This window comes from Butyrivibrio sp. WCD3002 (assembly GCF_000424265.1).
GTDB lineage: Bacteria > Bacillota > Clostridia > Lachnospirales > Lachnospiraceae > Butyrivibrio.
The window spans coordinates 1-57,671 of record NZ_KE384155.1 but is presented as its reverse complement, the minus strand read 5'-3'; the positions used below and the strand labels follow the sequence as shown (position 1 = coordinate 57,671).

Here is a 57,671-nt window from a genome sequence, read left to right as displayed (position 1 = left end):
TTACCCTTTCTGCAGCCCATGCCCACAATGAGGCATTTTGGTATGAGATTAGGCCCATGATCCGATTCGTTCGGTGATGAATTCTCCTGATCAGAATCCACATCCCATGCTTTACCTGTCACCTTGAAATCCGAAGCTTTGCTTCCTGTCCTTGGCGATACCGTAAACACTGCATCCTCGCCTGACAAGAGCTTAGCAGTAAACTCCTTGGCCAGCTTCATATCATCGATCTCAAGATCGTGCCTTCTTGCAAAAACATCTATGGCAAACTCTCCGCGAATATCTGTTGCTGTGGTCACAACCGGCACTGCACCTGTAATCTCCGCAATTTCATAGGTTGCATCTATGGCGCCGCCAATGTGCCCTGCCAAAATCGGAATAACAAACTGACCTCTTTCATCTATTACTATCACGCCTGGATCCGTGGTCTTATCCTTCATATATGGCGCGATTGCTCTGACGGCAATTCCTATCGCACCTATGAAAACAAGGATATTTCCCTGCTTAAACACTTCAGAAACCCACTCATTAAGGCTGCTGACAGGTAATACCTCGCCCCAATCTTCCATTAACTTTCCCGCTAAGCTCACCATCAGCTCCCTGCCTGCGTCAGTGAAGCATATGAACTTGTATTTTTCCGCTTCAGTTCTTTCCATACATCTTTTCCTTAAGCTTTTTTATTACCGCCGGATAATTGTCTCTGTCGTGGGGAAAAGTGCAATCCTTGCAGTTCTTTGCGCCTTTTTCCGTGTAGGTATAGGTTCCGCCGCAATCCTCCATATCATACAGAGGGCAATAGCAGAACATGCAGCTGAATTTTTTCTCAGCCAGATCATGGCAGGGATAGTACTCACATTCCTTATTTAAAAAGTAGGAGGAATGGCGAGGATTATCGGCATTTCTGCCCGTTGAAACAGTTTCCTTACCGGTTTTCTCTGCCCCTTTACCTTCACTCTTGCTATCAGCGCCATCAAACCCTGTTCCCAGCTGCTTTTTCACCCTCTCATACATCTCATCAGACATGTCATAAAGATCCCTTATCAGTCCCTTTTTCAGAACTTCGCAGGGGTCGCTGCAGCTGACGCTGCCATCATCTCTGATAAGTAGGAGCCTGTTTGAAATATGAAGTGCCAGCTCCAGCTCGTGGAGAGACATGATCACCGTCACACCTCTTTCAGAAAGCTCTTTTATCACATCCAGAAGCTCAAATCTGTGCTTTATATCAAGATAGGATGTAGGTTCATCCATTATGAGGAATTCGGGATCCTGACAAATTGCTCTCGCGATCAGCGTCCTCTGCTTTTGTCCATCACTTAGATCGCTGAAGGATTTATCTTCAAACTTCGTGATTTTCATAAGCTCACCGGCACTTTTTGCTGCTGCTCTGTCACTTTCAGAGAGCACACCAAAACCGTCGCTGTAGGGCAGACGTCCCGCCAAAACCACATCGAAGGCGGTCATATGCTCAGGCTTTACCCTGTCTGTGTTTACGATGGACATTCTTTTTGAAAGCTCTTTTAGCGAAATACTCCTGATATCCTCTTTCCCCAGATAAACAGTGCCGGAAATGGCCTTAAGTTCTCCTGAAATGCTCTTTAGAAGTGTCGATTTTCCGCCGCCGTTTGGTCCGATAAGGGATATGATCTCGCCCTTCCTGACATCCAGTTCAACGTTCTTAACTATGATCTTTTTATGATAGCCTGCGCATAAATTCTCAATTCTCATGCCCATTTAACTTATGCCTCCTGATTATCATAAAAATGACGATAGGCGCGCCAAAAAGCGACGTCACCGCCGATATGTTAAGTTCTGTGGGTGCAAAGATCATTCTGGCTATCAGATCGCTGATAAGGCAGAAAATTGCCCCTGATATGAATGATGCGGGAATCATCACTACAGGCTTGGATGACTTCAGAGACTCTCTCATAAGAAAAGGTACCGCTATTCCTATAAAAGAGACCGGTCCTGCAAAAGCCGTAACACAGGCTGACAGTATGCTAGACAGAATTATAATGCAGGCCCTTGCAAGCCTTATATTTACACCTACACTTCTGGCATAGGCTTCGCCAAGCCTTAGAGCATCTAAGCTTTTTCCGAGGCTCATTACGAAGATCATTGAAACCGATACCGTGACTATGCAGTAAATAGCTCCTTCCATAGTGGCTCCGGAAAAACTTCCCTGGGACCAGCTGTGAAGGTTCACAATATCAGAATCCTCTGCAAAGGCTATGAGAAAATCCGTAATGGCGCTGCAGATGTAGCCGATCATTATGCCCGCAGCCAGAAGCGCAGCCATATTTTTCACGCTTTTGGATATAAGGATTATAAAGCCTGTTGCCAGAAGTGCACCTGCAAAGGCAGCGATAATCAGCATATAGCCCTTAGTACTGCCTCTTCCTCCGGCGATGATAATTAGAAGCAGAGCCACCATCATTTTTGCTCCGGAGGATACGCCAAGGATATAGGGTCCTGCAATTGGATTTGAAAAATAGGTCTGAAGCAGGAATCCGGCCACAGCAAGGGCTCCGCCAAGAACAAAGGTCATTATGGTTCTTGGCAGACGGATGTTCATTATGATATTTCTTTTTTTCTCATCTCCCGCTCCGGAAAAGAGAATGTCAAACACTGTTTTCATATCTATGCGTACATTTCCGACACACAGATTGATCACCAGTGAGCCTATAAGCAGCACCGCTAAAGCCACAAAAACCACTGCTATACGGCTGTTTTTCTGTTTATGCATCCGCGTCTGTTCCTTTTCGATACTCTGTGGTGAACTCAGGTGCATAGAGCCTTGATTTCTCATAGCCTGACTGAGCAACTGATTCACCCACTATAATAAGCGCAGTTTTACTTATATTATAAGCCTTCGCTGTCTCTGAAAGATTCTCCAGTGTGCAAATGTATTTCTTTTCATCCTTCCAGGTAGCCTTGTAAACGATGGCACAAGGCGTATCCCCGGGCATTCCCGCGTTCATCAGTCTCTCCGAGAGCCTCTTTGTATCGCCTGATGACAGGAAAAACACCATGGTAGCGCCATGTTTTGATAAAGCCTCCACGGACTCAGCCTCCGGCACGGGAGTTCTGCCCTCCATGCGGGTTATAATGACGCTCTGGGTGATTCCCGGAAGGGTATATTCCATGTTCAGCGCAGCTGCAGCGCCGCAAAATGAGCTGACGCCGGGCACCGACTCGTAGGCTATGCCGCTTTCATCCAGGATATCCATCTGCTCCCTAACAGCCCCGTAAATACTGGGATCTCCGGTATGCAGACGCACAATATCCTTACCTTCACTGTCTGCCCTTTTCATTATTTCTATAACTTCATCGAGATTTAGTTCCTTGCTGTCGTGGATTTCGCAGCCTTCCTTTGCATAGGATAACAACTCAGGATTCACCAGCGATCCCGCATAAATTATAACGTCTGCCTGCTCCAGCAGATTTTTTCCTCTAAGGGTTATAAGATCCGGCGCGCCGGGTCCTGCTCCCACAAAATGTACCATAATACTGTTCCTTTATATTTTACTTAACCATTCATGAGCGTTTTTAGTGGCCACAAGCTCTGTATTTTCATTGGAAAAAACTATGACTTCCGCCCGTATCCTGCCCTCTGACCACTCTTCCATATTCCTCTTAATCCGGCTGACCATTTCGTCGAATACTAAATCGCCTATTCCTTCCTCATTTATTATTTTCACCGCTTCGTCCGTCATTACGCAGGACAAAATCCTGTCTTCAATGCCATGTCCTGCTACATCTATCACAATTTCAGACAAAATCTCCATCCTGTGATCCCCGTACATAGAGTGGGTGTTTTTGATACCGCCCGCTATTTTTACGAGTTTTCCTATATGTCCCACAAAGAGAAGCTTGGAAAAGCCGCTGTCAACTGCATTTTTCACCGTGTCATACACAAAATTGGAGCTCATTACGGCTATGCTTTCATCAATACCATATACCTCATGCAGAAAGGTAAGACCGTAATTGCCGGGAGCCGCAAGAAGAATCTCTCTCCCTTCAGCCTTCCGGACACTGATCTCGGTTTTTATGGTCTCAACTATCGCCGTATCACTCATGGGCTCTACGATTCCCGTGGTTCCAAGAATCGAAATGCCTCCCACTATTCCAAGCTTTGGATTAAAGGTCTTTCTCGCGATAAACTCGCCGTCAGGCACGCTGATAACGGCCCTGACGCCTTTTCCTGTAATGCCCCGGAGGCTAAGAACCTCCTCCAGATTTTCCCTGATCATTTTTCTTGGAACCGAATTAATTGCCGCTTCGCCGATTGGCTGATCAAGGCCGGGTTTTGTGACTCTTCCGACACCCTCTCCCCCGTCAATCTCGACGCCTTCTTCATCAGTAAGACACACGCTTGCAAATATCTTGGCTCCGCTGGTGACATCAGGATCGTCGCCGCCGTCCTTGATTACAGCGCAGGATACGTATTCAAGGGCATCGTTCCTGTGAATATCCACAATCTCCGCATTATAGGTAATTCCCTTGGGAGTGGTGATACTTACATGGTGCAGGTTTTCACCTGTAAGAAGCATCAAAAGAGCCGCCTTGGACGCAGCCGTGGCGCAGCTTCCCGTGGTGAATCCGCATCTTAACTTTTTCCCGCCTTTCTCAATAAAAATATCACTCATAAATACTTTAATCCTATGCCGGTTTGGTGGTATGGGTTACTTGTTTCGAGAAAATCTATCCTTTTCTTTGTCAGTTAAAGGTTGTACAGAATAGAATTGCAGATAGCCGCTGCTACTGTGCTTCCGCCCTTTCTTCCTTCATTAACTATATATGGTACATCGCTGTTGAGAATCAGCTCCTTGGCTTCAACCACATTTACAAAGCCAACGGGAACGCCGATTATTAAAAGCGGCTTAATTTTCCCTTCGTTCATTAGCTCGTAGAGCCTTATAAGTGCCGTAGGCGCGTTGCCGATTGCAAAAATCAGAGGTGCATCTAACTCGGCTGCCTTATCCATGCTGACGGTTGCCCTTGTGACACCCTTTTCCTTAGCCTTAGCTGCAACGTCCGCATCTGCCATGAAGCAGTGGACCTCTCCGCCGTATTTTTCCAGGGTTTTCTTACTGATTCCGCTAAGCGCCATGTTTGTGTCGGTTACGATGTGGGCGCCGCTCCTGATGGCAGTCTTTGCCTTTTCTATGACGTCCTCTGAAAACCGCATGGTGTCGGCGTATTCGAAATCCGCCGTGGTATGTATTACCCTCAAAACAGTAGGGAGAAGGTCCTCCGGCACTGTCTTACCCATGGCATCCAGTTCACTTTTTATTATTCTGAAGCTCTCCTTCTCTATGTCAGAAGGAAGAATGTGTTTGATATTCAATGTTTTTCCTCACGTAATGGCGTTTATATAGGCTTAAAAATCTGCTTTTCTTCGCGGCCTCTATCTGCATCAGATTCCTATAGCGTCGTAAATCAGCTTCCAGTCAAGGCTCTCTCTAAGCACATCTGCCAGCTTATCAAGCTCCCTGTCCTGATGAACTGCAGCGCTCTCTATTTCAGGAGCCTCCGCTGTAATTCCACGCTTTTCATAGATGATTTTTATGAGCGCCCTTGTAAAATCCGCGGTATCGAAAATGCCATGCATATAGGTTCCAAGAACGTTTCCTTCAGTTATTACAGGGAAAATCCCCCTCTCCGCATAAGTTTCTCCCATGTGTATCTCGTAGCCACTGACGGTTATACCCGATAGTGACCTGTAGACTCCTTCAAGAGCTCCTATTTCGCCGGAGACCTGAGACAAAGTTTTTTCATTCTTAAAATCAGTGTCTATGGGAAGAAGCGAAAGCCCCTGCTCTTCTCCGCCGCCTTCTGCGCCGGACTTGTCTCTCACCACTCTGCCAAGCATCTGAAAACCGCCGCAGATTCCGACAATAAGCGTTCCTGTTCCGGCAAGATTTTTGATCTTGTCGTAAAGGCCTTCTTTTTTCAGCCATTTCAGGTCACTTAAGGTGTTCTTGGTGCCGGGCAAAATTATAAGATCGGCTCCTTCTAGGTCCTCGGGTTTATTTACATACGAAAGTCTGCATCCGGGAATTCCCTCAAGAATCGTAAAGTCTGTGTAATTACTGATAAATGGCAGTCTTATCACCTTTATTTCAATGATATCGCCTGTTATATTTTCGCCAACGCCGGCATTTTTCCTGATTTTAAGCCTCTCAGAGACGCTGTCCTCCTCATCAAGATCAAGCTCCACATAGGGCACAATTCCTGCAAAAGGGATGTCCAGATAGGGTCTGAACATTTCAAGTCCCGGCTCTAAAAGTGATACATCTCCCCTGAATTTATTGATGATAAGGCCCTTTACTCTGGCTTTTTCACTCTCTGACATAAGCTGCACTGTTCCAAGGAGCTGTGCAAAAACCCCGCCGGGATCAATATTGCCTGCAAGAAGCACCGGTGCATCCAGCATTTCCGCAAGACCCATGTTTACTATGTCATTTTCTCTAAGGTTTATCTCAACGGGGCTTCCGGCACCTTCTATCACGATGATGTCGGTTTCTGATGCGAGCCTGTCATAGGCTGCCTTGATATCCGGAATCAGGTCCTTTTTCATTTTAAAATACTCTGCAGCCCGCATGTTTCCTATGGGAAGCCCATTAACGATTATCTGTGAGGTGGTATCACCCATGGGCTTTAGAAGAATGGGGTTCATATCCGCAGAAGGCTCCATTCCCGCCGCCTGGGCCTGAAGAGCCTGTGCCCTTCCTATTTCCCGTCCGTCAGGCGTAACAAAGGAATTTAGGGCCATATTTTGCGATTTAAAGGGTGCTACCCTGTAGCCGTCCCGGCGAAGAACTCTAAGTATTCCTGCCGTCAATATGCTTTTCCCTGCTCCGGACATCGTGCCCTGGATCATCAGATTTTTTGCCAAAAGTGCTCTCCTCTATATCTTTGTTTATCCGTTAAATTCCAAACTGCCGCCATCAGACCATCACGGGTTTACTTCTGTGTGGGTCCTATTTCAGCTTATGGAAAAACTCTGTATCTTCCTTATCTTCAGAAATTATTCTATATAGATTATCGATTATTGTGCCTGTTTTGTCTGCAAACTGATACAGTGATTTATCTGTATACCAGACTGCTCCTGACTTATAAGCCTTATAGTCTGTAAAAAGCTCGCTAAGGTCCGCAAGTCCATTAAGGGACTCAGGCGCATCCGTTATGGTGGCATTGTAGATCAGAATGTCCGCTTCTCTGGCATAATCATAGAAAGCTTCCATACTTATTGTGGTCTGGGCATTTGCCTTCTCATCCTCTTCTTCCTGCGGGAAAAGATAAGTGCCGCCTGCCATGCTGACCATTCTGGCAAAATAATCGTTCTTTTTCCTTGTAACTATTTGATGATTAGAATTAACCGAGAAAATCGCCACGGTTTTCCCTGATAATTCCTTGTCTTTTATGGAGGTTATAAGCTCCTCCTGCTCTTGAAACTTCTCGTCTGACTCGGTTTCTTTGTCTGTTAAGAGACCATATACTTTTATCCACTCGCATCGCCCAAGGGGTTTTGCCTCATAGCTTGATCTGTCAATAAATACCGGGATTTCCAGCTTTTCAAGCTTCTCCTGTACCTTCGGAACGTGGAGTATCATTGTGCTTTCTATGGCAAGGTCAATGTCGTCCATTACCATTTTTTCATAATCCGGTGCGCTGTATTTGCCGCCATATTGAAGGGTTCCCTGCTCCATGGCTGCCTTTGCGGATTCGATATACCAGTCATCCTTCTCTGTTCCGGAAAGAGCGATGGCTTCAACTGCGCCAACAGCGTCAAAATGGCACATTGCACTGGAAGCTGCAAGATAAATCTTATTTAAAGGTTTTTGTATTATAGTTATATTATTATCACTTTTTAGTTCTGTTGTCCTGCCTTCCGGTACAATCAGATAATCTCTGCCGTCATCAACACTGATAACAGCATAGCCGTCTTCATATCGGTGTATCGCAAAGCATTCTGCAAATGCGTTTTCATCGGTAGAAATGTAGGACAGACCCGGGATTTCGGGTGCTGTTTTTAAAGCTTCCCCGTTAACTGAATCCGGAACCGGCTCAGCATCCTCATTCTTTTCCTTCGCATCGTCAAAAATGGATATTCTGAGGGTATAGTCGATGAGATGTGGCTTACTCATAGCTGTAGTATCAGCCTGAATCTCCATATCTTTATCCAGCTCTACAGGTATCACGAACTCGGAATTGCCCTCTGTGTTTATAGGATGATAGGTCTCACCGCCCACGATCATATAGTCGTAATTAGGGCTACTCCATATTATGTCTGCCTCTGCTTTCCCATTTGTAACAGTAACCCTGCAGGGAGACTCGATGCCGGCTTTGCCGCTGCCTCCCGTCAGGGTAACAGATGCGGCGTACTCCCCATCGGAAATACTGCCGCATCCTGTAATACATAGTGAAATCAGCAGGATCAGCAGAATTTTTACACTAAAGAATTCTTTTTCCCGCTTTTTATTCATGTTTAATTACTTGATAACTTCACCTGTGTGTTTTACATAAAGCTCCTGAACAGCCTCGATTCTTCCAAGACCTGAGATCTGACAATCTACACTGTCAAAGGATCCGTCTGCAAGGAATCCGCTCTTCCAGGTATCATCGTCATCGCCTGCCATATCGTTATTTGCATGATCACCTGCAACAACCATAAGGGGACGAAGGATAACCTTTTTGTAGCCTGCACTCTTAACACTGTCGATAACAGCAGAAAGCTCTGTCTCAGCAGGAAGACCCTCTACTGTTCCGATGAATACGTTCTCATAGGAGAGTTCGTTCATCTGTGTCTGCATCTGGCTGTAGGAAACGTTAGCTGTATGAGATGTACCGTGGCCCATGAAAACAAAAGCTACACCATCTTCTTTTGCTGCATCAAGGCTGTCATAACCTGCCTCTTTTACTGCCTCTGCTGTGATTGCCTCAGCTACTGCCTTCTTATCTTCATTGATGATAGTTGCATCAGAACCAACCTCGCCAAGAAGAGGCTCAGCTACTGCAACTGACTCAAACTTGTCCTTGTATCCATCAAGAACATCGTTAAGCTCATCGTACTCAGCACCGTGCATAAGGTGTGTGGGCTGTACTACAAGGTTCTTAACACCGTTCTCTACTGCTCTTTCAAGCGCCTGCTCTACGTTGTCAATCTTTTCATCATCTCTTGCCTGAACGTGGTTAATGATGATCTGAGCTGTGAAGGCTCTTCTTACTGACCAGTCGGGATATGCCTTCTGGAGAGCTTTTTCGATACCACCGATATCCTCAGCCCTGCTGTCATTAAAGGATGTACCAAAACTTACAACGAGAAGCTCGTTCTCGCCGATGTCGTCGCTGTTAAGCGGATCATCCTTTGAAGCATCGCCGGTATCTCTTCCGAAATAGTCAGGATCTGCTTCTTCCCCCTCTACAAGCTCCTTCTGCTCATCTGTAAGGGCATCCCAGGCTTCCTTAGCCTTAGCGCAAAGCTCATCTGTGTTTTCATCGCGGGTCTGAACGTATATAGAATCGATAAGATCTGCTACTTCCTTTGCTGCCGCCATATCTTCACTGCTTCCTTCCGCATCACCTTCGCCTTCGGTTACTTCTGAAACTGTAACCTCGTGGTCATACCACTTGCCCTTTGTACCGATAAGTGCAAGCTGGAAGGGCTCGCCTATTGCAGGAACCGGAACATCGAAGCCATTTACTTCCTCTGTTGTTCCATCATCATAGGTAACTGTGTCTGTTGTGGGCTGAAGAAGCTCTGCACCGTCCTTCTGGGCATCCTCAGCTGTTCCCGGGAAAAGATTAACGATGTTCTGTGAAGGAAGAGTGATGTGAATTGTCATCTCTCCGTTCTCCACTGTAAGTGTTCCCTTATTGTCATAAGCTTCATTGATGTGGAACATGCTGCTGTCTGTTGTAAATGTAGCAGTGTATGTGCCATCCTCAAGACCTGCGCTCTCGCTTGCATCTGCTGTCTCTTCTGCTTCTTCTGCTACTTCCTCGGTTTCTTCGGGCTCCTCTGCGGTTTCCTCAGCTACCTCTTCTGTTTCTTCGGCAGCTTCTGTAACCTCCTCAGTTGCCACTGCCTCTGTTTCTGCGGTGTTAGCCGCATCCTTGTTGCCACATCCTGCTGCGGACATGACCAGTGCTGCAGTCATTATCACTGCAAGTACCTTTTTTTTCATAATATATGCCTCCTATTTGTTCTCATGGGGATGTGGGATCTTAGATGAATTATTCCTGAGAAAATTGCTGAAGGCTATTTTCTCAGCTATGGATAATCTTCGCCGAAGGCGAAGATTTTTTGACACAAAACGACAAGGCAAATGCCGGATAGCATTTACCAAAATAGTTTCGTACAGCCAATTCCTCGTGACCCGGTTTCCCATGTACGACGACAGGCAGGTCTCCCGGCTGATCGATATCGCGCAGATTCACGCGGCATTCACTCTCCCTTCCCAGACCAATTCTGATCCAGTGGTAATGAAAGTAAATTCTCGAAACACGGTGACGAGATCGTGCGGGATTCACACCCGCTTCCCTTTTCACTTGTGCAAAGGCAACGCCTTCCACAAACACCTTCCGTCTAATTAAGTTGTGGATTTTCTAAAACTGATATTCATTATCGCTTCGGAAAATCTCGTGTCCATAATAACACAAGTCATCAGTTTTTCATATAGTTAGTGGGCATGCCATTGGGGACCATGCCACCGGGGACGGTTCTCTTTGGCACGCCATGCGTGAGTGATCCCCCGTGCCAAAAAGAACCGTCCCCAGTGGCACGAACATACACAGTTGGCATATAAATGTAGAGACGTTTTGTTGTTCGTTTCTTTTAGGGGGAAATAATGAAAAAACTCAAAATTGTCATTTTTATCATAATCATTCTGATTGCGTTGATTTTCACAGGGAGATTTGTTTATATGCGCTTTTTTAAGACCTATGAAGTTGGAACAGATCCAAAGCTCTACGAGATTACCAGGGCCACCTATCTGACCGGGACCCAGCGCTTTGATTATGGCTACATTTATGACCAATACACTATCAGAAAAAAAGATAAGAAATACTACGCGGAAACTGATATTTTTGATAAAGAGCTAAAACAGCAGGTAGTTACTGAGGTTGAGATAATCGGTGCAGAATACAACGAAACTCTAAAGCTGTTAGAGGGCTGTCAATTCGTAAGGCACAAGGCCGCCGGTTCGAATGTAATGGATGGTTTTATGGACAACAGCAGCTACTCTGCGGAGTTGATGTGGGATAAAAAGCCGGACGGTGCCTGGGATCTGCGTATGGATGCCAATACCAGAACGGCCTTCTCAGAAGCTGTGAAAAAATTCACTCAGAAAATAAACATATCAATTGTAGATGATGTCAGAGAATCGAGTGTTTGGATCATCCGGGATACCACGGAAAACCGCAAGACAAGCGTATGGGGCACGGCTATGGTGAAGCCTGAAGAATTAGGTAAAGAATATTCCTTCGACATTCCTCTGGCCGATGATGATAAATATCTGTTTCACATGATAGATGAGGATGGCCTCTACTACTCTGCTGATATTCCAAAGCTCCTCGAGGGCTGGAAAGTCAGAATTTATACCAGCAATAAGGAAGTTCACGATGTCATCCTTGAAATCTACGACGATTCCGGAGCGCTTATCTCTGAAATCGATGTTTTCAGTGCTGCACTATGATGTGAGCATGCCACTAGGCACGGTTCCATGCCAAAAAGAACCGTCCCCGGTGGCACCGCGTGCCAAAAAGAACCGTCCCCGGTGGCACACTCTACTCAGCGAACACCTTCTCCTTCAGCTTAATTCCCGTAGGTGTGGTGGCAAGACCGCCTCCTGCGGTTTCTTTGAGTGTTGTGGCCATGGCATCGCCAACTTCTTTCATGGCATCAATACATTCATCGCAGGGAATCTTCGCTCTGATTCCGGCAAGAGTCATATCTGCGCAGGAAAAGGCGATAACAAGTCCCGACACATTTCGCTTTATGCAGGGAATCTCCACAAGCCCGGCTACCGGGTCGCAAACAAGTCCCATCTGATTAGACAGCGCCATAGCGCAGGCGTCGGCACATGCTGACGGTGATCCGCCCATGACCTCTACAAGCGCAGCGGCCGCCATTGCTGCGGCACTTCCGCACTCAGCCTGACATCCGCCCTCTGCTCCTGCAATGCTGGCGCGGTTCGCAATTACCATCCCCACAGCGCCGGCTGTAAACATGGACATTATCAGGGTCTTTTCATCAAAATTCCTGTCTTCATAAAGTGATACAAGGCAGCCCGGCAAAATTCCGCAGCTTCCTGCAGTTGGAGCAGCGACAATTCTTCCCATGGAGGCATTGCATCCGGCAACGGCAAGGGCTCTTGCAATAGCCTTGGATAAAAAGTCCCCGCAAAGGCCTCCGCCGCTGCTTTGTGCATAGGAATTCATAAGGAAACCTTCTCCGCCTGTAAGGCCTGACATGGACTTTTGATCCTTCTTCATGCCATCGATTACAGACTGCTTCATTACTTCAAAATTGATTTCCATTTTTTCATAGAGCTCCTGCGTGGATATCTCCATGCTTTTAGCCTGATCCTCAATTGCAAGCTCACTTATTTTGATGCCTCTTTTTTCAGCTTCGAGAGCAAGCTCGTTTACAGAATTATATTTAAGCATTATCTAAGCTCCTAAATCATAGATATTCTCTCGGAATCCACAGCCAATGCGGATTCTTAAAATCATATTTGTACTCACACTCGCCTTATCAGAATCGCATTTTTTACATGCTCGATTCCTCTTATCTCATCAACAATTGTCTCAGGCGGAAGGCCGTCTATCTCGATAGTCATGATGGCTTCGCCGCCCTTTTCCTGCCTTGAAAGATGAAAATTGGAGATGTTGAGGTCCTCGTACTCCCAGTGCATCATGTTGGTCACACTGGCGATTACACCGGGCTTATCTTCGTGCATAACAAGAATAGTGGTGTTCTCCCCGTTAAAATCAACATTCATTCCATTTATCTGCTGAACAAGAATATTGCCACCGCCGATACTGGCACCCTGCATAACACCCGCAGTGCCGTCCTCAAGAAAATACTGAATCCGCGCTGTGTTTGGATGGGCTCCCTTTATATTTTCCTTTAAAAAGGTGTAGTCGATTCCACGTTTCCTGGCAATCTCGTGGGCGTCCCTGATTTCCGGGGAATAGCTCTTATATCCCATTATTCCCGCAAGCAAAGCTCTGTCGGTTCCATGGCCCTTATAGGTTTTTGCAAAAGAACCCGACAAGGTAATCTCCAGCTTTTTTAGCGGTCTGTCATCGATTAGCTTATTCACAACTCTTCCAAGCCGCACCGCTCCTGCAGTATGTGAACTTGAAGGCCCGATCATTACAGGGCCGATAATGTCAAAAACATTCACGTTTACAGTCTCTCCTTTATTATTAAAAGCGAAATTTATGCTTTCGCTTTTACGTCAAATTCCTCTCTAATTATAAAACAAAAAGCTGCTTATTGACATGATTTTCACATCATTGCACCTATGAAAATATCCCCATTTTTGGAACAATATTTACTATATTTTTCCAAAAATAAATGCGCTAAAATTATACTCGTATGACACTAAACTTTCTTAAGAGAGGAATTTAAATATGTTTGAAGCCAGCTTTGAATCACTTAAAAAACACGAATGTCCCGACTGGTTCCGCGATGCGAAATTCGGTATCTGGAGTCACTGGGGTCCCCAGTCCGTTCCCATGTGCGGCGACTGGTATGCCAGAAATATGTACATCCAGGGCACTGACCAGTATGAATATCATCTTCGTACCTACGGTCATCCCTCAAAATTCGGATATAAGGACATCTGCGCTCTGTGGAAGGCAGAGAACTTCGATCCCGATGCTCTTATGGAGAAATACTACAAGGCAGGTGCCAGATTTTTCGTGGCACAGGCTTCTCACCATGATCATTTCTTCAACTATGCTTCTAAATTAAATCGCTTCAACAGCGTGGAGGTGGGACCTCACAAGGATATCTGCGGTCTTTGGAAGGAAGCTGCGAAAAAATACAATCTGCCCTTTGGCTTAACTGAGCATCTTGGCGCATCCTTTGCATGGTGGCGCTCCAACAAAGGTTCCGATTCCTACGGCCCCTACAAGGGAATTCCCTATGATGGAAATGATCCCGCATACCGCGATTTTTATCATGACAATTATGAGCACGTGGCTAAGGAAGGCGAGGAGGACAAGTGGGTATGGCTTACACAGAACTCCGCTTTTCATGAGTACTGGTTGAAAGTAATGCACGAAATTATTGACCTTTACCAGCCCGATATGCTCTACTCCGACAGCTCTCTTCCTTTTGAGGACAACGATATTCCCGATGACAACAGCCTTTACCGCTATGGTCTTGATGCTGTTGCGCACCTTTATAACACCTCTGAGAAGCTCCATGGCAAAAACCAGGCCATCTACACTCAGAAAAACCGCAATGAGAACATCTATACCGTTGGAACCCTTGATATCGAGCGAAGCCAGCTTCCCGACATCTCCCCTGTACCGTGGCAGTCTGAGACCTGCATCGGCGGATGGTTCTACGATAAAAAGGCTATTTATAAAAAGCCTCGTCACATCATCGATATCCTCATTGATTCCATCGCTAAAAACGGCACTATGCTGTTGAACATTCTGCAGCGCCCGGACGGAACCATCGACGAAGAGGCAGAATACATCCTGTCTGAACTTACCGACTGGTTTGCAGTAAACGGCGAAGCTGTCTATGGCACAAGACCTTTCCGCGTATCAGGTGAAGGCCATGCCAGCGTAATCATCGACGGCTTCCGCGAGGATCAGGTTGACTGGAATGACGACGATTTCCGTTTTGTACAAAAAGACGGTACTCTCTACGCCTTTGTAATGAAAAACGAAGGCAGAAACACAGCGGTTATCACCTCATTAAAGCCAGAGGAAGAGGTTAAAAACGTAGAGTATCTTGGCTGCGGCAACGTGACCTTCTCACAGCATTCAGGAGTTTTGGTTGTTGATCTTCCCGAAAGACGCGACACTCATATGCCGGGAGCACTTAAGATCAGTTTCTGATTTTCATAAACTGCCCGCTCCGGCTCTTAATCTGAAAGGCTTTATCGTCAATTATTCATAATAAAAGCTATAAAATAAGGCATTCTCTCTTTATTTTTTAGGAGAGAATGCTTTTTTGTTAAAACTTATGTTTACAATTAGATTTTAGTGTGGTAAAGTGTTACAAGACTAAATTTTTGAGGAGGAATTGTATTATGAAAAAGAAGATACTCGCTATGGCAATGGCGGTTGTAATGGTAATGAGCATGACAGGATGCGGCAAAAGCGCATCATCTGCTGACAGTGACCTTAGCTACATCAAGGACAAGGGCACACTTATCGTTGGAATCACAGATTTCGCACCCATGGATTACAAGGATGATAATGGCAACTGGATCGGCTTTGACGCTGATATGGCTTCAAAGGTAGCTGAATCTCTTGGCGTTAAGGTTGAATTCGTTGAGATCGACTGGGACAACAAGATTCTTGAGCTTGAGAATAAGTCAATCGACGTTGTTTGGAACGGAATGACCCTCACAAGTGAGGTTACAAGTGCAATGGAGTGCACAAAGCCTTACCTTAACAATGCTCAGGTAGTAGTTGTACCCGCTGCTGACGCAGCTTCCTACAGCGACAAGGATTCTGTAGCAGGTCTCAGCTTTGCAGTTGAGTCCGGTTCAGCAGGTGAGCAGGCTGCTATCGACAACGGTTTTGAGTACACCTCTCTCACATCACAGGCTGATGCCGTTATGGAAGTAGACGCAGGCACATCAGGCGCATGCATCATCGACCTTCTTATGGCAGGCGCTATGGTAGGTGAGGGAACAAGCTACGCAGATCTTACACACACTGTAGAGCTTACTACCGAGGAATACGGTATCGGATGCCGCAAGGGTTCTGATCTTGCTGCTTACATCAACGATCAGCTTGCAGCATTTTATAAAGACGGATCAATGATTGATATCGCCAAGACTTATGGCGTTCAGGATGCACTGATCGCACAGTAATTGATAGAGGAGTAATTTTTTAGATGTTTTGGACTGTTACCTTATCCCTCTTGGAAGGGTTTCTGGGAACAATTAAGCTTTTTGTTTTGACGCTGCTTTTTTCTCTGCCGCTGGGACTGCTCATCAGCTTCGGCTCCATGAGTAAAACAGCCGTGATCAAATATCCCATACGATTTATAATATGGATCATACGAGGAACACCGCTGATGCTTCAGCTCCTCATCATTTACTATGGCCCCGGTATTTTTCTGGGGCTAAATGTATGGGGTTCTAACACTTCAGGCAGATTTCTGGCAGCTCTGGTGGCTTTCGTAATAAATTACGCCTGCTATTTTTCAGAGATTTACCGTGGCGGAATCCAGTCAATACCTGTCGGTCAGTACGAAGCCGGACAGGTTCTTGGTATGTCCAAGAGCCAGATTTTCCGCAAGATTATCCTGCTTCAGGTTATTAAAAGAATCGTTCCGCCCATCTCAAACGAGGTCATCACCCTTGTAAAGGATACCTCTCTTGCAAGAGTTATCGCCGTTTACGAGATCATCTGGAACGGTCAGGCCTTCATTAAGAGCAGCGGAATCATTTGGCCTTTGTTCTACACAGGCGCATTCTACCTCATATTCAGCGGCCTTCTCACATTACTGTTTGGCTATATCGAGAAGAAGCTGAGCTATTTCAGGTAAACAAAGCAAGGCTTACCTGTTAAGCCGGCTCCAAGCCCGGTAGATAAAGATTTATAAGCAAATATATTTAGTTAGACTGGTGAAAAATATGCCGATTTTAGAAGTAAAAAACATAAAAAAGAGTTTCGATAATACAGAAATCCTGAAGGGAATAAGCTTTGATCTCGAGGAAGGACAGACCATATCCATCATCGGATCATCGGGAAGCGGAAAAACCACTCTTCTGCGCTGCCTCAACTTCCTTGAGACACCGGATGAAGGTACTATTACCGTTCGCGGTGAGAAGCTTTTTGACGCTTCAACTCCCATAACAGATCCGGAAGCTTTAAGGAAAAACAGGCTCCACTTTGGTCTCGTTTTCCAGCAGTTCAATCTGTTTCCGCAGTACACAGCCCTTGAGAACGTAACTCTTGCGCCTCTCATGACTGCAGAAGCGAAAAACAAAGAATGGATCATGGAAAACGGACGCTCTCTCCTTAATCAGATGGGGCTTTCCGACAGAATGGACAATTATCCTCATCAGCTCTCAGGTGGTCAGCAGCAGCGTGTAGCCATCGCCCGTGCCCTTGCGCTCAAGCCGGATATCCTGTGCTTTGATGAGCCCACCTCTGCCCTTGATCCCGAGCTTACAGGAGAAGTTTTAAGAGTTATCAAGCGCCTTGCCGAGCGCCACACCACAATGATCATCGTTACCCACGAAATGACCTTCGCAAGAGACGTAGCAGACGAAGCTATTTTCATGGATGATGGAATAATCCTGGAAAAAGGCCCTGCAAAGGAGCTTATCAATAATCCTAAGGAGGAACGCACAAAGCAGTTCCTCTCACGACTTAATTCGTAAAAAGCTATATTACAACAAACGAAAAACAGACAGAGTCCGTTCTATTCGGATTTCTGTCTGTTTTATTTTATTCAGCCGGTATTTTCACCCGGCTCTTCATTCCTTTTCAAAAACATATACATTCCAGGAAAGAGGCTTTACATAGAGCTTGAATTCTCCATTCTCAAAGGTGTAATCTTTCTCTTCCTCAGGCATCAATAATTCGTCATTCTCGTAGGTATTTTTGAGCTCAAGGTCATTTGTGTGAAGTTTATAGGCACCGGTCGGTTTGTAGCCCTCAAAGCCCTTTAAATCAACTGTAAGGGGATAATCTGACTCCTCATTTCTGTTGATTACAAAAACTGCCAGTCTGTTATTTTCTTCATCCCATGCACTTGCAGCGTCGATGTAATTTACGCCCTCTTTTCCGGTGTACTGTGAGGTATCCTCGATGGCATATCCGGGCATGTCGTAGGTCTCGGATTCTACCTTGGCATCGAGAGCTACGCCCTTTGCATACTTCATAAGCTGCATGAAAACATAGTGAGAAGCTGCTCTCCAAACATGATCGTGGTTTGATGCTGCAAGAGCCGGAAGTCCGCCTGTCATACAGCCGATCTTTACTCTGTCAGCGTGTCTTAAAAGCGCAAGCTGGATAGATGCCATTGAAAGTGCATTTATCATATCTCCGCCGGGGAACTGACGCTCCGGCATGTTGTCGGGATCATGCAGTATATATCTTCTCTCGGGATCAAAACGATAGTGGTTTCTTGCCATGTTGTATCTGCCATAGCCGGGATGCAGCTCCTGCAATGGTCTCTGCATAGCGCCGTATTCATCAAAGGAAAGCATCACCTGCTTGGGTGATCTGTGCTTTGAAGCCACATAATCTATCATTGCGATTTCAGTATTGATGAAGTCTTCATAGTATAAAGAACCGCCAAGGAGCGCCTTGGTATCTCCCGGTGCCGCTGTGTGATAGTGATGAACAGACACATAGTCAACAACGTCGTAGCACTTATCAAGTACAGCTTCGTCCCATGCAGGGAAGCCTTCCATGAAGGGAGCTGAAGATCCGCACACGCCCGTCTCTATGGTCTCATCTATCCACTTAATTGCCTTTGAGGTCTCAAGTACCTTATGGCCGTAGCCTTCAGGATTTTTATCCCATGAACCAAGCTGCCAGGGTCCATCCATTTCGTTGCCCAGATACCACATTTTTACATCATAGGGGTCCTCATGGCCGTTCTTCTTACGAAGGTCTGACCAATAGGTACCGCCTGCCTGATTAGTATACTCAACAAGGTCCATCGCGTCCTGAATTGTGCCGGTTCCCATGTTTACCGTATAAAGCGGCTCTGTGCCTACTTTTTCTGCCCACTGAAGATATTCATCGTGTCCCACATCATTCAAAATATACTGATGCCATGCCGGATCGAGATGAACCTTTCTCTGATCCCTTGGACCAATTGAATCCTTCCATTGCCAGGCCGAAACGAAATTTCCACCGGGCAATCTTACTGCGGGAACCTTTGTCTTTTTAAGGGCATCTATAAAATCTCTTCTAAAGCCCTGTTCGTCTGCTGTAGGATGCTTCGGATTAAACATGGTTCCGTTAACCATTGTTCCGATTGGCTCTAAAAAAGCCGAAAAAAGTCTCTCTGAAATCTCACCCACTTTATAGGCAGGGTGCACCGTAACCTTAGCATTTTGTGCCATTTGCTATTCCCTCCAAATACCCTTTTCAATTAGTAAAACCCCTCATGTGCTATATATAAAATTTAACACATAAGAGGTTTTGTTCTCTAAAGCAATCTTGTGGTTAATCTACCAATTCTTGCGGTTTTTACGCCATATTAAGCTCACTCTCGGCTTTTCCTAATCCTTCTGCTTCAACTGTCAGGCTGCAGCTTCCTGCATCATATCCGGAACGCAAAATAGCCATAGCCCTGCCTCTGTAGGTCACAGCCAGGGAATCCGTATAATCTTCCTCCGTGACAGGATTGGCAGATCCAAATCCTGCAAGAATGCATGGACCACTGACCTCTGCCTTAAGAGACACCTCTGCATCAGGAACAACGCATCCATCCTTATCCACAATCTCTACAGCAACAAAAATGAGGTCATGACCATCTGCACGAGCTTCAGAACACTCAGGAATCAGCCTGATTTCTGCGGGCTCTCCGGTAGTTTCCAGCGTATCTCTGCTAATCTCTTTTCCATCTCTATAGCTTATGGCAACTACGCATCCCGGCTGATAAACAGTCTCAAAGCGGACACTGTTCGGTAAAGGTCTCTCTGTCAGAACCTTTTTTCTGCCGAGACTTGTGCCATTCACCAAAACTTCTACTTCCTCAGCCCCTGAAAACACCACCAGCTCTACAGGTTTTCCCTCATAGCCCTTATAATTCCAGCATGAAACCACTCCGGGGAATCCCCACATACTGACAAGTTCATTTTTCCCGAAAGTATCAGGATGCATTGAATACAGATGAGTCTTGCTGCTTCCCCATACTATGCTTCTGTATGCACCCTGCGGCATCATTAAGCCAGTGATATCAAAATCTGCGTCATTGGCTGTTCTCCAGGGATAGGGAGAAGTGCCCTGGGGCATAATATCCCATGGATGCTTTGGAGCATTTGGATCGTCCTTATCAAAATATACAGCCTTTCCGATACCTGCTTCACCCAGATAATCCCATGCGGTCCATGTAAAATCACCAATTACGTAAGGGAGCTTTTCAACAAGAGGCCATCTGAAGCCAATTTCCTTAGGGAAGTTTTCTGAACCCAGAATAACCCTTTCAGGAAACATCTCATGATCCCGCTCGTAAAGGTCTTCCATATAGTTATAGCCAACAATGTCCATGCCGTTTGTAAAGGGCTCTGTGGCCTTTTCCCATAGGTTCGTATTAAGACCATCGCTGGCATTCTGTGCCTGGTTTTGTCCCTTTGCCAATTCGTCATCAAGGCCGCTCCAAAATGAGCAGATTCCGTTGCTCACAGGCCTTGTACCATCAAGAGACCTGATTGTTTCTGCTATTCTTGTAGCTCTGGTATAGCCGCCGCCAAGACCTCCGCGCTCAGGAATCTCGTTACCTGTGGACCACATAATGACTGAAGGGTGAGTTCTGTCTCTTTTTACAAAAGCTGTGAGATCTCTTTCCCAGTCAGCCTCAAAAAACTGGTTATAGTCTCCGCCGCGTTTTCCCATGGACCATGCATCAAAAGCCTCATCAAAGACATACATACCTATTCTGTCGCAGGCCTCAATAAGGGCTGCTGAAGGCGGATTATGAGAGGTGCGAATGGCATTAAAGCCAACCTCCTTAAGCTTTCGTATCTTTCTCTCCTCAATCTTTGAAAGCGTCACCGTGCCAAGCAATCCGTTATCATGATGGAGACATCCACCCTTAAGCTTTACACTTTTGCCGTTGATAAGAAGCCCCCGGACAGAATCTGCAGTAACCGTGCGTATTCCGAAAAGTACCTCCGCCTCATCTGTTGTCCCATTATCCTCTCCTACAAAATGCGTCCTGTAGGCACCAATATCCTTAACCGTAGCCTTTATGCGATACAGATTTGGGTGTTCTGCATCCCAAAGTATGGGATTTTCTACATTAAACGCCATTCTTGCAGTCTCAGAAACGCCGGAGCATACCTGTATAACACGCTTTGTTTCTGTTACAGTCTCGCCTGTTGCGTCGTCAATAAGCGTTACCGTTATCTCTGCAAGCCTGTTTCCAAGTCCGGCATTTTTTACCTCCACAAGGGCTTCAAGGAATGCATAGCCGTCAGAAACTTCTTTTGTATAAGCATAAATTCCATCAGGAACAATATGAACTCGTGGACCATGAAGGAGCTTTACGCCTCTGTAAAGTCCTGATCCTGTGTACCATCTGGAGTTTGGCTGCATGCTCGTATTTACGTGCACAGTGATCCTGTTTTCTTCGCCAAAGGTCACATAATCCGTCAGATCGCAGTAAAAAGGCGCATAACCGTTGTGCCAAAGAGCTGCTTTACTGCCGTTAATCTCAACGGTAGCATTCATCATAGCTCCGTCAAATAACAGACCCACGCATTCGCTCTCCCACTCCTTTGGAAAATAAACATATTTCGTGTAACACGAAATTCCGCCTGTAAAATATCCCATGTCCACACCTGCAGGAGCATCAGCAGACACGGGAGTTCCGATCATTCCATCGTGAGGCAGATTAACAAGCGTTCCCGGCGTATTTTCAAGCATAGTAATGCTGTCCAAATATCCTCTTCGAAACATCCATTCTTTATCCAACTCTAGTTTTTTCATATTCCCTCCTGTCTATTTAGCTCTGTAATATGCAAACATATATTGCTGATAAATGCCGTTATAAGGCGCGTATTTCTCCTTTGGATAGCCATTCGGGTACTCATTGGCGAGAACCTTCTTTATCCATACGTCAACAGGAAAAGCATCCAGCTGATGAAGTCCAAAAAGTGCCACACAGGATGCAACCTTAAGTCCTATACCCTTCTGTTCCATAAGTCCTTCTATAGCATCCTCTGCCTTCATTTCAGATAATTCCGCAAGGTTAAGCACTCCGCTCTTAATATTCTCAGCAGCAAGCCTCACGTACTCATCTCTGTATCCCAGCTTACACTCCGCAAGCTCCTCACTGCTCATTTCCATAATCGCATCAGCTTCAGGAAAAGCATAGTACTCACGGCCCTCGGAATCCTTTTTCATATCGCCTGTTATGCTGCAAAGTATCTCTATTGAGCGCTTTATGGCCGGTATGTTTCTGTTCTGGGATATAATAAAGCTGATAAGTGTCTCCCATGGATCCTGCTTTAATATTCTGATACCCATACAGCTCTTTGCCGCTTCATAGAGGAAAGGATCGTCCTTCTTGCGGATTCTCTTTCTGACCTTCTCGTAGTTCGTAGAGAGATCAAAATAATCCCACCATATTTCCCTGAATTCTTCCTCCGTGCAGTCGATCTCATAACTTTTACCGCCCGCCTCACTGATGATAAGGCATCTGTTACGATAAGGAATACGGTATTTTTTCCTCCCTGCCTGATCTGTTTCCAGCAGCTGCCATCTAAAGCATTGACCGCTTTCAGCTATTTTTTCCAGATCAAAATCATCTTCTATTTCAATGATATTTTTCATTATTTTCTCTTCCTTAACTTGATAACTAAAACGTGTTCTTTTTCTTTCCGGTATGAGTAGTTTTAGTTGATAATAATAAATTTTACCAATATTTAAAAGGGGCTTCCATAGTAAAATTCTTAGGGGTAAAATAATGGTGGAACGTATATTTTTCATCGCTATTTGGGGATGCGATGATTAATCATTTTAAGGAGGTTGTGGTATGAAGAAGTATGTTGCAGAATGTATTGGAACTTGTGTGCTCGTTGTTCTTGGCTGTGGTACAGCTATGTTGGTGGGCTGCGATGCGGCAAATGGCAGTGGCTATCTGCTGACTGCTCTGGCTTTCGGTCTCACTATTGTTGGAATGGCTTACTGCGTTGGTAATATCTCAGGCTGTCACATCAATCCCGCAGTATCTCTTGGCGTTTTCATGACAGGCGGCATTGATTCCGGTGATTTCCTTGGTTACGTTATTTCTCAGTGTGTAGGCGCTCTTCTGGGCTCCGGAATACTGGCTATAATCTTTGGTGCAGGTGGAGTAACTGATCAGACAGGCGGCTATGGTTCAAACGGTCTTGCCGGTGTAAACGGCAGTCCTATTGCAGGTCTTCTGGTTGAAATCGTTCTGACCTTCATCTTTGTTCTTACAATCCTTGGTGTTACCTCCAAAAAGGCTAACCATGGCTCCTTTGGCGGTCTGGTTATCGGTTTCACCCTTACTCTTGTGCATATCCTTGGCATCGGCCTTACAGGCACATCTGTAAACCCTGCAAGAAGCTTTGGCCCTGCTGTTGCAGCTGCTCTTGCCGGCAACACAGCACCTATTGCTGCTCTCTGGGTATTTATCGTTGGCCCTCTTGTAGGAGCAGCTCTCGCAGCTATCGTTTACAAATATCTTGAGGATTAATAAACAAAACATGCCACCGGGGACGGTTCTCTTTGGCACGATAGCTTATCGTGCCAAAGAGAACCGTCCCCGGTGGCATGCGTCTTAACTTCCTGTTGATCTGTAATGTCTCATGGCAAGATGGAACAGAGCCGTCATAATTATGAACACCACAGCACCGGAAAGAGGCGTAACAAACGCTGTCCACATGGGCCATCCGTATAACGGCTTATCCAAAATCCATGATGCGGGCACGTGAAGAGTAAGTGCAAAGGGCGCTATTACCGTAAAAAGAGCCCTCAGCGGAAGCGGGAAAATATCTATCGGATACTGGCAGGCGCTTCGGCCGCCGTAAGTAATTGCATTTACAAGCTCCACGGATTTTACACTGAAAATACTGAAGATTGCCTCAATCATAAATAATCCCAATATAAGAAGCATGCTCATGGCTATGGATTCAACAAGCACAAACACCTTCAGCAGACTCCAGGATATTCCCGAAAGGCGGCTTCCCATGATAAGCGCCGCTACTCCGACCGCAATGCATGTTATTCGCCTTGGATCCGTTCCTCCGCACAGAACCTGCGTAAGCACTCCCCTTGGCCTTACAAGAAAGGTATCAAGGCGCCCTGTCCTTACCATCATGGGGAAATCTCCCGTAATTCCTCTTCCAAAAAGCTCCGTTAAATAAAACGATACCGACATCATCCCAAAAAAGAAATACAGATTGCCACCGCTCCATCCTTTAAGGCTCTCAAACCTGTCCACAATAAGGATGACCACCATCATCTCTCCGCCCTCCATTACAAGCTGGGCCAGAGTCTGCATAATGAAGGAGCTGGTATATTGCAGATGACTTTTTAAAAGCATTCCTATTGATTTTGTATATAGTTTAAATATGTCCATTAGAATTTCCTTTAACCACCCTGTACTATCATACGTTTTCTGTTCGCATTCCACATAGCTACGCCAAGAGCTATAAGGACAACTGCCCAAAATGCCTGCAATCCGTATACTCTAAACGCGCTTGCAGGTGAATACTCGCCTGTATACAGTCTGATCGGCGCATCAAGTAGCTGTGCGTAGGGAAAAAGAGTTATGACTCTTTGCCAGCTTTCAGGAAAAAGATTAAGCGGCAAAAGATTACCTGATAACGTCATCATCAAAAGGTTCAGAAGTCCCTGCATTCCTTTGGAATCCAGGGTTCTCATGGTAAATGCCACTGTTATGTTTTCAAGGGCACACATGCAAAAAAGTCCCAGAATAAGAGCCGGAATAGCTGTTAAAAGCCCCCAAAACGAGGCCGGTGGTGTAGCGCCCCATCCCTTTGGCAGAAGAAATGCCATTATCAACATCGGAACCGCACGCATAACGCTGCCCATAAGCTTCTGGGCCATGACCCTTACATAGTAAAATCCATACATATTTACAGGGCGGCAAAGATCATAGGAAATGTCTCCCGATCTGATCTTATCCACCAGCTCTGTATCAGTTGCCATCATCATACGGAAAAAGGCCTGCTGAAGCCACACATAGGTAGCGACGCTTTCAATGGGAACAGACTGCGGTTTTCCTGCATAAAGGGCCCTGTAAAGCGCAACCAGAATAAGTCCGAAAAACATCTGACACAGGATTCCGCCTATCATTGCGCCGCGATACTGAAGCTCCATGCGAAGGCGCATTTTAAAAACAGATAAATAAGCTCTCATAGGTCAAGCTCCTTATACATCGCAGCAATCAGATGATCGGTGTTTTCAGGCTGTAAGGTAAGCTCGCTGATATTTCCCGCATCCTGCAAAATTGAAAGAAGCTTCGCAGTAGGGAGCTTTGAAGGCATATAGCTAAGCTCAATTCCATCCTCTGTTTTACTGCACACTACGCCCTCAGGAAGCGCTAACTCGGGAATAGCAACATCATATTTCACGCGGACATTACGGACAGTGTCGAAGCGCTCGAGAAGGTCATTCAGTTTTCCATCGAAAAGCTTCTGTCCATGGCCGATTACCATTACTCTTGAGCACAGTGCCGCGATATCCTCCATATCATGGGTTGTGAGCATGATTGTGGTGCCATATTCTCTATTTTCCCACTTTAAAAACTCGCGAAGCGAAAGCTTACTTACCGCATCGAGACCTATAGTAGGCTCATCAAGAAAAAGGAGCTCGGGCCTGTGAAGAAGAGATCCACACAGCTCAGCTCTCATTCTCTGTCCAAGACTCAGAAGTCTTAAGGGAGTTTTCATAAATTCCTCAAGCTGAAGGGCCTCCGAGAGCTCCTTCAGTCTTGCTTCATAATCTCCCTGAGGAATTCTGTAAATATCCTTTAGAAGTGAATAGCTGTCTATGATCGGAACATCCCACCACAGCTGGCTTCGCTGTCCAAACACTACACCTATGTTTTTTACATGGGCCTTTCGCTCCTGCCAGGGCACAAGTCCGCCGACCGTTGCGTTTCCTCCATCCGGAGTAAGAATTCCCGACAGAATTTTAACTGTAGTTGATTTTCCCGCTCCGTTAGGACCTATGTAGCCTACAAGTTCTCCCTTATCAACAGAAAAAGAAATGCCCTTAAGGGCATTAACTGTATCCTTCTCCCTTAAAAGCCTTCCTTTTTCACGTTTCTTTTTAACAACAAAGTCCTTCTTTAGGTTGTTAACTTCTATATAACTCATTTTTGGTTTCCCCTTATTTCAACAAAACTTCCCCAATTCCCCAATAACTATATGATAATCTCCTGCTATTTTACGGTGAGCCGCTCATAGATACTGCTTCAGATAAAACTCCACCATTCCGAAAAACTCGCGGACCGTATAATGTATTCCCACCGGCATCAGAGTGACCGCAGGAACTGATGATACATTCTCGTACCCGATATTTTTTGCTATAGAAAGAGCGCGAAGCTCGTGAAAACCGTTTGTTACAATTCCCACTCGTTTTGATAGATCTCCTATTATTTCAAGACTGTACTTAAGGTTTTCCTCAGTGTCCGTGGACTTTTCCTCCATAATTATCCTGTAATCGGCAATCCCATAGCTTTCTGTCAGTTTCCTTCTGGCGCATTCAGCTTCGCTTATGGACTCGTGCTTTCCCTGACCACCTGAGGCGACAGCCAAAGTTACTTCGTTATCCTTCAGATACTCGGCGGCCTTTTGTATTCTCACTCTGTATGGATTGGACGGCTCCGTTCCGCGAAGACCGGCACCAAGGACAATTATGTAATCAAGGTTCTTTTCAGGCGTTGCTGTCATGGCTCCGATGATCCTTGCTTCCATAATTATGAAAACGCCTAACACTGCCACAAAAACACCCCTGTATATCCAAATAAGTGGCTCCGGAAAGCGGATGCGCTCTGTTCCGTCTATTTTTCTTTTCAGCATAAAAACTCTGATAAAGGAAAATACGGCAATAAGGATCCACAGCCACACCCATGAAAGCTTTAGCCCTCCGCCATAGGCAAGGCATGTGAAAAAGTACATAACGGACCATACTCCCAACACAAAATAAATGTACATAAGTATTTTAGCGGGTGTAGGCTTGCCGTAGCCTGCATATCTTGAGGTCTGAGCCTTGTATTCCCTGTACTCTTCGCCAAATTCACCTTCAAGATATTCCTCTTCCTGCAGAATCTGAAGATGGAGCATAACCATGGCCCATGCGGTTATTACAAGCAGTACCGGGTTAAAGAACATGAGCATGACTCCGATGTATACCATATCAAAGCCAAGAAACGCGGGATTTCTCGAATATTTATATATGCCGCTTTTTATAAGACCGCGCTTTTCTTCTCTGGCAACTCCTGCTCGCCAGCTGTCCTTCATTGTCACAACTGCCATCAGGAACACCAAATCCCCAAGAAAAGCCAGATGAATACCTATAACCCTCCAGATGATAGTCAGCCCCGATGTGCCAAGTACAATGGATATAATCTCAGCAACCGGCACCGCTATCGTCGCATATTTCATCACCATCTCGATGTAATAGCTTTTATCGTGAACCTTGCTCTTAGCAATCTGATTGGTGACTATTCCCTTCCTTTTCTGTATAAGCATTTTTGCAAAATAAATTCCGTAAAATACTGCAAGCCAAAAAAGTGCAATTAATCTATACGTCAATTCCCCAATTCTCCATTCCAACAAAATACTTATCTCCTACTATAACATGAACCGGGGGAACGGGGTCACTTAGCAATAATCAAAGATAGACATCTGCCCATTAATCCAGGACTTCTGTGATACATCATTGATTTTGTCATCGGGTCGGTAATTTCCAATCAAAAAAGGTGATTCGGGGTCATGATTCTTCATGTTGGTTTTTACAAGTGAAGCATCATTGTTGGCATAACAATATCTGCACAGATGTCCGCAGGTATCATAGGCCCCAATATCACAGGATAAATAACACGCGCACTCACTCCTGGCGCCTTTTATCTTAGGCGCATTCAGTTTATTCCCGATGGCGCGCTCATAATCAGCGATTGTCATACATCCTCTGCAATCCGCACCATATTTTTCAAGAAAATCACCTTCGGCGCAGGGTTTCACAAGCATGCCATGATCTCCGGCAATTCTTATGATTTCCTTTCCGAGGAATAGCTTGTCTTTCTCAGATACAGTTCTTACTTCCGGAAAATTTCTTTTTACTTTCTCATACAAATCAATAAAGCTTATAACTACAACTTCTGTATAGCCTTCAAGGGATGAAGCCATCTTTTCAAAGGCCCTTAAATGAAAATCTATCGTGTACTTGTCGCTTACAAATATCGGGTCGTACCGCCAGCCTATAGCCTTAGTCCCAACCTTTCCTGACAAAAACTTAAAAGCTTCAATCACACGCTCCTTATCAGGAACCATAGGTTCTATATCCTTCCCGTAAGGAGTCATCGTAACATACCAAAACTGCCCATAGTCTTTTACAAGATCAAGGTACGGAAAAAATGGCTCCGGATTCTTGGTACAAAAGCCAATTGCATCCACAACTTCAGGATTAATCACGTATCTGCTGACCTGAATCGGGTTGTATGGATTTCGCACGCATACAAAGCCCTCTTTTATTCTATTTGCAAGCCACTTAGGATAAAAAGCAGGTATATCTGTTCTTTGTCCTGTATTAAGTATCATTTATACCTGCCTTTCATCAATGGTTAGTGGTCCATTATTCAGCGTAATAAACGTAATTAGCCTTTCTCGGAGCGGCATCCTTGGCAGGTTCTGCCGCATATCCAAGGGCGCAGTGTCCGATTCCTTCTCATAATCCGACATGGATTAGTGCATATTTTGATGTTTTCTTAGAAATTCATGTTTTTCCTCTGATACGCCTCGAGATCAGCTGTCATCTTCTCCGCAGTTCTTTTGTCCAATCCCCAACTTATCAGGTTGACCAGAACAAACACAATGATAACACTGACCGTGACGGATATCGCCGGTATTATATTGTCTTTGTTCGCGATATTTCCGCCAAACATTATTACCAGAAGGGCTACAATTATCAGCATCAGCTGAATGATTTCACGGATAACTGCCTGAGCTACAGACATTTCTTTTGATGTACCCATAAACAGCCCCGGAATACTGGTGATAAAACCATAAATAATGGGATATGCAAAAGCCTCATAGCCAAACTGCTGGTCCGGTCTTAGTATTGCACCAAGCACCAGCATAGCCGCGTTAATAAGCGTAACTACTATGAAAAAATTCCTCATGGTGTCAGTTATTCGTTCTTTCATACTTTTTCACCTTTAAGCATTTCTTTTATATCTGATACGTATTTTCTGGAAATTATAACCTTCTCTCCATTTTTGAGAATGCACATGAAACGTCCGTTTAAAGCAGGCTTTATTGATGATATTTTCATAAGATTGACAAGAACCGATTTTGAAATACGCCCAAACTCCCTGCCTGAGAGAAGCTCCTCAAACTCATACAGACGTTTTCTGGTCTCAAAACAGTCGCCTTTAAGGTAAATGAAAGTCTTGTCATCAACCGCTTCAATATAATAAATATCAGTAATAGGCAGTTGATAGTGTTGCTCTTCCCTAACAGCTTCTATGCTCCCCTGCCTGTTCTTTATAAAGCGTACAATGTCCTGTACCCTGGTATCTGTCTTGTGGCAGCCTATCTCTATGTATTCGTTTTTAGTCTCGTCTATCTTTAGAATTCGGATTTCCATATCAGTAGCTTCCCTGCAAAGAAAATGTGCCCTCCCCCTTCAGATAGCAGTTAAAAAACTCAAGTACCAGCTTATTGGTGGTATCTATGCAATATTCGGAATCCACAGAGCCTTTTCCAAGCATTCCGGCAAGGAACGGAGAAAAAAGAGGTAAGTCCGTGAAATCCATATGTTCCGAGCCTGCAACATAAGTCTCAAAGCCTTCAACTGCATTATTAAGTATAACATTGTTGGCATAAGAGTAGGACACTTTTCCGGCCTCAGCAGCCTCCATATGATGGGGCTCATTGGTGAGGCATAAAAGAGGTGTGGTATATGGCTCGTCATTTATAACCGGCGCTCCGTTTTCTATGCCGGTCTCTTCTCCAAGCATTGTTCCGTCCAAATCCACAACTGCTCCGATATCATCTCTTCTTCCGACAGTAACAGCCGTTGCTCCTCCAAGAGAGTGACCCATGAGGCCGATTTTCGTGGTGTCGATATATGATATCATTTCCCTGATCTCTTCTTCCGAAGCCTTTCCAAAATACCAGCTGTCACCATAGTTGCCCATGGCAGCGTCTTTCATAGTGTCCACAACGAAGTTCATATCATCCATACGAAGCTGCATCCACTCAGAAGTTATTTCATAGATTTCCTCTTCTGAATACTGGGCATCAGGGTTATTTCCAACATCCATTGCAGTCTGGATAAATGTAGGATCGACTGTAATGAGCTTTCCCTCGGAATCCTTTGTGTAAAAAGAGTGGTACGGATGATCAAGACTAACTACAAAGTAACCATTACTTGCAAGTTCTCTGTAAGTTGAAGTATTGCTCTGATAGTAACCAAATGCTCCATGAGAAAAGATTACCAGCGGAAGCTTTTTCATATCATTCTTACCTGCATCTGCAGCATAATTTTCAGGATAATAAAAGTGCACAGGAACCTCACGGAAAGAACCGTCTGTCTCAAATTCTTCTTTTCTGGAAGAGTCGATTAAGATTGCCTCCTGCTCTTCGACTTCATAATTTCCTGTCAAAGGTCTTCCCTGATAATCTGAAAAAACAAAGGCCGGAACCATGCTTGCCATGATAATTATTCCGCTAAGCACCGCACTGAAAACAATCGGAACTTTCTTCTTTATCTTATCGTTTTTTCTGTTTATAAGTGCCAGAACTCCGGCAACTAAGCTTCTGATAACAAGAATAAAAAACAGTCCCTTGAATCTGAATGAAAAATCAATTCCAGGTAAAATGATCATCACGAGATATATAAAAAGCTGCGCCAGATTTGCAACAGTCCTGTTTACGGACCATTCCCTCTTTACCCTGTCCTGACAGAGCTCAAAAACCACAAAACCAATCTCTGTAATCATCAGAATTATAAATAAAACAATAGCCATGATAATATCCCCTTTCGTTTGTGACTAAAGGAAATATATAACATGGCTTATAATCGAACAATGCTATTTGCGGTAAGATGCATTTTTCTCCGGTAAAATGCATAAGGCTAGTTTATTCGTAAAAAAAAGAGCAAATGAACCACTACCCACGTTTAGACTCAAAAATACATCCTATCCATGTATTCCTCCTGAAAGACACTGCTATCTGCGAGACTGACCTCTTCGGAGGATGAGGCAACCTTTATGAATCTGTCTCGTATTCCTCCTTGATCAAAGGCAAACTGAACGGCACCCTTGAGAGATGTATTTCCAACAGCATAGGTTCGTTCCAAGAGTTCCTCCGGAAGGAGGCCGATTCCGCAGGCTTTTTCCAAATTAATCTTTAGGCCAAAGCCCCCTGCCAAATAGACGGTTCCAATCTGGTCGTAATCTATACCGTATGCCTGTAAAATGGTCTCAAAACCGGCTCTGATCGCTGCCTTGGCGAGCTGAACCTCTCTTATATCCTTCTGCGTGAAAAGGACCTGCTCCGCGATTCTAAAACCGTTTTCATCTATATCTTCATCAAGGAAACCCGTATCATCAATAAGCCCCTCCTTAAGAAGCTCATAGACAATCTCTATGACCCCGGTGCCGCAAAGGCCTACCGGCGCCTGGTCTCCGATTGTTTCGTATTTTACGGTGCCTTCGTCGATGGTAATACTGCTGACAGCTCCGGGAATTCCGGCTGTTCCACAGGAAATATTTCCGCCCTCAAAGGCAGGGCCTGCGGCAGTGCTTGCTACCATAATCCTGTCTTTGTTTCCTATCGCCATCTCACCGTTGGTGCCTAAATCGATCAAAACACAGGGCTTTTCCGACTGATCCATTCCCACAGCCACAATACCGCTGACGATATCCGCTCCCACGTAGGTGCTGATGCCGGGAAGCAGGGTGCAGCCGTCTACTGTGCGACAGCTTATATCCACCGGGGTATATGGAGCTACGCCCAGAGTTTCACAGGAAAGTCCCTGCCATAAGTGCTGCATTGTGGTGTTTGCGGAGATGATCTCCGGTATGCTTTCATCCACACCAAATGAGGAAACCAGCTCTTTGATATCACTGCGAATCAGTTCCTTAAGCTCGTCTCCTTTTCCCTGATTGGCTGCCTGAATTCGGGATATTACATCTGCTCCGAAGCTGCGCTGATGGTTGACCCCTGTTACCGCTTTGATGATCTTCTTCCGGTCGGGATCAAGGAGCGCTGCCGCTAAGGTGGTGGTACCGATATCCATGGCAACCACAGGATTCTGCGGCATTTCTGAAATGTCACTTTCTTCTATTGATGCTATTTCAATTGATGCTATCTCCATGGCATCATCGGTATCATCTATCTCAACTGTAAAATCTCCGCATACTCTTGTCTGACATGCAAGGCGAACACCCTCTCTCAAGGCTTTTGCCGATAAGCGTTCCTTTTCTATATCCAGCGGCTCAGGAGCATCAGAAATAAATCGTACCCTGCATTTCCCGCAGGTGCCACGGCCTCCGCAGTCCGCATGGATACGCCATCCTTTCTCTCTCATTATCTCCAACAGATTTTTACTTCCATCGGAGCTACCGCTAAACTGTTTCATACTCATAGTAATGCTGATTAAAACCTCCTGTTTGGCGCTCTCTTTCCGTATATTTCATATTTTCCCATAATAGCGCTTTGACTTCAACATGCAGACGGACTGAGCATGCATGCCAAAAAGAACCGTCCCCGGTGGCACACTTTTTCATGCAGCCTGAGGGACTGTCAGATTTTTAAGCCATCGCTCCTTACGTAGCCAGAAGTGGAATATAACTACCTTCACCAGATCCAGAAGTTTTACTGCAAGGTACATCGTCACAGGTCCAACATTCGTGTATCTTGCAAGAATGAACAGCATCGGCAGCATAACGAGAATCGTTATAAATGCATCCGTATACATTCCCATCTCCGTATCACCTCCGGCTCTTGCTATAGCCTGCTGGGCATTCATAAGAACCCATGCGGGCATGAAGAAGGCCAGAAGAATTACCATGCTCCTGCAGATGCCTACTGCGCTGTCACTCAGCCTGCCAAATACAACAGGCACGATAAGTGTAGTTCCAAAGCCCACAAAAGTCATGATAAAACCAAGAACGGCAGCTCCCGATAGGAGCCATTTTTTCTGGACGCGTGCTTCTTCGAGATTTCCTGTGCCGAGAGTTTTTCCGATAATAACTCCTGTTGCCGAATAAATGCCGCTGAAAGCAACAAAGAAGAGATTTGCTATTGCGAAGCCGGACGCCATGCCGGATACAACATCTGCGCCGCCTCTTCCGTTGTAGATAGCTGTTGTCACTGTCTCAGAAAGCACCCACACCATCTCGCAGAAAAGAACCAGTGCGCCTTTCTTTGCCATGCTTCCAAAGAGCCTTACGTCTATCCTGATGAAATCTGTAAATCTCACCATGAAGTCCGGTTTAAGCTTCGCATATACCGCAATGAAAGCTATAAACTCAAAGCTTCTGGCAATTACTGTGGCATAAGCGGCTCCGTTTACTCCAAGAGCCGGAAGTCCAAAGTGGCCATAGATGAGCACCCAGTTAAGGCATGTATTGATAAGGGTTGCTATAACCGTGATCACAAGCGGAATATTTACCTTTCCAAGATCACGAAGAGAGCTTGCTATGACAACGGATATAGTCATCTGAATACCTATAAAAAAGCAAATTCCTATGTAGCTAACAGCTGCATCAAGAATTGCATCCGCCTGAGTGTTACCGATTACCATAAGCGACAAGATCTGTCTCGGGTATACCCTGCAGACCAGATAGTAAGGAATCGCGGCAGCAAGCCCCATGATCAGCTTAAATCTGAAGGCCTGCCCCATACCCCTCTTATCCTTTGCGCCATAGTACTGAGTCATGAAAATTCCGCCTGCTGTGCAGATCGTATTGACATAAACCATGAAAATGAACATGACCTGTCCGGCCACATTTACGCCAGACATAGCGATGTCTCCAAGTCCTGACACCATGAAGTTGTCAACCAGCGAAACCATGCTCTGTATGAGCTGCTGAAGCATTATCGGTACTGCTATCGACAGTGCATTTATATAAAATTTTCCGGGACCAAATAATTTTTTCCCTCTACTTAATACTGCATTCATTTCTATCATTTTCTCCTACAATACCCATTCTTTTCTTTACTCATCATCATATCTTTTAACCTTTTCATTTTCACACCTCCTTTGTTTTCAAACTTATCACATGAAAAAAAAGAGGTCGTCATCTACACCGATAACGACCTAAATTTCACTGATTTTTCCTCAGGTTCTGCTCTTTCTCAAAGAAAGCCTTTTTGATGGTCCAAGGGGACGGGGTTCATTTACATGGTGTCACACTTAAGTGCCTCAATAATACTGTCGTTCTTGATCCTTGATGCACTAAGCAACATACTGAATCCAATGATGATAAATACTGCAACAACCATCATCAGATACATAGGGTAATTCAGCTCGAAGGCGAATACCTTGCTCTCAATCGTGTTAAACATCAGGAAACTAAGAAGGATTGATACCGGTATTCCAATAACCAGAGCTCTCAGTCCGTAGAGAATAGTCTCAAGAATAAGCATCTTCTTTATGCCTTTTTCTTCCATTCCTACTGATCTGAACATGGCAAATTCCTGCCTTCTCAGATGTACCGCTGTAGATATGGTGTTTACAATATTTGCTATTGCGATAAGTGTCAAAAGAATAGTGAAACCATACATTGCAGTGTTAAGCATAAGCGATACTGTATCCATGGCATTTATTGCCTGTGACAGATCCTGAACCACGCAGTTTGTGTAGCCGCCATAAGTTGTGATGTCACTGATCTTTGATACAAGTCCCTCTTCACTACCTGTGGGGAACACACCGTATGTATAGCTAAGAGCTGTTCTGTCCAAGTGCTCCTGCGCTTTTTCATAATACATGGACACGGGAACGTAAACATCCACTGTGTTCTTGGGAACCAAATTGCAAACATAGCTATCCTCTTTGTACTTAACGATTCCGCTCACTTCTACAACCGGAGGATTATTCTCGGGATCATCAAAAAAGATCTTTTGGCCTATTATACTTTCGTTAAACACAGGCTTACCATTCTCAGTATGAAGGTAGCTGTCCAGAATTACTCCCTTAAGCTCTTTTCCATGATAATCTGTAGGATTTATCCCGTTTTCATTAAGGAGTTTATCGAAATCTCCATCATCCACAAGAATCACCATAACTCCGTCAAGGCTGTCAAACAGCGGCTTATAATCGTTTGTTAGATAATCCTTATTCAAAAAGCTATTGTTTGCCGGAACAAAATCAGACTTATTGTCATGATCCCTAAAAAGATAGGTGACATAGTCTGCAGATACAACTCTTTCAACCTCCGGAAGAGCCTCCAGTTCCTCTTTTAACCTGTCTTTTTCATCCAACCCGCAGGAAACATATATGTTGAACGGAAGATCAATCTCATACTGGTTCAGCTTCAAAAATGTATTATTAAAAAAGTCTATTGTCAGGAACATTATGATCGATATCGCCATGGAAAAGACAATTACTGTTCCCTTAAATCCGTTTCTCTTTATGTTTTTATAAGCAAGTTCACCTTCATAACCAAAGATTTTTCTTATAAAAGGATTAACCTTAAGCTTTCTTGCCTTCATCTTAACCACATTTGTCTGGCGAAGCGCATCGAGAGGCATTATCTTAGATGCCTTGATCGCCGGAACAAGAGCGGATATAAACACTGTCACAGCAGAAACAATCACAATCGCCAGAATAACATAAGGGTTAACTATGATAGGAATAGCTCCTCGCATACCCTCAGCTCCGGCGATCATATCTGACTCAAGAATTTTCCTCCCAAGGAAATCCAGGGTTACTGCAGCACCTGCGCATCCTGCCAGAATACCCAGAGGGATTCCGATAAGGCCCAGCACCAGACCTTCAAAATATATTGATGATCTTTTTTGTGCCCTTGTAGCACCAACGCTGGCCAGCATGCCAAGGTATCTCACTTTCTCAGTAAGTGACATTCCAAAAGCGTTGTAGATCAGGACCACCGAAGTAGTGATCACTATCAAAAGAGCAATTCCCATCAATGTAAAAAACTGAATGTAGGTTCCGCCCATTCCCTTGGTAGCAAAAACACTTATCAAAAATTCAGTGTTCATATCCCCGATATGAAGACCGTAATCCTCGGCAATCTTCTGTATCTGAACTGCTGAAGTACTGTCAGCCTTTTTTAAAGCTATGCGACAGTCAAGGTATAAATCTCCATTATCATCAAGCCCTACGGCCGTGCCAAAATCCATACCCCTGAGGATATCAAAGTCCTTTGTGGGTCTGTTGCCATGAAGGATTGCCGTAATAGTAGCGCTCTCTGTAGAAAGAACTTCGAACTGCTCTTCAGACCTGTATGATCCACCATAATAAATCTTTGTTCCATCAGGTTCTATTTCATATCTGTTTCCAAGCTCAAAAGTAATGGTGTCCCCAACATGAAGATCAAGGTCATTATCCTTAAGAAATGCCTCTTCGACGGCAACTTCATCAGATGTTTCGGGGAGCTTGCCCTCATACTCAGAAACCACAAGCTGCTTGTATATATCCCCGCCGCCATTATAAATATTGCCAACCCTGAAACGCATCTCTTTATCTGTGAGCATCCTGACACCTGCGATGGTAGGATCTGTACAGACAACTCCGGCATATTTTATTCTGGAATCATTTTCAAGAGCCTTTACATCTTCCCATGTCAGCTTATCGTAGACAGCGTGAACATCACCATCCGTAAGCCTGTTGATGGTTCCGAAAAAACTGAAGAATGAGAAAACACCAACCAGTATGGCTGTGATAAGTGCTGTAGATGCGACAATTCCAAGGATTGTAACAATAGTTCTCTTCTTATTTTCCAGAAGGTGTCTTATGGTGAGTTTTGATATGATATTCATTACGCATTCGCCTCCTCCCTCTTGGAGTCATGGGTTATCTGACCATCTTCAATTGTTATTACTCTGTCCGCTGAAAGCGCAATTCTCTCATCATGAGTGATGATGATAACCGTCTGTCTGTTTTCCTTATTGAATTTCCTAAGAAGAGCTATGATTTCTCTGCTATTCTCGGAATCAAGGTTACCTGTGGGCTCATCAGCCAAAAGAAGTGCAGGATGATTCATCAGCGCTCTTCCGATTGAAACTCTCTGCTGCTGTCCGCCGGACAACTGATTTGGAAGATGTCCCACTCTCTCTGATAATCCAAGCTTTTGAACAAGATCATTTAAAAGCTTCTTATCCGGCTTCTTTCCATCCAGAAGGATCGGCAGAGTCATGTTTTCCTCCACGTTGAGGATCGGAATCAGATTGTAAAACTGATATATAAGTCCGATCTGTCTTCTTCTGAAAATAGCAAGCTTTGTTTCATCCAGCTTACTGATATCCGTACCTGAGATATTTACTTCTCCTGAGGTCGGTGTATCAACGCCGCCCAGAATATGCATCAGAGTAGATTTTCCCGAACCTGATGGTCCGACTATAGCAACAAATTCTCCCTGCTCCACATCAAAGGAAACGTTCTTAAGAGCATCTACTTTTGTCTCTCCGCTTCCATAGACCTTACACAGGTTTTTTATTTCCAATATCTTCATACGTATTCTCCCTTCTCATCATTTACATTGTTCGTTAAAATTTGTTTCTGATGATAGGTTATAATATTGAGATTACAATCAAGTGACTGTTTTATTACACTTTTGTCACATTTCCGAGTCTTGTCTCTTATACAATCGTCTTATCGCCTACACGATGGTCTTATAAAGCTTAATGACAAAGGTAGATCCGACGCCCTCTTTGCTGGTTACTGAAATCTCGCCGTGCTGATCTTCTATGATAGCCTTAGTCAGTGCCAGGCCGATTCCAACACTGTCTTTTCCTGCATTTTTCCCCTTATAAAACCGTTCAAATATATGAGGAATATCCTCAGCCGCAATTCCGCATCCGGTATCCTTTATCGTTATCTGCCTAAAGAGAGTTGTATCAAGGGTAGTGATTTCAAGCTCTCCCCCGGCATCCATGTGCTCAATGCAGTTCTTTACGATGTTCTGCAGTGCTTCCACCGTCCAGTTTTTATCACAGGGAAAAGACATGTCGGTGACAGCCTGTTTATATGAGATTCCGCGAAGCTCAAACTGAATTTCAAAGGGCTTTATGACTTCTGCCAGCAATTCCTTTACCGAAAGCTGTTCCCGCTTAAGCTCTATGGTTCCTGCATCAAGCTTTGACAGCTTCAAAAGAGTCTGTATCAGCCAGTTCATTCTTGAAAGCTGCGCGGACTGGGTTTGCAGGAATTCCCGGCGCTTTTCCGGATCATCTTCCACAGCCAGAAGGTCATTCATGACCATCATTGAGGTAAGCGGCGTCTTCAGTTGATGGCTTATATCAGCTATTGCGGACGCAAGCTGCTTTTTATCGTCGCTAAGTATCTCATTTTGAGCCTTCAGCGTAGATGAGGCTTTATATATATTGTTTACAAGGATGGAAAGCTCGCCCTCCTCCTGATTCAGGATGTCAGGTGTATCCGTTCCTGATAAAACCTTTACCAGATAGTCGTTTAGTTCTTCAATCCTGCTATACCTCTTTTTCGTGTAGTAAAAAAAGACAGCAAGGAGCATGGCCCCGGTAATAAGGGGCAATATCCCTGCTGTTATTCCTGCAAAAATGAATCCGCCAAAAGCCATAAAAATGGTTACAGCGGATCCAATAATCATGATTCTTCTAAAGTCTTGGTTTCTCATACAATTCCTCACATGGAAGTTCTTCACAAGGTAGTTCTCTCAGCTAATATACCCCATTCCTCTGACAGTTCTGATAATCTGCGGATCTGCCGGATCCTTTTCAATCTTATCGCGAAGTCTTTTTATATAAACCGTAAGTGTATTGTCATTTACAAAATCACCGGCTACGTCCCACAAGTCCTGGAGCAGCTGATTTCTTGAAAGAACCACGCCTTTGTTATTGCAAAAAGTAAGAAGAAGTCTATATTCAAGAGCTGTGAGTTCAACAGTTGTCTCCTCCCCGGTGTCTTCATCTTTCTTTGTAACCCTTGCTTCACCTGTGTAAATAGTGATATTTCCAAGTTTTTCTACGGATGCATCACCTGAACCTGCGCCGCCTGTTCTTTTCCCGGAACGCCTGAGCACTGTCTTTATTCTGGCCATAAGCTCATTGATTCTGAAGGGCTTACAGATATAATCGTCTGCTCCCATCTCAAGTCCCATGACCACATTCACCTCCGCGTCACTGGCTGTGAGGAAAATCACAGGAACATCCTCTTTTTCCTTAAAGAACTTACACACGTCATAACCGTTGCCATCCGGAAGGTTGATGTCCAGGATACAGATGTCATAAGTGCCGGTTTTCCAGGCATTTCTGGCACTGGCAGCATTTTCCGTAAGTGTGACTTCGTACCCTTCTTTTTCAAGAGAATACTTAAGCCCCATGCTTATGGCATTATCGTCTTCAAGCAAAAATACTTTCATCGTCGCACTCCTCCTGCATCTTTCTGCTTGTTTTTCATTTTACTTCGTAATCCCCCACAGCCCATAAGGATCCCGCTTCAGTTCTTTTTCATATAACGAAACCACTGACAATATATCAAAGAACATCACCTTGCAATCCCCAATATAGGCTTCTTTTATCAGATTTTTATTATATGCCATGTCCTGTATCTTGTACCAGGCTTTTACGGGCGGATGTCCGGCCTCCATGAACCATTCTTCCGGTGGATACTTTTTATTAATCTCCTCTGTTGGCTCAAACATTTTGTTTATGTCCTCCGGAGTTGCGCCTTCCATGTAATGCATGGCCGTGAGCTTGTAAATATCAACACCAAACATCAGGGCTTTACCGCCGTTGTGAATCGCATAATCAAGGCCGCCCTTTACTGCCTCCTCTGCATGCTTTCCCCATCCGGCAGTGCTTATAACATCTTCCCCACAGACAGTATCGGGAAGCATACGGAAGGTATCCGCTATAGCTCCCATGGCGGTTTTCTTTTCATCCCTGTCCAGAACCTTTATCTTGACGGTGATGCCCATTTTCTTATCTTCTTCTGTAAGCTCAAGTTCCTTACTGAGCCTGAGAGCCGGCATGAAAATACTTCCCTCTTCTGTCACAAGGTCCTTTAGGGCATCGATGAGAGTCATTGCCCCGCCTTCAAGATTGCCGAAGCTGCTAAGAGAGCTGTGTACCTCCAGGATCATTCCGGCCTCTACGCCCAGAGCTGTTAGTTCTTTTATCAATTCACTTTTTGTAACTGACATATAAATTGATTGCTCCTTTCAGTTTTGGTAAACCCTTATAAAAACGCTGATTTTATGTGAAAAAAGGCATACTTCGCCCAAAATAGAATTCATTAAATCAGTGCAATTATCACAATGTATACAGCCGACAAAATGACATAGAACCATATATCCACCTGTAAGAAACAGTACAGGAAATTAAAGCAGAAATGGATCACTATGCCATAGATGAGGTTGTCATTCTTTTTCATGAAATAGTTCATGATAAAGCAAAGTCCTGTCATTACGATGACATTGGACAAAACATAGGGAATCATCTGAATTCCCATGTAATCAGAATCCACAAACCAAAGTACTGTATGCCAGAATGCCCATATAACACCCTGGATCACAGATGCTTTGAAAAAACTGTACTTTTCATTAAGGTGCGGTCGAAGATACCCTCTCCATCCGGATTCCTCTCCTGTAGGGCCTGTTGTTATTGAAAAAAGAAATGATGCCCAGAATGGATATGCTCCAAGACTCCAGTATTCACCGAATGCTTTACCCTGTAACTGAGACAATATGAGCACCGTTATCAAAGTCGCACAATCCCAGCACCATAAACCAGAATACAAGATAGCTTAAGATAACATATCTTTTTACTTGCTTTTCCACGCGTTACCTCCTTACCGACATATTGTCGGTCTTATTGCCAAATAATCGGGACTTACCTTTTGCCTGTAAGTCCCGCGTGCTACCTGACTCTATATTACATATTTGTTTTTTCTTTCCTCAGCTGTTTTTACGATTCTCATGACCTTACCAAATCTACACCCCTGATTTCAGATGCCAAATGCACTTAAATTCTCTCTATTATCTGTAGCGCCACCAGCAACTTGTCAAGATTATGGTTTGCATCTGAAAGCTCATCTATTGTGTAGTCGCCTTCAACCAGAACATCTCCTGCAGCCAGGAAATCATATAACTCAAATCCGAAGATTAGTCTGCTTGGCATCTAAACTTCCGCATGAACCAAACATCACAAACTTGGTTGCACCGGTAATATGATTAACCTCAGCCACCATACTTCCGGCCAATGCCGATCCAATCATCGTCAGATAAAAGGCAATCTTCTCTCTTAAGCCAGCGCTATTTCTGCCGCCTTTTTATTTTGGCCCTGGGGATCATTTTACCTGTATAGGCTGCGCGTTTGATACATATATCATAGCATCGTAAAGTTCAGACGGTGATCGCCATATCCTATATGTCATGGGAATAACAGCCATAAGCGGTGAATATGCTTCTCCAAGTGATCCCATCCATGTATACTCGTTGACATTATTCTTAAGTGGCAAGTCATCCGGTATCTTGGAAAAATCGAGATAGCTCTCATCGAAACCACACTTATACGAAGCTTTTGCCAGCGGGTCGTATGAGAAAAAAGTCTTATTCACTCTCTTTGGACCTTCCCCTTTGCGAAGATTGCATTTCGTCTTGTAAAAATCAGTACCGATTACAAAGTATTGATCTCCAAGAGCATCAGCCAAAAGATTACCTGTTACCTTTTCATCAGGTCCGTAAGTTCCATGGCGCTCCACATGACCAATATGTGCAGACACAAATATCATGTTGTTTCCAAGCTTCTCTTCCTGCTTAAGGATCCAATTGATATTATCTGCCATGTATCCATCTCGAATTTTGGCAGAGCTCGAAGCTCCTGTTTCATAAGCTGTAAACAGCTCAATATTCTGAAGCAGTATATCTGCAAAATGTGCAATATACTCTGCCTTTGTTGAATTTACTTTAGCGAGTTCTTTCTTCAGATCCTCATAGATCGCAGCTCTTTTTTCACGATCATACTCAGAATCAATGTCCTCTGCCTCATCGTCCCAGGTCTTCTCCAGTTCAGTTACATCAACCCCAAGCTCTTTTGCGCCTTCCGCAAGATACTTATGATTGTAAGCAGTTCTCTGCATGTCAAAGCCATAGAATCTAAGCTTATCACGCTCAGAAGCAGAATCATTGTACTCACGCATCCATGTAATGAGCTCCGCCATCTGCTCTGTTCTGTAGATAGCGAATCCAATTGCGGCTGCAGCTTCTTCCGCCGTTCCTTCTCCGCCATTTATATATCTGTTGACTGCCTCACATCCGCCACAATCGCCCTCAAGCGTAAAGGCTCGCACTCCGTAGTTTTCAACCAGTACCTTAAATACGTCAAGTTTGAGCTCCTGAAACTCTACGTTACCATGAGTTGCTTCACCCAGAGCTACAATCTTGGTATTCTCCGGGATTGTAATATCCGCGACAGATCCGGCATATTTTGCATACTCTTCTATATCTGCGCTTTCACCTGTTCCAAAGCCTCCAAAATATGAGAATGTAGCTCCGGCAACTATTACCGCCACTATAAAGGCCATCAATATGATAAATGGCCATGAAATCTTTTTCCTTTTATTCATTCCTTCCCTCCGATATTTACAAACTAATCAGCGCAAGTACTCCATAGGCAGCAAGTCCCAGGCTTGCTGCGCAGCAGCTTGGCGCATCTATGAATATCTTTAATTTCGTTGCCCTTAGAATAAAGCCGATAATCTGGAAAACCACCGGATTCAGCAGCACGCACCACAAAGGCAGCGGCAATACGCCTTTTATTATGAAAGCCATAACTGCAATAGACGGTATGATGACCAACATGGCATATAGCGTAAAAAACGGAACATATATCTGTCTGAATATGCTATTTATCACTTCCTCAGCCAGCTCCTGATCATTCTTTTTCATGATGATCTGATATATGGTCGGCTGCAGACACAGGAAAATGTGTATCATAAAGCCGCCCATGGCCCCGCATAAAAATATAATTCTAAGAATCATGGCGCTTATTGCATAATTTCCATCCAGCTGCATCAGGGATATAAATCCGCATGAATACATGGGGACGGCAAACATCACCAATATCCCGGAAAGCACAAACCTAAAGTGCGCCATTCTCTCCCATGCGCTGTCGATCACTCCCATTTTTCCAAGCTTCCTGTTATCCGGTCCCTTTAAATCCAAAAACAGATCAGCTGTCGCACACAGGACACCGCCGACTATTCCTATAATTGCCAAAACTAATCTTGCTGTATCAGTCAATCCTCTGCCCTCCTACTTTTTTCTTAATTCTATATTATCTTAAAATCAAAAACAGACCTACCTTTGCACGGATATAGGTCTGTTTTACACTACTAATCATTATAGCATTTTGCAAAACTCGTTTAGTTTATGTTCATTTTCTTCTGAAGGCTTATCCTTCGGATCTATGAAAATTGCTGTGGCAGCAAAACTGTCAATTCCGATACAATCCTTTAGCTTAGAAAAAGCTTTCTCAGCCCCGGCACCGCTCTGACAGGCAAATGCGGCTATAGTTTTACCTTTTAATCCCTCTTTGTTCTCCAAAATAAATGTCCTTAGCGGTGGTGTGAAGGTACTTGCCCATACAGGAAATCCAAAAATAATCTCATCATAAGCAGACAAGTCCACATCGTAAGGCTCAAGCTCAGGCTTCTCTGCCATAACCGCACTCTTTCCGCCCCAGAAAAATTTTGAAAAGCCGCCTGTAGCGTATGCTTTCTTGGGAATTAGCCTTAATTTATCTGCTGAAAGCCCCTTTGCCATTTCATCTGCTATGTACTCTGTGTTACCTTCCAATGAAAAATAAACAATAATTCTTTGCATACGATCCTCCTTCAAAATGTCATCTATTTACCTTTATGCTTTTCTTTCCTTTTCTGCTGTTTTAGTTTAAATAGTCTTAACTCTTCTTCCTCTTTCTGCTCCCGGCTTTTGACCTTGCGTTCAAGCTTGTTCTGCTCTTGCTGCAGCTTTAATGCCTGCTGAGATTTTGTTCCGATACCTTTTCCCAGAACCGTTTTCTTGGCATCACGTTGTAATCTCTTCGGATTTCTTTTGCTTTCCTTTACCACTGTATCTACAGCAGGGCTAAATTTCAACCGACAATAGTTTCTGATAACAAACTCCTGAACTTCGTAATCCTTGGGTTCTGCACCAAAAATCACTTTTGCCACAGATAATTTCCCATTGTCAACGTGTTCAAAAACTCCTACCCAGAAAGGATCATCAAAATATACTGTTAATTTATCACTCACAAACCCAGTATCCATCGTAAACCTTCAAATAATTGTAGCAGTCCTCATTTCTCTGATATCACAATAGCTCAATAACAAAAACAGGCCTTCTCATACACTGAAAAGACCCTGTTTTTCACTTCATTCTATCCCGATATAACTTACTTAGTGGAGCATACGGGACTTGTTCCCTCAAGTTTCCTGTTGCGTACCACTTTTCAAAACCGCTGATCTTTTCATACAAATAATTGATCAATAGTTAATACATGAATAAAATCCCCATAATAGTTACTCTTTTTAAGCCCGTACGTGGTGATAAGTGTATTGTGAATAGTCGCCTTCTTTGATATCTTTTCACGAAGCAATTTTTTTGCCGCTCTTGCTACCATTTACAAAAGTAAGATAAAAGATACAGAATGGATCTACAAGCTTATAATTCTCATTTCTTTTGCTGTCGCCAAATGAATTGTATTTTATTATAAAATCGCCTGCCATTAGGGCATTTAGGCGCCTGGATAACTCACCACTATCAGTTATCCCTGTGTAATATCATACCTGGACATACTGATTCCTCTAGACTCTAAATACTTCTCATTTTCTACCAATGAAAAGGTGCTCAGTTTCATCTCATAAGTAACTCTCCCATAGAGTCCACCATGATTATTTATAATGTTTTCCAATATCCAGGAACTTGAACTACCACACACAATCACCATTAGGTTCTTTTTATGGCAAGCCCATCCGTTCCAAAAGGCTTCAAATCCTGTCATAAATCTAGCTCTAGGAGTATCAAGCCACTGTATTTCATCTATAAACACAACAACTCTTTCATTCGATATTTCGTTATAGTCTCATCATTATCATCAATCGGTGATAATCCACCATGGCTTTGTCCATCAAAAAATCATTATATCTTTCGATGAAAGGCCTCTTTGCCTCTCTCGCCGAAAAATATAATGATTCTAACGGAAATAATTAACAAATCTCAATTAAGCAGAAATGCTCTCATTTCCAGCATCTAACATTGGCACGCATGATATAAAAAACTCCCTCTCCAATCAATGCAGATTCAGTACGAACTTCACAAACTCAGGACTATCATGGTTTACGATCTCGCTGTGTCCCAGATCCTTGGCAGCCACCTTAGCCATCTCTTCATCAGTGAGTTCAAAATCCCAGATATCGATGTTCTGTTCCATTCTCTCCACATGCACTGACTTGGGGATGATGGAAACACCTCGCTGGGCATTCCACTTCAAAGCAACCTGTGCTGCACTCTTATCATACTTCTTTCCAATCTCTGTAAGAACAGGATCTGTGAAAATCCCATGTTTTCCTTCTGCAAGAGGTCCCCAGGCCTGAGGAACAACGCCATAAGCCTTCATATTCTCAAGTGCTGCTTCCTGTGCAAAGAAGGGATGAAGCTCTACCTGATTTACAGCCGGAATTATTTCTACTGTCTCGCAGAGGTTTGTAAGAATAGCAGGATAGAAATTTGCTACACCTATAGCCTTGGTCAATCCTTCCTTGTATGCCTTTGTGATTCCGCGATAAGCAGCGAAGTAATCACCCATTGGCTGATGAAGGAGAATGAGATCTGCATAATCGAGTTCCATCTTACCAAGCGATGTCTTTACTGCCTCATAAGCAGCGTCCTCACTCTTCATATCATTGACCCACACTTTGGTGGTTATGAAAAGCTCTTCCCTTGTGGTAAGACCATCAGAAATAGCACGGGCAACTGCTTTTCCAACAGCTTCTTCATTTGCATAAGCGGCTGCGGTATCGATAAGACGGTATCCTGTCTTGATAGCGTTATAAACTACCTCTTCGCATTCTTTTAAGTCCGGAATCTGAAATACTCCAAATCCCTCAAGTGGCATCTTTGCTCCTGTGTTAAGTGTAATGTACTCCATAATAGAAATCCTCCTTCTTATCTGAAATTATTTTGTGTGAGCCATTCATCCAGCCCTTCTATTTCCTTGTTAAATAGTCCAGCAACAACATCCGCATTTCTTGCTGACGCTTTTGCATCCTTAAGTGATGTGGTCATGTAGTTATGATCATCTGTATAAGAGTTCGCAAAAAGATAAATCTTTTTTCCTTTCCAGTCCGGATAGGATTCCAAAAATCTCCATACAGGAAGCGGTGATGTGTACCACCAGATAGGAAATGCCAGAATCAAGCTGTCGTATTTTTCCACATCCGGAAGAGGTGTCTTTATCTCCGGTCTTATCTTCTTTTCTATCTCTTCCTTTGCCTCTCTATATGCACAAGTGTTGTAATCTTCACTGTAGGGTACCTTTCGCTCGATCCTGAACATATCAGCTCCGGTCTTCGCCACAATCCGTTTGGCAATCTTTTCTGTATTTCCGCTCCATGAGAAATACGCTACAAGTGTCTTCATTTAAACCGCCTCCTGTTTTATAAACGATGTTTATGTTCTATGTTTTGATGATACCCCGTATATTCAGCTGTGTAAAATTGAACTTTCGTATTATAATATACTTGTTGCGTATATTAATCTTTGGGAGTTTATCATGATCGAGACATATCTTCTGGAGCACCTTGTAGCTTTTAAGAATCACAGAACATTATCCGAAGCAGCAGAAGCACTTCATCTTACGCAGCCTACACTTACCAGATCCATGAGCAAGCTCGAGGACGAGTTTGGAGTAAAGCTTTTTGAGAGGGAGAAAAAAAGACTGTATCTTAATGATACAGGTAAGATAGCTGCAGAATATGCAGAAGATATTCTTCACATGCATGAGGCCATGGAAGAACAGGTACGTCTTTCTGACAGAAGAAGCAAGACCATAACTGTAGGATCCTGTGCACCTGGTCCGCTTCTTGAGCTGATGCCAAGACTATCAACGACATTTTCTAATATGGCATTATCAACAGAGATGACAGATGAAGAAACCCTTATTACAGGGCTTAATAACAAAACATATCAGATGATAATACTCAACCATCAGCTTGAAGGTGAGCTTTATCATTCCCAGCACTGCGGCTCAGAACACCTTTGTGCATCACTAATACCGGAGCATAAACTTGCATATGAAAGCTCCATCACGTTCAAGCAAATGGATGGTGAAAGTTTTCTTATGGTATCTGAAGTCGGAGTATGGGATGCCATCGTCCGAAAGCATATGCCAAAATCAAAATTCCTTCTTCAATCGGGAACAGAATCACTTATGGAAGTGGCAGAGACTTCATCCCTGCCAACATTTTCGACCGATCTTACCAACCGTGTTCTTGGAATGCGTCACAACAGATTCTCTGTTCCGTTTTCTGATAAAGATGCACAAATGGACTTCTACTGTATTTGTCTGAAGTCAGAGTATAAGAATTACATAAACTGGTTCAAGAGATTATGATATTTCTTCATACAATGAATCTCCGGAGTGGCGCGCAAACTGGGACTTGCTCCATGAATTCCCGTAGCACCACTGGACCATTTAATTGCGATAGACGTGTTGCCGCCAATTCTTGGGCTTCCGTTAATGATAAGTACTTTCATAGCCATGTCTCCTTCCTGCTTTTAATAATCTGTCTTTACAGATATTTTCTCCCACTTATCTATCTCATTAAGTCTGGCATTTAATGCACCCCGGACTGCTGAAATAGCATCTGTTCCAAGAAGAAGCCTTAAAGGAGTCTCATCACTCTCAATAGCTTCTATTAGAGGAATACCTGCCTTATCCGGATCTCCGGGCTGCTGTGCCTTGTTCACATTCTGTTCAACAGAACGAAGCCAGGCAGTATCTTTATAATCCTCCAGCGTGTTCTTTGACCCTTTAAGTGAGCTGTCATAAAAATGTGTCCTGAAAGCACCGGGTTCCACAATCATCACCTTAATTCCCAAGGGCTTCATCTCAGCATAAAGCCCTTCTGACATCAGTTCCAACGCTGCCTTACTTGCAGCATAATAGCCGGAAGCTGCGCCTGTACGGGCTGCTCCTATTGACGATATGTTTATTATGGCACCACTTTTATTCTCTCTCATTCCGGGAAGGACAGCTTTGATCATTTCAACTGCCCCGAAGAAGTTTGTATCAAACATCTTTCGTACACCTTCATCTTCAGCTTCCTCGACTGAAGATCTGTATGCATAACCTGCATTGTTTACAAGGACATCTATCTTACCAAATTTATCGGTTGCAGTCTTAACACAGTTTTTAATGCTGTTTTTATCCGTAACATCCAACACCACAGCAAGAGCTGTTTCAGGATACTTTGCCACTATGTTTTTTACTTTATCAGTATTTCTCGCAGTAACTACCACGTTGTAGCCTCTTTCAAGAGCATTTTTCGCGATTCCCGCACCAATTCCACCCTCTGAGCAGCCAGTAATAAGCCATGTTTTCATGTTATTCACCTCTCCTTCCCATGCTGGTAAATGATTTGTTATAGGTTTTCTTTCTGTATTCCTTAGGCGTAACGCCTTCATATTTTTTGAAAAGTGCAGAAAAATGACTCTCCCCGGCGAATCCCAGATATTCAGCTATATCTGTGCAGCTGTACTCGTTGTAGGAAAGAAGATATTTTGCTGCTGTAAGCTTCTTATGTCTGATATAATCCGATACTGGCATCCCGACCTCTTTTGCAAAAACCGTAGACAACCAGGACGCATTCATCTCATGCTCATCAGCAAGCATCTGTACAGTTATCCTGTCATGCAAATGGTTTTCAATATAGTCCATGCACTGGAGAATCTTTGGTGAATACTCCTTGTACTGGTCGTGATACCCCTTCATCCTTTCAGCATAATCAAGCATCATTTCCTCATATAATGCCTTGATATCATTTACTGAATTCATGGCATCCATTCTGCGTATATACAGATCCGACATACCATAGGACTCATCTGACGGCATACCGCCTTCAATGCAGAATCTGCAGCAGGTCGTTATGGTTGAAACGAATAGATATCTCTGCTGCTGAAGTGGAGATTCTGACAGCTTTGGGAAAGTTTTCTTTCTGTGCCTTACAAGAGCCTTCTTCAGTGCAGATATTTCTCCGTTTTTGACCAGCTCAAAGGAGGACATCTCCTGGCTTAATGTCTCATGAACAAATTCCTCTTCGCGCTGCTTAAACAGGTAGTCCGAAAGCGCAGCATCCATTTTTTTAATCACTTTATCCTGCATAAATGTCGTCACCTCTATAAACGCTAGTTCATATCTGACAGAGCCCGGTCGGATACGGGATCCGTAATCGCCCATAGTACGTGCGATAACGGCTCCCAGCTCCTACTAAAGATATTTTATCAAATTGTGAAGGTAGCTCCAAATGCCATGACGGCTTTTCTGTTGCACATTGTTATGCATGAAAGTCTCTCTACAAACTGTGAATAGATCTTCTGAACTGCTGCATCTCTCTGCTCTTTTCTTACTTCTGCTTTTCTTGTATCCTGAACGTCATTAAATCTCATGGTATTACCTCCTCAAATGTTTTTATTTGGTTGTTTGTACTTTCCTTATGACTGTATTATGCTTCTTAACCGGGTTTAAAAACATAATATTCATTGGTTTTTATATCTATATGTTGTTACCTTTTGAAATCTTTTGAAGCCCTTTTGAAGCCGCACACTTAACTAAAAAAATGACGTAGACCAGTATCGTCTACGCCATAAATTCTATTTATATTACGATAAAGCGCCATCACTTACAACTTCAAACGCATATCTATGTATTTCTGAGTCCTGTCTTCAAAGCCGACCTTTTTATAGATCGGATAGCCTTCATCTGAATGCTCTGAGAAGAAGGCGCTGCGTATTATCTCTTTCTTTTTCATAATCCCTATTTCTGCTCAGTTCATCTCAGCCATTAATTCCCTTAAGATATTCCTCCTTGGATATCATAGGAGTTTCAAGTATCTTTTTGGTTTCATCAGATAATTTGAGATTTGATGCATACTCAGCACCTGCCTTTTCAAAGCTTTCAAGAAGAGGCTCAGCTACAATAGCAGCTTCAGGAATATTAAAAAGCGGTGCTTCAGGCACACAGACCATTTCCAGATTTCCGAAACATGTATTGCACATTTGTTTCAAGGCATCGAAGTTCCCCTCCCAATCGGGGAAACCGCATCCACTTATCACAACTGTATGGATCTTTGAAAAATCAACCAGCGCTTCGTGGTGAACAGTTCCGTTACTCTCCTCTACCATCCCCTTTTTTACAAGCGGTATCGTTCTATCCAACACTGCTTTCAAATGCGATGGCATGGAATAACAGTAAAGCGGGAAGCTCCAAATAATGACATCAGCCTTTACATACAGATCAAGAATTTCGTTCTGGTCATCTTGAATTACGCAATGCCCGTCCTTTTTTTGCCAGCATCCAAAGCACCCTTTACATGGTGCAATATTCTTATCAATTACATTGATTACATCAATAACATTTTCCTGTTCTTTATCCATTCCCCTTAAAAAAGCCTCAGTCATACGAAATGTATCGCTCTTCTTTTTAGGGCTTCCGTTTAATACAAGTATTCTCATAGCATATCATACCTCCTTTTATCTTGTTGCAAAAACATAGGATACCCCGTCAGGTGCCTTCATGGGATGATTATCAGAGCCGCATATCAAATGCCTTTTTTGAACTTCCATCAAATCCTTTGTTTTCGTAAAAACGATGTGCATCTGATCGGGAGATTCCGCTTTGAAGAATAGCCTTATAACAATTCTTCTCTTTGGCATATGACACGGCCATATCAATTACTTTAGAAGCAAGTCCCTGATTTCTATAATCTTTATCCGTTACCACGTTTTCAATAAAGCAGACGCCCCTATTGTTTCTCGTAAGATTCGGTATAAACACTGCATAACAGGTAGATACCACCTTACCATCATCTATCGCACCAAAATAGCGAATGTCCGGATTGTTCTCGATTTCTTTCCACACACTTTTGCTATTTTCTATGGATGAAAAGTCGTCATCGGGTTGAAGCTGCTTATATAATTCGAGCAGCGATGGCAGATCCTGCTCTGTGAGTCTTCTAAATTCCATTAATCTCCCTCCATATGAATTACGGTCTATTTTTCCGCTCTATGAATCACCGAAACATGTGTAATCTTATTGGCCTCATCAGGATATTCTTTTTCAAAATGCATCCCAATAGCTTCTGCTGTTTTGTATGAGGGTTCGTTAGTATATTTACAGTAAGAATAGAAGGACGGATAATCAGTGTTCTCGAAAGCCCACTTAAGGGCTGCACTTGCTGCTTCTTTTGCATATCCTTTACGCTGGCAGTCCTTCCGGATGTGATAACCGATTTCAGGAAGCATCTCTCCATCAATATTCTGAAGCGTCAGCCCGCAGTCGCCGATCATCTCTCCGCTTTCTTTAATGCACACCGCCCAAAGGCCAAAACCATTTTCTTCGTAGCGCTTCATATTGCGCTCGATCCAGTCTCTGACACGCATCTCATCAAAAGTATACGGATAATGCTGCATAATATCCCGATCCGCCAGGACAGCATACAATGCATCATAATCGTCCATATTCATTTCCCTTAAAAATAATCTTTCTGTTTCAATTCTCATCATTTTATGTCCTTTCTTGGTCCATTTTCTTAGAATCTCTCTCGTTTTTTCTCTATCCTCATAAATGGGGCTATGGGCACATCCTTCATAGAGAAAGAACTCTTTTTCCGGAGCTGCATGCCATTGGGGACGGTTCTCTTTGGCACATATATTAACGTAAAATAAAAAACAGACCAGCTCCGTACACGGATTTTGGTCTGTTTTTCACCAATTCTTATTTCTGTTTTATTCTTTTCATAATAAATCCAAAGACATTTCTTACCAGCGGTCCTGCGAAGAAGATCTGCCAGAAAAGAGCCATAGGAAAGTTCAACGCTGTCGTCTGAAGCCATACAGCCACGAATTCACTGCCTGCATCCTTAAAAAGGATTGTCGCTGCCATGCTCATAAGCGGGCACATGAGACACACAGACATTGATGAGATGGCAAGTATGATCATTATCATAGGGTCTTTTCCCGGAGTGACGAATCTGAAAGCCAGCTTCTGAGCCAGTTTTCCTACAAATAAAAGCTCAAGCGCCATGGCTATCGGCCACATGATAAGCATTTCCTTGAATGCTGCAAGGAAGATAAAGTTCTGCATTCCGCCAACATTCAGTGAAATGTTGTAGCATATCATGACATAAACCATGACAAATGCCATAAAAGCAGTAAAAAACACATCCTGTAATTTGCTCTGTGGTAACATAGGGGTTCCTCTCTTTCTTAAATAGGGAAGACCTCCGTGTTGTTCGTTATCACCCGGCCAGGATGTGCGTTTCCAATAATACCTCGAAATCTTCATTTTTTATCGGCAAATGCAGATTATAGCAGATATTTTGTTTTCGTGTAAGTCTTTTTTATTCCTTCTGACTACTTCATTATTCCCCCATGGAAATAGCATTCATAAACTCTGGTATTTTTGACTTGACTTTTTGTTAGCATGTGCTAATATTATTTACGTTAGTTAATGCTAACATAAATGACATACATAGTCATAAGAATTCTCCTACCTAATAAACGGTGCGTCATGCCAACGCACCGTTTTTTCTTTTCCGAATTCATGGTAGGTCATAGATTATTCCTTTTTGTACCCGGTAATAATTGCTAATATCATGCATATTACTGCCGCCCATGCAAAAAACTTATGATATTTCATAAAGACCTCCTTTATTTTTGAGACATTTTATCAACACCAATCAATGACTAATACCCATACACTAATATGTTAGCACTTGCTAACCCTAAAATAAAGGCACAATTGCCGTTTTTATGCATACACATTCCATTGCCTTATTGATAAAAATTCTCACTCGTTAGCTGCCTCTACACTCCCTGTGCTGTTTTATAATTATTGCAACAATGCGAGAGTTTCAAAGAAACGGAGCAATTCGTGTTGCAATCACAAACTTAGGAGGACTATTTATGATCAAATGGAGCACAATAGGAAAAGTGGCATGCGGTTTCGCGCTAGGTACAGCAGGAGTTAAGCTCCTCTCCAGCAAGGATGCCAAGAAATGCTACACACATATAACTGCCGCAGCATACAGATGCAAGGATACATGCCTTGAGACCTACACTAACATCAAGGAGAACTGTCAGGATATCAGTGCTGATGCAAAGGAAATCAATGAAAAACGATATGCTGATGAAAGAGCAAAAGAAATTGAGGATGCAAAGGCTGTTCTGGCAAATGCTGAAGCTGAAGCCGCTAATGCATAAGACATAATTAAGCTCAGATGAAAGGCATACTATGAATTGTAAAATATTGCATGAAAATAGGGGACGTATGCGTGTACACATTGCTGTACGCCATATGTCTTCTTTTGAAGCTGATAAGATCCAGTATTATCTTTCCTCACTTCCTTTTGTAAAAAAAGCTGATGTAAATGAACGGACTTCAAATGCCATAGTTTTCTATGACTCTTCCTGCAGGAATGAACTGATACAGGCGTTTTCTGAATATAGTGAGAGAACAGAGATTACTGTACCCGAACATACAGGCAGGGAACTCCGTATCGAATATGAAGACAGAATGTTCTTCCATATTGCGGGCAAGCTTGTCCGCAGATTCATCATTCCATTGCAGATAAGAAAGGTGATCATATATCTAAAGGCTATCCCTTACATAATTAAGGGGCTTAAGTGCCTACTCTCCGGAAAGCTTGAGGTTTCTGTTCTTGATGCAACCAGCATTGCGGTATCACTGCTCAGAGGCGATCATGCAACAGCAAGCAATGTAATGTTCCTTCTTGAAATGGGTGAGATGATGGAAGACTGGACTCACAAAAAGTCCGTCGATGACCTTGCAAGGGCCATGTCCCTGAATTTAGACAAGGTATGGATGCTTTCTTCTGACGGCCAGGAGGTCCTTTCAAATATCTCTGACATAAAAGAGAATGACAGGATAGTTGTCAGAACCGGCACCATGATCCCCCTTGACGGTGTAGTACTAAGCGGTGATGCTTCCGTAAACCAGGCAGCCATGACCGGTGAATCCGAGCCTGTCCACAAAACAGAAGGCTCTCTTGTATACGCCGGTACTGTTATTGACGAAGGTGAACTTGTCATAACCGTACAGAAGGCACAGGGGCAGGGACGATATGACAGGATCGTAGCCATGATAGAGGAATCCGAAAAGCTCAAATCCGAGTCAGAAGCAAAGGCTGCACACCTGGCCGACAGACTTGTTCCCTACACTTTTGGTGCCACACTCCTCACCTGGCTATTTACCAGAAATGCCACAAAGGCCACATCAATCCTTATGGTAGACTTCTGCTGCGCATTAAAGCTCGCCATGCCTATTTCAGTACTCTCAGCAATGAGAGAAGCCGGCGATCACAAGATATCAGTAAAAGGCGGCAAATTCATGGAGGCTGTGGCTGAAGCAAAAACAATAGTCTTCGACAAAACAGGGACTCTGACTCATGCTACTCCTAAAGTCGCCAAGGTTGTTACTTTTGGTGATAACGACGAAGATGAGATGCTTCGCCTTGCTGCGTGTCTTGAGGAGCACTATCCTCACTCCATAGCCAACGCAGTGGTAAAGGCTGCAGAGATTAAAGGTCTGACTCATGAAGAGAAGCACACCAGAGCTGCCTATATCGTTGCCCATGGCATTTCCAGTACGATTGACGGTAAAAAGGTATGTATAGGAAGCCATCACTACATCTTTGAGGACGAAAAGTGTATTGTTCCAAGTGGATTCACTGACAGGTTCGATTCTCTTCCACCTGAGTATTCGCACCTGTATATGGCTATCGGTGAAGAGCTCGCTGCAGTAATACTTATCGAAGATCCACTTAGAGATGAGGCTCCTTCAGTAATAAGAAAATTGAAAGAGGTTGGTTTCGAAAATGTAGTTATGATGACCGGAGACAGTGACAGGACTGCCAGGTCAGTTGCAAAAAAGACCGGCGTAACCAGATATTTCTCTGAAGTTCTTCCCGAAGACAAGGCTGAATTCATAAGAAAAGAACATGAAGCCGGCAGAAAAGTAATCATGATAGGTGATGGTATAAATGACTCACCTGCTCTCTCCGAAGCCGATGCCGGAATCGCGGTAAGCACCGGAGCTTCTATCGCAAGAGAGATTGCAGATATAACCATCTCCTCCGATGATCTCGGAGCTCTTTTAACGCTTAGAAGTCTCAGCACAGAGCTGATGCGAAGGATCAACCTGAACTACAATTCCATTATCGGGTTTAATTCATTCCTGATAATCATGGGGATGCTGGGGATCTTCACACCAACGACAACCGCATTCCTTCACAACGCATCTACCATAGCTCTCAGCATGAAGAGCATGACAAATCTATTGGATGATTGACACATAAAAACCTCGTAGCGGCTGTTCTGGCAACTACGAGGTTTTCTTTATTTATTTCTTTATCACAGATATGACTTTGTAATCCAAAGTCTCTATAGCCCTTGTAATCGTGGCGTCATCCACTTCCCTATCATATTCGACCACAGCTTCCTTCTTCCGTAAATTCAGCTTAGCTGATACTCCGTCAATTCTGTTGATAGCTCTTTTCACACGATTACTGCAGTTCTCACAGTGCATCCCGTCAATCTTAAAGACCATGGTCTTAACTACAGGACCTGAAAGCTTCTTGTCCGGCTCCTTAACTGTAGATGATCCACCCCCGCAGCAGCTTCCCTGTCCCATAAAATGCTTTGCTGCGCCTTTTGAGGCCATTATGATCACTATCAATAAAATTATAATAACAATCGCATTTGTCATATATTATTATCTACCTCATTTAAGTTTGACTATGTCAATCCTGTCTATCACGCCAATTTCCTCCAGGACCCTGATCATACGATAGACAGTGGCAGTACCTATTGAATCATCTTTCTTTTTGACATTACAGCATATATCCTTACATGAGGCCCCATCATTTTCTACAATTACATCTGCTACCAGTCTTCTTTGTTTTGTTATGCGCATTCCGCTACTTTTCAATGCTGTGATGATCTGTTCGTTGCTCATAATCTTGTTCTCCGTTAGTTGTTGCTAACCAATCCCCAACAATAAAGCCCGCTCTTGGACGGGCTTTATTACATTATTTGTTTTTGCATGAACAGGCAGCCTTGTGGCAAGCTCCTGCTGATGGACACCCAATGCAGTGTACACCTTTCTTCTTTTCCTTATAAATATATCTGATCGCAAGTCCAAGAATCATTACGATAATTACAATTGCAATAAAATCTGCCATAAACTAACACTTTCTCACGCCCTCCGCAGCAAGTGCGTCGGGCTGTTCTGAACAGTTACACCCTTTCTAATTTGAAACAGATCAGTCCAGCTTGTACTCCAAAGCCATCTCTTTCTGATTTTTCTGAATCAGGTATACAATAAATGCTGCAAAAACAGCAATCGCGATAAGTCCGTATACAAAGCCTGCTCCCAGAGCGCCTGTTGTAATGAGAGTTCCGATCTGATATACAAGGAATCCAACAGTGAAACCTGTTGCAAGCTGAAGTCCAATAGCACCCCACAGCCACTTAGCTGACTTCATCTCAGAATTCATAGCTCCAAGAGCCGCGAAGCAAGGTGGTGTGTAAAGATTGAACATAAGATATGCAAGGGCTGCAACCTTGGTAATTCCCATTACTGCTGCTACTGCATTTCCTTCACCGATAAGCTCAAGCTCCTCTGTATCGATGAGGTTAGAGATTGCAAATACTGTTGCGATAGTACCAACAACGTAAGCGCTCATTGTAGCCCCGTAGTTACGGGGTTATATTTTTGCCCTAAAATAGTCTTAGGCAGGATGAACCTGGCTGTGACTTGTGCAACCGTTGCTTTGTGATTCTATTTCGTTATAGTAGAGCAAACGGCTCTCCATCCCGCCTAACATAGTATAGTAAACGAATCGCTATCGCCATGGAGGAGAAAAGACAATGCCGAAACCACTAATGAGTGATGAAGAATGGTTCAACTTCCTGAAGGAATGCCGTAGCAGCGGAATGTCCGATAAAGACTGGTGCATAATGCATGGCATACATCCTTCTACACTGTACAAGGTCATTAAACGACTTCGTCAAAAAGCATGTA

The 57,671-nt window shown here is 43.8% G+C and carries 61 protein-coding genes, 1 pseudogene and 1 riboswitch (1 of these 63 running past the window's edge); of the genes and pseudogenes, 10 read left to right on the top strand and 52 right to left on the bottom strand.

What is annotated here, in order from left to right; translation table 11 throughout:
• The 9 genes from G608_RS21945 to G608_RS24525 form a co-directional block, all read right to left on the bottom strand.
• A protein-coding gene (locus G608_RS21945) for a cobalt-precorrin 5A hydrolase (RefSeq protein WP_051209557.1) crosses the window boundary here: on the bottom strand, nt 1-656 show its 5' portion. Its footprint begins 343 nt before the window's first position; the window shows 656 of its 999 coding nt (coding positions 1-656); it begins with the start codon at nt 654-656; its stop codon lies off the left edge, out of view.
• On the bottom strand, nt 643-1,731 hold the full coding sequence (locus tag G608_RS21940; protein ID WP_051209555.1) for an ATP-binding cassette domain-containing protein: 1,089 nt from the start codon (nt 1,729-1,731) through the stop codon (nt 643-645). Before G608_RS21940 ends, G608_RS21945 begins: the two co-directional genes overlap by 14 nt.
• Nucleotides 1,715-2,743: a FecCD family ABC transporter permease gene (locus G608_RS0118845; RefSeq protein ID WP_026497285.1), complete on the bottom strand. Its 1,029-nt coding sequence runs from the start codon at nt 2,741-2,743 to the stop codon at nt 1,715-1,717. The genes G608_RS21940 and G608_RS0118845 overlap by 17 nt, the downstream gene beginning before the upstream one ends.
• Nucleotides 2,736-3,503 (bottom strand): precorrin-4 C(11)-methyltransferase, encoded by a 768-nt coding sequence (gene cobM / locus G608_RS0118840; protein WP_026497284.1) that lies wholly within the window; start codon nt 3,501-3,503, stop codon nt 2,736-2,738. The genes G608_RS0118845 and cobM overlap by 8 nt, the downstream gene beginning before the upstream one ends.
• Nucleotides 3,504-3,515: 12 nt before the next feature.
• Nucleotides 3,516-4,646, bottom strand: a complete 1,131-nt coding sequence (cbiD, locus tag G608_RS0118835; protein WP_051209553.1) for a cobalt-precorrin-5B (C(1))-methyltransferase CbiD — start codon at nt 4,644-4,646, stop codon at nt 3,516-3,518.
• Between the two features lie 74 nt (nt 4,647-4,720).
• Entirely contained in the window at nt 4,721-5,347 is a 627-nt protein-coding gene (locus G608_RS0118830; protein ID WP_026497282.1) for a precorrin-8X methylmutase, read from the bottom strand.
• Between the two features lie 69 nt (nt 5,348-5,416).
• Entirely contained in the window at nt 5,417-6,898 is a 1,482-nt protein-coding gene (locus tag G608_RS0118825) for a cobyric acid synthase (RefSeq protein ID WP_026497281.1), read from the bottom strand.
• Between the two features lie 85 nt (nt 6,899-6,983).
• Entirely contained in the window at nt 6,984-8,489 is a 1,506-nt protein-coding gene (locus G608_RS21935; protein WP_051209551.1) for an ABC transporter substrate-binding protein, read from the bottom strand.
• Nucleotides 8,490-8,495: 6 nt separating this feature from the next.
• A complete protein-coding gene (locus tag G608_RS24525) occupies nt 8,496-9,677 on the bottom strand; it encodes a sirohydrochlorin cobaltochelatase (RefSeq protein WP_026497280.1) in 1,182 nt (393 codons plus the stop codon).
• Between the two features lie 711 nt (nt 9,678-10,388).
• A riboswitch (cobalamin riboswitch) is annotated at nt 10,389-10,603 on the bottom strand.
• Between the two features lie 250 nt (nt 10,604-10,853).
• Between G608_RS24525 and G608_RS0118805 the strand changes: the two genes are divergently transcribed.
• Nucleotides 10,854-11,699 carry a hypothetical protein gene (locus G608_RS0118805; protein ID WP_026497278.1) on the top strand — a complete coding sequence of 282 codons (846 nt, stop codon included), beginning with the start codon at nt 10,854-10,856 and terminating at the stop codon, nt 11,697-11,699.
• Between the two features lie 91 nt (nt 11,700-11,790).
• Here G608_RS0118805 and sdaAA read toward each other — a convergent pair whose 3' ends face one another.
• Together sdaAA and sdaAB are read right to left on the bottom strand one after the other, a co-directional pair.
• Complete coding sequence (gene sdaAA / locus G608_RS0118800; RefSeq protein ID WP_026497277.1) at nt 11,791-12,672, bottom strand: L-serine ammonia-lyase, iron-sulfur-dependent, subunit alpha; 882 nt, start codon at nt 12,670-12,672, stop codon at nt 11,791-11,793.
• Between the two features lie 74 nt (nt 12,673-12,746).
• A complete protein-coding gene (gene sdaAB, locus G608_RS0118795) occupies nt 12,747-13,415 on the bottom strand; it encodes an L-serine ammonia-lyase, iron-sulfur-dependent subunit beta (protein WP_026497276.1) in 669 nt (222 codons plus the stop codon).
• Nucleotides 13,416-13,644: 229 nt separating this feature from the next.
• Between sdaAB and G608_RS0118790 the strand changes: the two genes are divergently transcribed.
• The 4 genes from G608_RS0118790 (at nt 13,645) to G608_RS0118775 (ending at nt 17,597) form a co-directional block, all read left to right on the top strand.
• The gene (locus G608_RS0118790; protein ID WP_026497275.1) at nt 13,645-15,090 is read left to right on the top strand and encodes an alpha-L-fucosidase; all 1,446 of its coding nucleotides are present in this window, start codon (nt 13,645-13,647) and stop codon (nt 15,088-15,090) included.
• A 194-nt stretch (nt 15,091-15,284) separates the two neighbouring features.
• The gene (locus tag G608_RS0118785; RefSeq protein WP_026497274.1) at nt 15,285-16,076 is read left to right on the top strand and encodes a transporter substrate-binding domain-containing protein; all 792 of its coding nucleotides are present in this window, start codon (nt 15,285-15,287) and stop codon (nt 16,074-16,076) included.
• Between the two features lie 23 nt (nt 16,077-16,099).
• The gene (locus tag G608_RS0118780) at nt 16,100-16,756 is read left to right on the top strand and encodes an amino acid ABC transporter permease (protein WP_026497273.1); all 657 of its coding nucleotides are present in this window, start codon (nt 16,100-16,102) and stop codon (nt 16,754-16,756) included.
• Nucleotides 16,757-16,844: 88 nt separating this feature from the next.
• The gene (locus G608_RS0118775) at nt 16,845-17,597 is read left to right on the top strand and encodes an amino acid ABC transporter ATP-binding protein (protein WP_026497272.1); all 753 of its coding nucleotides are present in this window, start codon (nt 16,845-16,847) and stop codon (nt 17,595-17,597) included.
• Nucleotides 17,598-17,693: 96 nt separating this feature from the next.
• Here the strand turns inward: G608_RS0118775 and G608_RS0118770 are convergent, their stop codons facing one another.
• From G608_RS0118770 to G608_RS0118760, 3 genes are all read right to left on the bottom strand, one after another.
• Complete coding sequence (locus G608_RS0118770; protein ID WP_026497271.1) at nt 17,694-19,295, bottom strand: alpha-L-arabinofuranosidase C-terminal domain-containing protein; 1,602 nt, start codon at nt 19,293-19,295, stop codon at nt 17,694-17,696.
• A gap of 127 nt (nt 19,296-19,422) precedes the next feature.
• Nucleotides 19,423-21,885, bottom strand: a complete 2,463-nt coding sequence (locus G608_RS0118765; RefSeq protein ID WP_026497270.1) for a glycoside hydrolase family 2 TIM barrel-domain containing protein — start codon at nt 21,883-21,885, stop codon at nt 19,423-19,425.
• Nucleotides 21,886-21,897: 12 nt separating this feature from the next.
• The gene (locus G608_RS0118760) at nt 21,898-22,731 is read right to left on the bottom strand and encodes a DNA-3-methyladenine glycosylase family protein (protein WP_035796279.1); all 834 of its coding nucleotides are present in this window, start codon (nt 22,729-22,731) and stop codon (nt 21,898-21,900) included.
• A gap of 202 nt (nt 22,732-22,933) precedes the next feature.
• On the opposite strand from G608_RS0118760, the gene G608_RS0118755 reads away from it, so the two are divergent.
• Entirely contained in the window at nt 22,934-23,620 is a 687-nt protein-coding gene (locus G608_RS0118755) for an MIP/aquaporin family protein (protein ID WP_026497268.1), read from the top strand.
• Nucleotides 23,621-23,704: 84 nt separating this feature from the next.
• Here the strand turns inward: G608_RS0118755 and G608_RS0118750 are convergent, their stop codons facing one another.
• From G608_RS0118750 to G608_RS0118625, 26 genes and pseudogenes are all read right to left on the bottom strand, one after another.
• The gene (locus G608_RS0118750; protein WP_026497267.1) at nt 23,705-24,505 is read right to left on the bottom strand and encodes an ABC transporter permease; all 801 of its coding nucleotides are present in this window, start codon (nt 24,503-24,505) and stop codon (nt 23,705-23,707) included.
• 11 nt (nt 24,506-24,516) lie between these two features.
• Nucleotides 24,517-25,308 (bottom strand): ABC transporter permease, encoded by a 792-nt coding sequence (locus G608_RS0118745; protein ID WP_026497266.1) that lies wholly within the window; start codon nt 25,306-25,308, stop codon nt 24,517-24,519.
• Nucleotides 25,305-26,270 carry an ABC transporter ATP-binding protein gene (locus tag G608_RS0118740; protein ID WP_026497265.1) on the bottom strand — a complete coding sequence of 322 codons (966 nt, stop codon included), beginning with the start codon at nt 26,268-26,270 and terminating at the stop codon, nt 25,305-25,307. The genes G608_RS0118745 and G608_RS0118740 overlap by 4 nt, the downstream gene beginning before the upstream one ends.
• 84 nt (nt 26,271-26,354) lie before the next feature.
• A complete protein-coding gene (locus G608_RS23730) occupies nt 26,355-27,647 on the bottom strand; it encodes an ElyC/SanA/YdcF family protein (RefSeq protein WP_242829435.1) in 1,293 nt (430 codons plus the stop codon).
• A gap of 132 nt (nt 27,648-27,779) precedes the next feature.
• Complete coding sequence (locus tag G608_RS0118730) at nt 27,780-28,715, bottom strand: DUF1848 domain-containing protein (protein WP_026497264.1); 936 nt, start codon at nt 28,713-28,715, stop codon at nt 27,780-27,782.
• Between the two features lie 34 nt (nt 28,716-28,749).
• Nucleotides 28,750-28,842 (bottom strand): annotated as a pseudogene (locus G608_RS24520) (diguanylate cyclase); the annotation flags it as partial.
• Between the two features lie 40 nt (nt 28,843-28,882).
• A complete protein-coding gene (locus G608_RS0118725; protein WP_026497263.1) occupies nt 28,883-29,320 on the bottom strand; it encodes a hypothetical protein in 438 nt (145 codons plus the stop codon).
• Complete coding sequence (locus G608_RS0118720; RefSeq protein ID WP_026497262.1) at nt 29,317-29,763, bottom strand: LytTR family DNA-binding domain-containing protein; 447 nt, start codon at nt 29,761-29,763, stop codon at nt 29,317-29,319. Before G608_RS0118720 ends, G608_RS0118725 begins: the two co-directional genes overlap by 4 nt.
• A gap of 1 nt (nt 29,764) precedes the next feature.
• Nucleotides 29,765-31,147, bottom strand: a complete 1,383-nt coding sequence (locus G608_RS0118715) for an alpha/beta hydrolase family protein (protein WP_026497261.1) — start codon at nt 31,145-31,147, stop codon at nt 29,765-29,767.
• Between the two features lie 158 nt (nt 31,148-31,305).
• Entirely contained in the window at nt 31,306-32,763 is a 1,458-nt protein-coding gene (locus tag G608_RS0118710; protein ID WP_026497260.1) for an ASKHA domain-containing protein, read from the bottom strand.
• Between the two features lie 144 nt (nt 32,764-32,907).
• A complete protein-coding gene (locus G608_RS0118700) occupies nt 32,908-34,308 on the bottom strand; it encodes an MATE family efflux transporter (RefSeq protein WP_026497259.1) in 1,401 nt (466 codons plus the stop codon).
• A 218-nt stretch (nt 34,309-34,526) separates the two neighbouring features.
• Nucleotides 34,527-37,130: an ABC transporter permease gene (locus tag G608_RS0118695; protein WP_026497258.1), complete on the bottom strand. Its 2,604-nt coding sequence runs from the start codon at nt 37,128-37,130 to the stop codon at nt 34,527-34,529.
• Entirely contained in the window at nt 37,130-37,822 is a 693-nt protein-coding gene (locus tag G608_RS0118690; RefSeq protein WP_026497257.1) for an ABC transporter ATP-binding protein, read from the bottom strand. Before G608_RS0118690 ends, G608_RS0118695 begins: the two co-directional genes overlap by 1 nt.
• A 147-nt stretch (nt 37,823-37,969) precedes the next feature.
• Entirely contained in the window at nt 37,970-38,965 is a 996-nt protein-coding gene (locus G608_RS0118685; RefSeq protein WP_026497256.1) for a sensor histidine kinase, read from the bottom strand.
• A 39-nt stretch (nt 38,966-39,004) separates the two neighbouring features.
• Nucleotides 39,005-39,709 (bottom strand): response regulator transcription factor, encoded by a 705-nt coding sequence (locus G608_RS0118680; RefSeq protein ID WP_026497255.1) that lies wholly within the window; start codon nt 39,707-39,709, stop codon nt 39,005-39,007.
• Between the two features lie 39 nt (nt 39,710-39,748).
• Nucleotides 39,749-40,492, bottom strand: coding sequence for an AAC(3) family N-acetyltransferase (locus G608_RS0118675; protein WP_026497254.1), 744 nt, complete (start codon nt 40,490-40,492; stop codon nt 39,749-39,751).
• Between the two features lie 92 nt (nt 40,493-40,584).
• Nucleotides 40,585-41,034, bottom strand: coding sequence for a CPBP family intramembrane glutamic endopeptidase (locus tag G608_RS21925; protein WP_051209549.1), 450 nt, complete (start codon nt 41,032-41,034; stop codon nt 40,585-40,587).
• Between the two features lie 278 nt (nt 41,035-41,312).
• Nucleotides 41,313-41,468, bottom strand: a complete 156-nt coding sequence (locus G608_RS23465) for a hypothetical protein (RefSeq protein ID WP_155833332.1) — start codon at nt 41,466-41,468, stop codon at nt 41,313-41,315.
• Entirely contained in the window at nt 41,440-41,565 is a 126-nt protein-coding gene (locus G608_RS24205; protein WP_255345378.1) for a hypothetical protein, read from the bottom strand. Before G608_RS24205 ends, G608_RS23465 begins: the two co-directional genes overlap by 29 nt.
• Nucleotides 41,566-41,637: 72 nt before the next feature.
• Entirely contained in the window at nt 41,638-42,915 is a 1,278-nt protein-coding gene (locus G608_RS21920) for an erythromycin esterase family protein (protein WP_051209548.1), read from the bottom strand.
• A 16-nt stretch (nt 42,916-42,931) separates the two neighbouring features.
• A complete protein-coding gene (locus G608_RS0118655) occupies nt 42,932-43,591 on the bottom strand; it encodes a DUF6796 family protein (RefSeq protein WP_026497253.1) in 660 nt (219 codons plus the stop codon).
• Nucleotides 43,592-43,690: 99 nt separating this feature from the next.
• Nucleotides 43,691-44,173, bottom strand: a complete 483-nt coding sequence (locus G608_RS0118650; protein WP_026497252.1) for a flavodoxin family protein — start codon at nt 44,171-44,173, stop codon at nt 43,691-43,693.
• A gap of 23 nt (nt 44,174-44,196) precedes the next feature.
• Nucleotides 44,197-44,619: a YjdF family protein gene (locus tag G608_RS0118645; RefSeq protein WP_026497251.1), complete on the bottom strand. Its 423-nt coding sequence runs from the start codon at nt 44,617-44,619 to the stop codon at nt 44,197-44,199.
• A 497-nt stretch (nt 44,620-45,116) separates the two neighbouring features.
• A complete protein-coding gene (locus tag G608_RS0118635; protein WP_035796276.1) occupies nt 45,117-45,353 on the bottom strand; it encodes a hypothetical protein in 237 nt (78 codons plus the stop codon).
• Between the two features lie 288 nt (nt 45,354-45,641).
• Nucleotides 45,642-46,499: an aldo/keto reductase gene (locus G608_RS0118630; RefSeq protein WP_026497249.1), complete on the bottom strand. Its 858-nt coding sequence runs from the start codon at nt 46,497-46,499 to the stop codon at nt 45,642-45,644.
• Between the two features lie 17 nt (nt 46,500-46,516).
• On the bottom strand, nt 46,517-46,990 hold the full coding sequence (locus G608_RS0118625; RefSeq protein WP_026497248.1) for a flavodoxin: 474 nt from the start codon (nt 46,988-46,990) through the stop codon (nt 46,517-46,519).
• A 133-nt stretch (nt 46,991-47,123) separates the two neighbouring features.
• Between G608_RS0118625 and G608_RS21915 the strand changes: the two genes are divergently transcribed.
• Nucleotides 47,124-47,963: a LysR family transcriptional regulator gene (locus G608_RS21915; protein ID WP_051209546.1), complete on the top strand. Its 840-nt coding sequence runs from the start codon at nt 47,124-47,126 to the stop codon at nt 47,961-47,963.
• Nucleotides 47,964-48,127: 164 nt separating this feature from the next.
• Here G608_RS21915 and G608_RS0118610 read toward each other — a convergent pair whose 3' ends face one another.
• From G608_RS0118610 to G608_RS0118575, 8 genes are all read right to left on the bottom strand, one after another.
• Nucleotides 48,128-48,955: an oxidoreductase gene (locus G608_RS0118610; protein ID WP_026497247.1), complete on the bottom strand. Its 828-nt coding sequence runs from the start codon at nt 48,953-48,955 to the stop codon at nt 48,128-48,130.
• A 1-nt stretch (nt 48,956) separates the two neighbouring features.
• A complete protein-coding gene (locus G608_RS0118605) occupies nt 48,957-49,733 on the bottom strand; it encodes a helix-turn-helix domain-containing protein (protein ID WP_026497246.1) in 777 nt (258 codons plus the stop codon).
• Nucleotides 49,734-49,852: 119 nt separating this feature from the next.
• The gene (locus G608_RS23455; protein ID WP_155833331.1) at nt 49,853-50,017 is read right to left on the bottom strand and encodes a hypothetical protein; all 165 of its coding nucleotides are present in this window, start codon (nt 50,015-50,017) and stop codon (nt 49,853-49,855) included.
• Nucleotides 50,018-50,250: 233 nt separating this feature from the next.
• Entirely contained in the window at nt 50,251-50,379 is a 129-nt protein-coding gene (locus G608_RS24200) for a hypothetical protein (RefSeq protein WP_255345376.1), read from the bottom strand.
• A gap of 25 nt (nt 50,380-50,404) precedes the next feature.
• Nucleotides 50,405-51,082 carry a flavodoxin family protein gene (locus G608_RS0118590; protein ID WP_026497245.1) on the bottom strand — a complete coding sequence of 226 codons (678 nt, stop codon included), beginning with the start codon at nt 51,080-51,082 and terminating at the stop codon, nt 50,405-50,407.
• A gap of 73 nt (nt 51,083-51,155) precedes the next feature.
• Nucleotides 51,156-51,593 carry a GNAT family N-acetyltransferase gene (locus G608_RS0118585; protein WP_026497244.1) on the bottom strand — a complete coding sequence of 146 codons (438 nt, stop codon included), beginning with the start codon at nt 51,591-51,593 and terminating at the stop codon, nt 51,156-51,158.
• Nucleotides 51,594-51,619: 26 nt separating this feature from the next.
• Complete coding sequence (locus tag G608_RS0118580; protein WP_330367105.1) at nt 51,620-52,132, bottom strand: GNAT family N-acetyltransferase; 513 nt, start codon at nt 52,130-52,132, stop codon at nt 51,620-51,622.
• Nucleotides 52,133-52,343: 211 nt separating this feature from the next.
• The gene (locus G608_RS0118575; protein ID WP_026497242.1) at nt 52,344-52,817 is read right to left on the bottom strand and encodes a DUF2798 domain-containing protein; all 474 of its coding nucleotides are present in this window, start codon (nt 52,815-52,817) and stop codon (nt 52,344-52,346) included.
• Between the two features lie 716 nt (nt 52,818-53,533).
• Between G608_RS0118575 and G608_RS0118565 the strand changes: the two genes are divergently transcribed.
• Complete coding sequence (locus tag G608_RS0118565) at nt 53,534-53,830, top strand: DUF6110 family protein (RefSeq protein ID WP_026497241.1); 297 nt, start codon at nt 53,534-53,536, stop codon at nt 53,828-53,830.
• A 31-nt stretch (nt 53,831-53,861) separates the two neighbouring features.
• Nucleotides 53,862-55,937 (top strand): heavy metal translocating P-type ATPase, encoded by a 2,076-nt coding sequence (locus G608_RS0118560; protein ID WP_026497240.1) that lies wholly within the window; start codon nt 53,862-53,864, stop codon nt 55,935-55,937.
• Between the two features lie 51 nt (nt 55,938-55,988).
• On the opposite strand, the gene G608_RS0118555 is transcribed toward G608_RS0118560, so the two are convergent.
• From G608_RS0118555 to G608_RS0118540, 4 genes are all read right to left on the bottom strand, one after another.
• Nucleotides 55,989-56,354, bottom strand: a complete 366-nt coding sequence (locus G608_RS0118555; protein ID WP_026497239.1) for a heavy-metal-associated domain-containing protein — start codon at nt 56,352-56,354, stop codon at nt 55,989-55,991.
• A gap of 15 nt (nt 56,355-56,369) precedes the next feature.
• Nucleotides 56,370-56,603: a Fur family transcriptional regulator gene (locus G608_RS0118550; RefSeq protein WP_026497238.1), complete on the bottom strand. Its 234-nt coding sequence runs from the start codon at nt 56,601-56,603 to the stop codon at nt 56,370-56,372.
• Nucleotides 56,604-56,676: 73 nt separating this feature from the next.
• A complete protein-coding gene (locus G608_RS23450) occupies nt 56,677-56,829 on the bottom strand; it encodes a FeoB-associated Cys-rich membrane protein (protein WP_155833330.1) in 153 nt (50 codons plus the stop codon).
• Nucleotides 56,830-56,910: 81 nt separating this feature from the next.
• Nucleotides 56,911-57,333, bottom strand: coding sequence for a hypothetical protein (locus tag G608_RS0118540; protein ID WP_026497237.1), 423 nt, complete (start codon nt 57,331-57,333; stop codon nt 56,911-56,913).
• A gap of 184 nt (nt 57,334-57,517) precedes the next feature.
• On the opposite strand from G608_RS0118540, the gene tnpA reads away from it, so the two are divergent.
• The coding region (tnpA, locus tag G608_RS24640; RefSeq protein WP_196810249.1) for an IS66 family insertion sequence element accessory protein TnpA at nt 57,518-57,671 on the top strand (154 nt) is incomplete at its 3' end.

What these genes read in the sequence shown, in the direction of transcription:
- G608_RS21940 (WP_051209555.1), bottom strand. Translation starts at nt 1,731, where the DNA reads ATGGGCATGAGAATTGAGAATTTATGCGCAGGCTATCATAAAAAGATC.
- G608_RS0118845 (WP_026497285.1), bottom strand. Translation starts at nt 2,743, where the DNA reads ATGCATAAACAGAAAAACAGCCGTATAGCAGTGGTTTTTGTGGCTTTA.
- cobM (WP_026497284.1), bottom strand. Translation starts at nt 3,503, where the DNA reads ATGGTACATTTTGTGGGAGCAGGACCCGGCGCGCCGGATCTTATAACC.
- cbiD (WP_051209553.1), bottom strand. Translation starts at nt 4,646, where the DNA reads ATGAGTGATATTTTTATTGAGAAAGGCGGGAAAAAGTTAAGATGCGGA.
- G608_RS21935 (WP_051209551.1), bottom strand. Translation starts at nt 8,489, where the DNA reads ATGAATAAAAAGCGGGAAAAAGAATTCTTTAGTGTAAAAATTCTGCTG.
- G608_RS0118805 (WP_026497278.1), top strand. Translation starts at nt 10,854, where the DNA reads ATGAAAAAACTCAAAATTGTCATTTTTATCATAATCATTCTGATTGCG.
- sdaAA (WP_026497277.1), bottom strand. Translation starts at nt 12,672, where the DNA reads ATGCTTAAATATAATTCTGTAAACGAGCTTGCTCTCGAAGCTGAAAAA.
- G608_RS0118790 (WP_026497275.1), top strand. Translation starts at nt 13,645, where the DNA reads ATGTTTGAAGCCAGCTTTGAATCACTTAAAAAACACGAATGTCCCGAC.
- G608_RS0118785 (WP_026497274.1), top strand. Translation starts at nt 15,285, where the DNA reads ATGAAAAAGAAGATACTCGCTATGGCAATGGCGGTTGTAATGGTAATG.
- G608_RS0118780 (WP_026497273.1), top strand. Translation starts at nt 16,100, where the DNA reads ATGTTTTGGACTGTTACCTTATCCCTCTTGGAAGGGTTTCTGGGAACA.
- G608_RS0118775 (WP_026497272.1), top strand. Translation starts at nt 16,845, where the DNA reads ATGCCGATTTTAGAAGTAAAAAACATAAAAAAGAGTTTCGATAATACA.
- G608_RS0118770 (WP_026497271.1), bottom strand. Translation starts at nt 19,295, where the DNA reads ATGGCACAAAATGCTAAGGTTACGGTGCACCCTGCCTATAAAGTGGGT.
- G608_RS0118765 (WP_026497270.1), bottom strand. Translation starts at nt 21,885, where the DNA reads ATGAAAAAACTAGAGTTGGATAAAGAATGGATGTTTCGAAGAGGATAT.
- G608_RS0118760 (WP_035796279.1), bottom strand. Translation starts at nt 22,731, where the DNA reads ATGAAAAATATCATTGAAATAGAAGATGATTTTGATCTGGAAAAAATA.
- G608_RS0118755 (WP_026497268.1), top strand. Translation starts at nt 22,934, where the DNA reads ATGAAGAAGTATGTTGCAGAATGTATTGGAACTTGTGTGCTCGTTGTT.
- G608_RS0118750 (WP_026497267.1), bottom strand. Translation starts at nt 24,505, where the DNA reads ATGGACATATTTAAACTATATACAAAATCAATAGGAATGCTTTTAAAA.
- G608_RS0118745 (WP_026497266.1), bottom strand. Translation starts at nt 25,308, where the DNA reads ATGAGAGCTTATTTATCTGTTTTTAAAATGCGCCTTCGCATGGAGCTT.
- G608_RS0118740 (WP_026497265.1), bottom strand. Translation starts at nt 26,270, where the DNA reads ATGAGTTATATAGAAGTTAACAACCTAAAGAAGGACTTTGTTGTTAAA.
- G608_RS23730 (WP_242829435.1), bottom strand. Translation starts at nt 27,647, where the DNA reads ATGCTTATACAGAAAAGGAAGGGAATAGTCACCAATCAGATTGCTAAG.
- G608_RS0118730 (WP_026497264.1), bottom strand. Translation starts at nt 28,715, where the DNA reads ATGATACTTAATACAGGACAAAGAACAGATATACCTGCTTTTTATCCT.
- G608_RS0118725 (WP_026497263.1), bottom strand. Translation starts at nt 29,320, where the DNA reads ATGAAAGAACGAATAACTGACACCATGAGGAATTTTTTCATAGTAGTT.
- G608_RS0118720 (WP_026497262.1), bottom strand. Translation starts at nt 29,763, where the DNA reads ATGGAAATCCGAATTCTAAAGATAGACGAGACTAAAAACGAATACATA.
- G608_RS0118715 (WP_026497261.1), bottom strand. Translation starts at nt 31,147, where the DNA reads ATGGCTATTGTTTTATTTATAATTCTGATGATTACAGAGATTGGTTTT.
- G608_RS0118710 (WP_026497260.1), bottom strand. Translation starts at nt 32,763, where the DNA reads ATGAAACAGTTTAGCGGTAGCTCCGATGGAAGTAAAAATCTGTTGGAG.
- G608_RS0118700 (WP_026497259.1), bottom strand. Translation starts at nt 34,308, where the DNA reads ATGAATGCAGTATTAAGTAGAGGGAAAAAATTATTTGGTCCCGGAAAA.
- G608_RS0118695 (WP_026497258.1), bottom strand. Translation starts at nt 37,130, where the DNA reads ATGAATATCATATCAAAACTCACCATAAGACACCTTCTGGAAAATAAG.
- G608_RS0118690 (WP_026497257.1), bottom strand. Translation starts at nt 37,822, where the DNA reads ATGAAGATATTGGAAATAAAAAACCTGTGTAAGGTCTATGGAAGCGGA.
- G608_RS0118685 (WP_026497256.1), bottom strand. Translation starts at nt 38,965, where the DNA reads ATGAGAAACCAAGACTTTAGAAGAATCATGATTATTGGATCCGCTGTA.
- G608_RS0118680 (WP_026497255.1), bottom strand. Translation starts at nt 39,709, where the DNA reads ATGAAAGTATTTTTGCTTGAAGACGATAATGCCATAAGCATGGGGCTT.
- G608_RS0118675 (WP_026497254.1), bottom strand. Translation starts at nt 40,492, where the DNA reads ATGTCAGTTACAAAAAGTGAATTGATAAAAGAACTAACAGCTCTGGGC.
- G608_RS23465 (WP_155833332.1), bottom strand. Translation starts at nt 41,468, where the DNA reads ATGCCAAGCAGACTAATCTTCGGATTTGAGTTATATGATTTCCTGGCT.
- G608_RS24205 (WP_255345378.1), bottom strand. Translation starts at nt 41,565, where the DNA reads ATGATTGGATCGGCATTGGCCGGAAGTATGGTGGCTGAGGTTAATCAT.
- G608_RS21920 (WP_051209548.1), bottom strand. Translation starts at nt 42,915, where the DNA reads ATGAATAAAAGGAAAAAGATTTCATGGCCATTTATCATATTGATGGCC.
- G608_RS0118650 (WP_026497252.1), bottom strand. Translation starts at nt 44,173, where the DNA reads ATGCAAAGAATTATTGTTTATTTTTCATTGGAAGGTAACACAGAGTAC.
- G608_RS0118645 (WP_026497251.1), bottom strand. Translation starts at nt 44,619, where the DNA reads ATGGATACTGGGTTTGTGAGTGATAAATTAACAGTATATTTTGATGAT.
- G608_RS0118635 (WP_035796276.1), bottom strand. Translation starts at nt 45,353, where the DNA reads ATGACAGGATTTGAAGCCTTTTGGAACGGATGGGCTTGCCATAAAAAG.
- G608_RS0118630 (WP_026497249.1), bottom strand. Translation starts at nt 46,499, where the DNA reads ATGGAGTACATTACACTTAACACAGGAGCAAAGATGCCACTTGAGGGA.
- G608_RS0118625 (WP_026497248.1), bottom strand. Translation starts at nt 46,990, where the DNA reads ATGAAGACACTTGTAGCGTATTTCTCATGGAGCGGAAATACAGAAAAG.
- G608_RS21915 (WP_051209546.1), top strand. Translation starts at nt 47,124, where the DNA reads ATGATCGAGACATATCTTCTGGAGCACCTTGTAGCTTTTAAGAATCAC.
- G608_RS0118610 (WP_026497247.1), bottom strand. Translation starts at nt 48,955, where the DNA reads ATGAAAACATGGCTTATTACTGGCTGCTCAGAGGGTGGAATTGGTGCG.
- G608_RS0118605 (WP_026497246.1), bottom strand. Translation starts at nt 49,733, where the DNA reads ATGCAGGATAAAGTGATTAAAAAAATGGATGCTGCGCTTTCGGACTAC.
- G608_RS23455 (WP_155833331.1), bottom strand. Translation starts at nt 50,017, where the DNA reads ATGAGATTTAATGACGTTCAGGATACAAGAAAAGCAGAAGTAAGAAAA.
- G608_RS24200 (WP_255345376.1), bottom strand. Translation starts at nt 50,379, where the DNA reads ATGAAAAAGAAAGAGATAATACGCAGCGCCTTCTTCTCAGAGCATTCA.
- G608_RS0118590 (WP_026497245.1), bottom strand. Translation starts at nt 51,082, where the DNA reads ATGAGAATACTTGTATTAAACGGAAGCCCTAAAAAGAAGAGCGATACA.
- G608_RS0118585 (WP_026497244.1), bottom strand. Translation starts at nt 51,593, where the DNA reads ATGGAATTTAGAAGACTCACAGAGCAGGATCTGCCATCGCTGCTCGAA.
- G608_RS0118580 (WP_330367105.1), bottom strand. Translation starts at nt 52,132, where the DNA reads ATGATGAGAATTGAAACAGAAAGATTATTTTTAAGGGAAATGAATATG.
- G608_RS0118575 (WP_026497242.1), bottom strand. Translation starts at nt 52,817, where the DNA reads ATGTTACCACAGAGCAAATTACAGGATGTGTTTTTTACTGCTTTTATG.
- G608_RS0118565 (WP_026497241.1), top strand. Translation starts at nt 53,534, where the DNA reads ATGATCAAATGGAGCACAATAGGAAAAGTGGCATGCGGTTTCGCGCTA.
- G608_RS0118560 (WP_026497240.1), top strand. Translation starts at nt 53,862, where the DNA reads ATGAATTGTAAAATATTGCATGAAAATAGGGGACGTATGCGTGTACAC.
- G608_RS0118555 (WP_026497239.1), bottom strand. Translation starts at nt 56,354, where the DNA reads ATGACAAATGCGATTGTTATTATAATTTTATTGATAGTGATCATAATG.
- G608_RS0118550 (WP_026497238.1), bottom strand. Translation starts at nt 56,603, where the DNA reads ATGAGCAACGAACAGATCATCACAGCATTGAAAAGTAGCGGAATGCGC.
- G608_RS23450 (WP_155833330.1), bottom strand. Translation starts at nt 56,829, where the DNA reads ATGGCAGATTTTATTGCAATTGTAATTATCGTAATGATTCTTGGACTT.
- G608_RS0118540 (WP_026497237.1), bottom strand. Translation starts at nt 57,333, where the DNA reads ATGAGCGCTTACGTTGTTGGTACTATCGCAACAGTATTTGCAATCTCT.